The following is a 57,671-nucleotide window of genomic DNA, read 5'->3' as shown; positions in this document are numbered from 1 at the left end:
ATTGGGAACATCCACAACGGAATCATGGCAGGAAAGTTAAACGGCGTGATGCCGCAACACACACCTAGGGGCTGAATCATTGAGTAACTATCAATATCCGTGGCAACATTTTCGACGGTTTCGCCCATCAAATTGCTGGCAATGTTTGCAGCCTGCTCAACCACCTCTATGCCTCGCCACACATCGCCTTTAGCATCCACTAAAATCTTACCCGTTTCATGAGAAAGCAGTGTGGCAAGATCATCATGATGTTCTTTGAGAAGGTGCTGATAACGAAGCATGACTCTGGCACGCTCGGATACTGCCACTTCCTTCCAGGATTGGAATGTCTCTTTCGCATTATCAATGGCGGCTTCCATCTCGTGGTCCGTTGAGCAGGGAACGTACGCAATGACATCATTAGTGGCGGGATTGGTCACCTCGATCCAATCCGAAGTTTGAGATTCACGAAACTCTCCACCAATAAACAAGGGAACTAAACGAGTCATCATTTACTCCTTTCTGATTTCAATTAAAGCGGTATTTCAATGCCTATCGCCGTTGCCTCTCCACCACCGATACAAAGTGACGCAACGCCTCGCATCACTTTTTTGGCGTCTAGATCACCGTCGGTACCTAAAGCTTGTAGCTGACGCAAACTATGAATCAATGTCACCAGAATTCGTGCGCCACTTGCGCCTATCGGATGCCCCAGTGCACACGCTCCGCCTTTAATATTGACTTTACTCATATCAAGCCCAAGTTCTGCTACCGCGATTTGTGTCACGACAGCAAAGGCTTCATTTATCTCCCACAGATCCACTTCGTCAATTGACCAATCCAATTGAGACAACAACTGTTCAATCGCATAAACGGGAGCCAAAGTATATTCAGCAGGTTTTCTGGCGTGTGTGGCGTGAGACTTGATAACGGCGAGTGGCTCAAGACCTTGGTGGATCGCAGTCTCTTCATCCATTAGAACAAGCGCTGCAGCGCCATCGGAAATCGCACTCGAATTAGCAGCGGTCACCGTGCCTTTTTTATCGAATGCAGGTTTGAGTTGAGGGATTTTATCCAGATCAACCGAGCGCGGGTGCTCATCGTAATCCAGCGTTCCTTGTTCAGACTTGGTGTTGAATTCAATCGGTGACAGCTCGTCGGCAAATAAGCCTCGTTCTTGAGCTTCCAACGCACGTTTTGCCGACATCACTGCCCATTCGTCCATTTGCTCTCTGGTAAACTTAAGCCTATCTGCGACGTGCTGAGCATAAACACCCATTAAGTGCCCTTCGTACGCATCTTGCAGTCCATCGAGAAACATGTGGTCATACGTCGACTGGTGGCCCATGCGCATTCCCTTTCTCGCCTCTTTCAATAAATACGGCGCATTGGTCATACTCTCCATACCACCAGCAATGGCCGTTCGAATCGTTCCAGCTTTGATAAGATCGTGCGCCAACATGACGCTCTTCATGCCGGAACCACACACTTTATTGATAGTCGTGCACCCTACACTCATGGGTAAATCCGCACCAATTGCCGCTTGTCTCGCCGGGGCTTGCCCACAACCAGCAGGGAGCACACATCCCATAAAAACTTCATCTACAGATGTCACATTCACTTCATGCGTCGCAGCCTTTATCGCTAGTGCACCTAATTGAGGAGCGGAGTAAGTTTGCAACTTTCCTTGAAAGCGCCCGATCGGCGTTCTCTTCGCGCTGACAATCCAGATGTCTTTTTCCATGATTCGCATTCCCTTGAGGTATATGTGAACACTAGACTGACTGATAACGCCCTTGCATGACATTGCTTACCAAGTGCTACGCCAGTCTTTGTCGCCCTTTCTCACTGACAAACTTTCATACTGCGATTTCTTGACGTTTACGTAAGCATAGCACTAGCCTTTACAATGAGATGAAAAAACACACCAAGTAGGCGTTTATCTTTCAAAATTTGCGTTCGGCCTTTCCGTTGAAGGTTCGATTTCCAGAAACTGGATTTTTATTCGAGGTAAGTATGTTATGGAAAAATACAAGATCAGTGACCTCGCCAAGGAGTTTGATATTACCACTCGCAGTATCCGGTTTTATGAGGACGTAGGTCTGATTGAACCAGAGCGAAAAGGCAACATGCGCGTTTATCAACGCAGAGATAAAATTCGTCTCAAACTGATTTTGAGAGGGAAACGGCTCGGTTTTTCACTGGCAGAAATTCGTGAACTTTTCGAGCTCTATGACATGCAACAAACAGAAGGACAGTTATTGAAAATGCTCAATATCATTGAAGAGAAACAAGCAGTCCTACAACAGCAACTCAATGACATCAGCGTCGTAATGGCAGAGTTGAATGCCGCTAAAGAACGCTGTATTCAAACACTCAAAAGCAAAGAGACATAACCGCTATACTCAAATAGCGACACTGCAATCGGCTTTTCCACCTTACCTCTGATATCGGGAGACGTTATGAAAAGCACCTACGCCCCACTGAATTTCGGACTTGGTGATACCATCGATATGCTCCGAGACCACGTTAATGCCTTTTCTACGGAACATATTGCTCCCATCGCCGCAGATATAGACCGCGATAACCAGTTTCCGAAGCATTTGTGGCCTTTGTTTGGAGATATGGGGTTACTTGGTGTCACCGTCGATGAAGAATTTGGTGGTGCAGGCATGGGATACCTCGCTCACGTTGTGGCGATGGAAGAAATCAGCCGTGCCTCTGCCTCCGTCGCTTTAAGCTACGGCGCTCATTCTAATCTGTGCGTCAATCAGATCTTTCGCAATGGCACCCCTTCTCAACGCAAGAAATACCTTCCCAAACTCATCGATGGTACGCACGTTGGCGCCCTAGCGATGAGCGAGCCCAATGCCGGTTCAGACGTGATAAGCATGCAACTGAAAGCGGAGAACAAGGGCGACCATTTTGTACTGAATGGCAACAAAATGTGGATCACCAACGGTCCCGACGCTGACATAGTGGTGCTTTACGCTAAAACGGATGTCAGCGCAGGTTCACGAGGTATTACCGCATTCATTGTTGAACGCAACGTCGAAGGTTTCAGCCATGCTCAAAAGCTGGACAAACTAGGCATGAGGGGCTCGAACACTTGCGAACTTGTATTTAACAATTGCGTAGTGCCGAAAGAGAATATTCTTGGCGAGCTGAATCAAGGCGTCGAGGTGTTAATGAGTGGACTAGATTACGAGCGCGTCGTCCTTGCTGCCGGACCACTCGGGATAATGCAAGCTTGCATGGACATTGTGGTCCCGTACGTACATGAACGAAAGCAGTTCGGAAAATCCATTGGCGAGTTTCAGTTAGTTCAGGGCAAGCTCGCCGATATGTACTCTCGAATGAGTGCAGCAAAAGCGTATGTATATACCGTCGCAGCGGCTTGTGATCGAGGTAACGCAACACGCAAAGATGCCGCAGGAGCGATTCTGTACAGTGCAGAACTCGCCACACAAATGGCACTTGATGCAATACAGTTGCTCGGTGGGAATGGCTACATCAATGAATACCCTGCTGGTCGTTTGCTACGTGATGCAAAGCTTTATGAAATCGGCGCGGGTACCTCAGAGATTCGCCGCATGTTAATAGGCCGAGAACTGTTCGAAGAATCTCGCTAAAGGAACATACGACAAGGAAGTCATTATGGCCATTATCAAAAGTAAAACTAAGCCAACTGACGAGTTATTTCTTTCCAATAAAGCTGCGATGGAAACGTTGGTCACTCAACTGAATCAACACATCGAGACCATCAAACAGGGAGGCGGTGAAAAAGCCATTCAGCACCAGAGGCAAAAAGGAAAACTCCCCGCCCGAGAACGCATCGCGCGCTTGCTTGATGACAACACTGATTTTCTTGAAATTAGCCAGTTTGCCGCCTGGCAAGTGTATGACGAATCCATCCCCTGCGCTGGCGTTATCGCCGGCATTGGTTTCATAGCGGGGATTCAATGTATGGTCATCGCCAACGATGCTTCGGTAAAAGGCGGAACCTACTACCCACTCACGGTAAAAAAACACCTTAGAGCGCAAGAGATAGCCCAACGTTGCCAACTCCCCTGCGTATACTTGGTGGACTCCGGTGGCGCAAATCTCCCTCATCAGTCCGACGTCTTCCCCGACAAAGAACACTTTGGTCGCATTTTCTTTAACCAAGCGAGGATGTCAGCAAAAGGCATCCCTCAAGTTGCTGTTGTGATGGGGCTTTGCACTGCTGGGGGCGCATATGTTCCTGCCATGGCGGATGTGTCCATTATGGTCAAAGAGCAAGGCACCATATTTTTGGCGGGACCGCCTCTGGTGAAAGCGGCCACTGGCGAAGTCGTGACGGGTGAAGAGCTCGGCGGTGCAGACGTGCATTGTCGTAAATCTGGTGTTGCTGATTATTACGCTGAAAATGATGAGCATGCCCTAATGCTTGCCCGAGAAGCCATTGCCAATGCCAATAGAGCGAAACCGATTAAGCCGGAAAACACCGTGCTACCTCCCCGCTACGATGCTGAAGAAATCTACGGAATCGTGAATGCCAACTTACGACTATCATTCGACGTCCGAGAAATCATCGCCCGCATCGTCGATGATTCTGATTTCGACGAATTCAAAGCCTTGTACGGCAGAACGTTAGTGTGTGGCTTTACTCGCGTTCACGGACACTTGATCGGCATTGTGGCAAACAACGGCATCTTGTTTTCTGAATCGGCACAAAAAGGCGCGCACTTTATTGAACTTTGCGCCAAACGGAAAACACCGCTTCTCTTTCTCCAAAACATTACCGGATTTATGGTTGGGAAAAAGGTGGAAGAAGAAGGCATCGCAAAACATGGCGCCAAGCTGGTGATGGCCGTCGCTTGTGCTGACGTACCAAAGTTTACCGTAATCATCGGTGGGTCGTACGGCGCTGGCAATTATGGCATGTGCGGCCGAGCTTATGATCCAACCATGATGTGGATGTGGCCGAACGCGCGTATTTCTGTGATGGGCGGAGAACAAGCGGCAGGCGTCTTAACACAAGTGCGAAAAGACGCGAAGGAACGCCAGGGGGAAGCGTGGTCAGAGCAAGAAGAACACACTTTTAGAAAATCAATCATAGACTTGTATGAAACACAAGGACATCCCTATTTTGCGAGCGCTCGGCTATGGGATGACGGAATTATTGACCCCAAACAAACGCGTCAGGTGTTGAGTCAAGCGCTAACGGCAGCATTAAATGCCCCCATTCCTGATAGCGAGTTTGGCGTCTTCAGAATGTAAATATCCAGAGATAAATTAAGGAAGTAAGTATGCAGGAAATGCAACCAAGCATTATTCCCAACGCCCAAAGACAAGATGATGTTCTTTGGCATGTCGATGACAATGGCGTAGCGACCATCACTCTAAACAGAACAACCAAGCACAATGCTTTTGATGCTTGTACGATCGACTTGCTGATCCACCGCCTAGATTATCTCGCTTTACGAACGGATGTGCGATGCTTGGTATTAAAAAGTAACGGCAAGCACTTTTCATCCGGGGCCGACCTGAATTGGATGCAGTCGATGGCCGATAGCACGAGGCAAGATAATTTCGTTGATGCCCAAAACTTGGCAAGACTCATGGAAACACTAGATTCGTTCCCTCAACCCACCATCGCGGTTGTACAAGGCTCCGCTTACGGCGGCGCGCTGGGATTGATTTGTTGCAGTGATATCGCCATCGCGAGCCAATGTGCTAACTTTTGCTTAAGTGAAGTTAAGCTTGGTTTAGTTCCGGCAACCATTGCACCCTACGTCATGCGCGCGATGGGGAATCGACAAGCCAGACGTTATATTTTAAGTGGTGAAGTCATTTCAGCCGAGGATGCCGAACGGTTTGGTATTGTGCACGAAGTGAAAGAAGCCAAACAACTTGAAAGTGCGGTCGATAGCGTGATCAAGACGTTACTACTAAATAGCCCAGATGCGATGCGTAAAGCAAAAACGCTCTGTCACCAATGTCATCAAAACCCGATCGATCAACAACTGATTCACTATACCAGCAAGCTCATTGCAGACATTAGGGTATCGCCACAAGGCCAAGATGGCTTGCAAGCGTTTTTTGAAAAACGAAGCCCAAGTTGGATCACCAAATCACAGGACAAGTAATGCTGCCTTCCAAAGTAAATATTGTCGAAGTAGGTCCACGAGATGGGTTGCAAAATGAATCTCCTGTTGCGACCCAGACTAAAATCCGGTTGATCAACTTACTCTCTGATACTGGGCTAACGCATATTGAGGCGGGCTCTTTTGTTTCGCCCAAATGGGTGCCACAAATGGCGGACTCAACAGAGGTCATGAAAGCAATAACAAGGCGAAATCATGTTACTTATTCTGCCCTGACACCAAACCTAAAAGGCTTCGAACAAGCCTTGGAGGCTGGTGCCAATCAGGTCGCAATTTTCACTTCATCATCAGAAGGATTCTGCCAACACAATATCAATTGCTCGATTGCAGAAAGTTTAACTCGCTTCGAGCCTGTAATGCGATTAGCCACCAAACACGGCATCCCTGTTCGAGGTTATCTATCCTGCGTTGCCGATTGCCCTTACGACGGTCCGACAGACCCTAGGCAGGTGGCGAGCGTGACCAAATCCCTCATCGATTTAGGGTGCTATGAGGTGTCTCTAGGTGACACCATCGGCACAGGCACGCCAAATCGAATTGCAGCCATGCTGGAAGCCGTCATGTTGGTTACACCTCTCCCCCAACTTGCTGTCCATTTCCACGATACATGGGGACAAGCGCTCGCCAATATTCATCAAGCATTAAGTATGGGCATCAATACCATCGACAGTAGTGTAGCTGGGCTAGGTGGATGCCCATACGCTCATGGGGCCTCGGGGAATGTCGCGACGGAGGATGTACTGTATTTATGCCAAGGATTAGGGATCGAAACGGGGATCGACTTGGAGCTGTTAGCAAAAGCTGGCTGGATGATCAGCGAAGAGCTTAATCGAGAACCCACGTCAAAAGTATCGCTAGCTTTGCGTAACCGTATGACATCTCTAACTTAAGGCGTTTATTAAACCTCGTAGTTTGCTTTGATACCAATATCAAAATGAAGTGGCATCCGCCACTTTGATATAGACAGGAAGCCCATAATTAAGCCAGACAACCCTGTTGCAATAGTCGCTACCGTCAGTATTTCGAAACAAAACGCAAAGGTTGCGATGACAAGTAGCACTGGCACCGCTTTCAAGCCTGGAACTTTAAAACAAAAGGATTCTTTCAGCGCCACACCGGAAAAAGTGACAAAGACAAAACCAAGAGAAAGCCACACGCGGGATAAGTCTGGATCGCTCACCATGAAGAGCAGTCCCACCCAAGTTGACCAGCTGATGACAGTACGCACAGTTTTACTGTAGACATGGATATTTGCTGCAGTTAATACGCCTGCAATGGCGATGAGCAGCAACACATTTCGATCATAAAATGCCGAACCTTCAATAAGGTGCAAACCCGATATCGTCATCGCGATAAGTCCAAAGGCAAATACGCTAATTCCTAAACGGTATAAACAGACACTTAAAATATCTAAAAAGTCTAGTGATTCCTGATACTCAGTATTGGCCATGCTTCACTCCTAAATTGTTCCCTACCCAAACCTCTTGAAGCTACCTAGGGATAGACAAACGAAATCGACCGCCAGTACGATAAATAATAAGAGAGAATAAGATAAGCACACAGCCTACTAGCTTATTTGCCGTTAGCACTTCGCCATACCACAGCACGCTTAGAATGACGGTCCAAACTGGCTCTAATATCATGATCAAGGCAGCATTACCTGCCTGAACAAATTTTTGCCCCATGGTTTGCATTACGTAACGCAAGCTCGTCGCTAGCAAAGTGCTCAACGCGAACCACCACCAAATGGAGGAGTCAACCTCTGCCGGAAAAGACTCCATAAAGAAAGAAACCAACAAACCTAAACAACCAGCAGAAAAAAGCTGCACGCAAGTAAGCAGCAACACAGGTAATTTTTGAGAGTATTTACTGTTCACATTAAAATGAAGCGCAAGAACCAGTGCCGCCCCAAGAAACCAAAATTGACTGGCCGATTGCTTCCAGCCGCCAACTAAAGAGAGACAGGCTAGACCTAACACCGCGATAGGCAAAGAAAGCCAGAAAATTCGTTGTGGTCGTTGACGAAACATAACCCACGCAACAATAGGCACAAATAGCATGGAGAGACTCATGATAAATGCGCCTTCTCCGAGCGTATCGCTGATGGAGATGGCGTAAATCCATGTCATAACGGCACTGCCTAACAGGAGCCCGACACCACCAGCAGAAAGCACATCTCTCAAATTCGCTTTCAGAAAAGGTCGATAGCACAATGGCAACAGACAGAGCGATGCAATAGTAAATCGCGCCCCGATAAAGCCAAAAGGTGGTAAGCCCTGTATTGTTTCCTTAGAAAAGATCCAACCAAGTGCCGCGATCATCGTTGTCGCAACCAGAATAACCGTCGCTTTGCGTTCTGAGTTAAACATAAGTACTCACAAAATATGGAACACAGTATCGCAGCAAGGGAAGTTTGCTGCGCTGTTGTATCAATTTGAAAGGAGTTTCTGTCGAGCGAAAGTGAAAGCCCGATTCTCTCCTGTGTTGTTGTTACGCAGATTGAAGTTCTGCGGTCGGATACATTAAAGGCAGGTAAAGTCTTAAGGCAAGCGTTTTCGTATACTAAATTGCCTAAGCATCTTATGCACTAAACAAACTGGCTAAAACTTGGACCGGATGTCGAACTACCTGCCCTTCAAAACGCTTAACTTGACTGCGACAGGAATACCCCGTGGCTAACACACGCTCAGTGGGCAGGTTCTTTATATTCGGTTTCCAACTCAGTTGATAAATAGCTTCAGACGTACTTTTCTTATCCACTTCATGGCCGAATGTCCCTGCCATACCGCAACATCCCGCAGGTATCACATGCAGTTTTAAGCCAAAGTGATGAAAAATAGACTGCCAAGATTTCTCAGTCTGCGGTATTTTGGTCTTTTCTGTGCAATGCGCCATCAAATACCAAGGCTCTTCATCCGATGCGCGTACGACTGGCCATTCATTGAGTGTATCCACCAGCCATTCATGAGCCGTATAAACTGTAAATTCGCCCCGCTTTTCTTTTAGAACCTGATGGTATTCATCACGATAACAAAGCACTAAGGCTGCATCGATACCGATCATAGGAATTTCAAGCTCAGCAACTTGGTTGAGAAAATCCGAGGTGTTTTGTGCATTTCTGGCGAATGCCTTAAGGAAACCTTTTACATGTTGAGCTTTCCCATTGGGTTTGAAAGGCAGAACAACAGGGTGTTTCCCTAACCGCTGCAATAACTGAATAAAGTCCGCAACCAACTCGGCTTCATAAAAGCTGGTAAATGGATCTTGAACAATCAAGACGTAATTTTGCTTCACTTCTGGGGAAAGCGATTCTAGATACGCAAAGTCGAACGGGCTCACGCCAAGTGCCTGACATCGACTTTGCAACGTAGGGATCGATAGCACTGGCGAATCAACAAAACCGATGGATGTCTCTAATACTTGCGTAACAGGCCTACTAGATGCAATTTGATTAACCAGCTTGGGAGCTTTTGCCATAATCGGCAGCAGTTGCTCAATATTCGACACCAGATAGTCGCGCAGAGGTCTGCGATAACGCGAGTGATAGAGGTGTAAAAAACGTGCTCTAAAATCAGGCACATCAACTTTTACAGGACACTGACTCGCACATGCTTTGCACGCTAGACAACCGTTCATCACCTCATAAACTTCATGCGATAAATCATCAAATGCGGGGCGAGATATCAGTTGACTCAGCTTCTGAGCCAAAAGCTTGACCGATAATGTTTGATTGAGAAGCTGTTGTTCGTTAGCGAGCAAATCGAAGCCACTGTCATTAAGGCGACGCAGCCATTCACGCATTATCCCAGCCCTCCCTTTCGGAGAGTGGCGACGATCGGCTGTTACTTTAAATGATGGACACATTGGGCTATCAGCATCGTAATTAAAACACAGCCCATTGCCATTGCAAGACAGCACGGGCTTAAGCGACTCTCGGACTTCTAAGGGGATCTGACGATCATAGTAGCCACGCTTGGTCGCTGTGACTTTTACCATTTCAGCGTCGCTATTCAGTGGTGTGCAAATCTTCCCCGGATTCATTTTATTGTCGGGGTCAAACGCCGCTTTAATACGCCTTAATTCAGTAAAGAGCTCATCACCAAAGAAGGCTGGTCCATATTCTGAGCGATATCCTTTACCGTGCTCTCCCCACATTAAGCCATTGTATTTTGCCACCAGCGCGACTACATCATCGGACAGTTGATGCATCAACGCTTCTTGCTCAGGGTCACACATATCGAGCGCCGGACGCACGTGAAGGACGCCAGCATCCACATGCCCAAACATGCCATAATGCAGGTTATTGCTGTCTAGCAACATACGAAATTCCGCGATAAAGTCCGCCAAATTTTCAGGCGGCACACAGGTATCTTCCGCGAATGCAATCGGTTTTGCCTGCCCTTTGGTCGCGCCAAGCAGCCCGACCGCTTTCTTGCGCATGCCATAAATGGCCTGGATGTCTTGGGGTTCGCGACAGACTTGATAACCGATGATACCACTGCGTCGGTGAGCCATTTCTTTATCGAGAATTGAAAGTAAACGTTCAACTTTATTCTCAATATCATCGTCGTGACTGCCTGCGAACTCGACAAAGTTAATCCCTTGCATCTCTTTGCCCCGTACATCTGAGATCGCGTGTTTTACCGAGTGCCAGACAATGTCTTCTCTTGCAAGATTGAGCACCTTTGCATCAACCGTCTCTACCGATAGCGCCTCTGCTTCGACCATCAAGGGAGCATTTCGCAATGCAGAATCAAAGCTATCGTATTTAACGTTCACTAACCGTCGCGTGGTAGGTATTCGCGTAAGATTGAGCTTGGCTTCAGTGATAAAAGCTAACGTACCTTCAGAGCCACATAATATTCTCGTGACGTCAAACTCTTCACTCTTGTCGTTTATGGCATTTTTTAGGTCATAACCAGTAAGAAATCGATTCAGAGGAGGAAACTTATCCAGAATCTGTTGACGCTTGTCTCGACAAACTTCCTCCGTAATTTTTAACGCTCGCGATACTGCATCACTGTTTAACCATTTGTTTTGTTGAATTGCTTCGGTATCGAGCACCGAACCATCCGCCAATACGGCTTTGAGTGCCAACACATGATCCGAGGTTTTACCATATTGCAAAGAGCCTTGGCCTGATGCATCGGTATTAATCATCCCACCTAATGTTGCGCGGTTGCTGGTCGACAGATCTGGCGAGAAGAAATAACCATAAGGGCGAACGATGTCATTGAGTTGATCTTTGACTATCCCTGTTTCCACTCTCACCCAGCCTTCCTGCTCGTTAATCTCTAACACTCGATTCATGTAGCGAGACAGGTCAACCACAATCCCCGAGTTCAATGATTGTCCGTTGGTGCCCGTTCCGCCTCCTCTGGGCGAAAAGGTCAGGTGCTTAAATTCATCACGTGCACTGACCTTGCCAAGTATTACCACATCATGATGGTTGGCAGGAAAGACGACCGACAAAGGAAGTTGCTGGTAGACGCTGTTGTCAGTCGCCATACTCAATCGAGTGGTATAACGAGCATCAGTATCCCCCTTGAAACCAAGCTGTTTAAGGGTGTTAAAGAACTTGATAACCAAAGGATCAGAGTAAACCTGTAACGGAAGTGCAGGAAGCATAATTTGAATCAGTGCCTTACGGTTGTCTTTTTAGGTTCATAACATAAATGCGGAGTTAAAAGCGGTAGAGGCGCTTGGGGTTATCGACCAGAATCTTGCCAAACAGTGTCGTATCTTGCGTCCAGTGCCACAAGGTATCTAACAACTGGCCATCATTTGGCATCTCAGCAGCAAAACATGGATGAGGCCAATCCGATCCCCAGACACATTGCTCTTCATTCGCTTCTAACAAAGCTTGAGCAAATGGAGAAACGTCATCATAAGGCGGTGATTGAGGCGACAAACGATACGGTGCCGACAGTTTTGTCCACACTTTGCCTTCAGCTTTAAGCTTCAATAAGGTTTGAAAACCAGGATGAGAAATAAGCTTGTTTGTTGGCATATGTCCAAGATGATCAATCACTACGGGCACGGGTAAAGCCCTTAATCGCTGATATAAGTCATCAAACTGCGAAACATCAATTAAGCATTGAAGGTGCCAGTGTCGCTCTGCAAGGCGAGCCGCTAAACGTTCAACATCACGCCACTCAATACCACCTTTAAACAGTAGATTCATCCGCACCCCACAAAATCCCGCTTCTTGTAGCTCATCCAGCGTTTGCTCGGACACATCCGCATCCACGACCGCGACGCCTTTGTAGTCGTAACCTTGCTGGCGTAAATACCGTAATGTATCAAGATGCAACTGGTTGTCATTGCCATACACACTAGGCTGAACCAGCACGCCATGACGGATGCCTAATTGCTGGTGCAAATGCAGGTACGCGCCGACGCTGGCATCAGGTGGTGTGTAGGTTCGCGTTTCACAGTACGGATAACGTGAAGAAAAAACGTGGGCGTGACAATCAACCGCGCCTTCAGGAATCGCGATTGTTGGTTTATTTACAAATGGGTCCGCCGCTTCACAAAATGGAATTATGCTCATCGAAAATCATCCTGTCAGAAAGGTAGAGGTGCCATCAACGACAGCACCTCTTGAAGACTTAACTGAAGTTCTCACTCAACCAGTTTGCGATCACGCCAGAGAACTGAATAAACTTAGGATCGTCGTCCAACATCCACTCGGTGTGACCACCTTCCGGCAGTAAGAATAGAGATTTCGGCCCAGGGTATTTCGCGTACAGCGACTTTGCTTCGGTCACTGGGTGAAGGTCGTTTTCTGCACCGTGCGCAATCAAGATTGGCGCGTCTGCAAATCGCTCGTCCAGTAGAGCTTCCGGTTTGAAATTGATGAGAGAATCCGCAAAATCCAGATCAGATGTCACGCCGTAGCCCGGCGCTTTGACCAGTTCAGTGAATACATATTCGCGACTTACTGGATCAAGCGGGTAGATTTCAAATGGATCAATACCCTGCTTTTCTCCACCAAGAGCAAGACGTGTACGCTCTTCTAACATAAATTGACGGAACGCTTTCCAGCCGTGCTCGCCACGCTGAGCAACCTGAACACGTACCGCATCATAAAAGCCGTTCATGGAGATAAGGCCATCAATCGCATCTTGGCAAACTCGGTAAGCATCAAGAATTAATCCCCCCGCCATGCCCCAGCCAGCCAGTACGACTTTGCGGCCTTCCTCGTCAGCGCGCTGTTTCACAACCGCAACCGCGTTCGCGATGTCTCGTACTTGTTCATCCAAAATAACTCGCTCACGAATGCCCTCAGATTCACCAAAGCCACGGTAGTCAAATCCGAATACCGTAAAGCCCTTCGCAGTTAAGGCTCTCGCGTAACGCTCTGGGTGAATATTTTTTTGCCCAGTAAAGCCTGAGCAGACAATAACGATCGGTAAGTCTGGGTTGTTAACGTTCTCGTCAGTAAAGAAAGCGCCATCAAGGCGTAGACCATCACTAATTACTGGGGCTTTTTGTTCAATCATAATTATCTCGTCCAAATGAATGTGTATGCTCGACAAAGAACTCCTTGTCTTAAGTCACATCATGTTCGAATTTTGATAGCAATAATTTAACAATTGCGACATTCTTATCCAGAAATACGACATAGATGAACTGCCCACTTGGTGACTACAGAGAATGAAAACGACACACACGTATCGCATTGGTTTTTTCCTTATTCCTGATTTTTCGATGCTCTCTTTTTCGGCAGTTATCGAACCTCTTCGAATGGCCAACCGCCTCGCTGGTTGCGATTTGTATCAGTGGGATATTTATGGATTCGAAGATAAAGAAGTATCGGCCAGTAATGGCGTTTCATTCTCGCCAACACAGTCAGTCAACAACATTGCTCATTTAGACTTGCTTCTAGTTGTGGCAGGTATTGGCGCCCATGTTGCTGCTGCGAGTGGCTCGGTGAATCAGTGGTTAAAGCAAGCGCTTCGTCAAGGCATCGCCGTGGGCTCGACTTCGACAGGCAGCGTGTTGTTAGCAAAAGCTGGGCTATTAAAAAACAAGACGTGTACGGTGCATTGGGAGTCCGCCAACAGCCTGGCAGAGGAGTTTCCAAACATTAACGTGACCAGTGAGTTGTACGAATTCGACCCACGTACACCAACTTGTTCGGGCGGCCTAGCCGGTTTGGATATGATGCTTCATTTAATTACAAACCAACATGGGAGTGACTTGGCGAATCAAGTGGCGGAGCAATGCATTCACCCTGCGATTCGACCAGCGCATGATAAACAGCGGATGTCGTTAATCCGTAAGCACAACATCCGCCACCCGCGCCTACTCGACGCTGTAGAGATCATGGAGGCCAACATGGAAGAACCGCTAAAATGCTATGAAATTGGCGAACAAGTAGGATTATCGGTCAGGCAGATGGAAAGGTTATTTTTACAATACTTGCAAGACAAACCAGGCAATTACTACCTTCAACTGCGCCTAGAGCGCGCTCAACATTTGTTGTTGCAAACCATGTTGTCCATTACTCAAATCAGTACCGCTTGTGGGTTCAGTTCTACATCGTATTTTGCGCGCTGCTACAAAAAACGCTATGAAAAAACGCCGCGTGAAGAGCGACGTTTAACTTAAGATTGAGTAAGAGAAAAGAAGTTCGATCTCTTCGATCTCATATTGACGTGCCAGGCAACGTGTCAGACGACTTATCAGACAACGTGCCTTGGTAAAGCAGTGATAGCCAAGCAAGTATCTGCTCTTTACTGGCTTTATCAAGTTGCAAACATCCCTCTTCTATCGCTGACACGCGTGAAGCGGACAATTCTTTCTCTGCCAAAATGCGAAACTTACCTCGCATCTCGTCTCGACTGAGCGGATTTTCTGGATTACCTCGCGCAATACAGGGAGGCGAAGTCAGTTTGTCGCCATTTTTCAACGTCACCACGACATGCGCCCAGCGTTCGGCTGGAAACTTATCATTGTAAGCAGGCTCTTCAATTAACTTCATCCGCTCCGTAATTGCCAAGCGAGCAGGATCTTTCAGTCCTTTGGTAACGGCTTCTACCGTGACCGTATTATTCATGACCGCACTCGCGACTGAAAATGGCAAACTGTACTGAGCCTGCTCGGTTGTCTCTGGGCGTTTGGTATGCAGGCACACCGCCTGATGAAAGCTATGAACTTCGATAAGTTCAATCTCATCAGGTTCTAGTTTATTTTCTTGTTGCAGCGCTCTCACTGCTTCAACCGCGGGTTGAGCCCAACGACAAACCGGATACGGTTTAAAGTATTGCTCCAGGATATACCAACGCTGCCCTAAATCTGCCCACAAAGCGTGAGTTTGTTGGTCCAGCAGAGTCACGGCTGGCGCGCCAGTAAAGCCCTCTTCTGCCAGCTCTGCACTGGCAAAGCCCGCCATCGCTCCCCAGCCAGAGCCGTCTTTGAGCATGGTTGGATGTTCAATACAACGCATCATTTGGCTGCGCGGGCCATAGAACTCGGCAATGCCGAGCGCATGCTCTGTTTGTGCCTCCGTTAAGCCTTTTCTTCTTGCAGACACCGCGGCGACACCCAACGCATTCCAAGCACCAGAAGTATGATAATCACAAGCGGTTTGATGCAGCGCGATTCCGGCGCGAGTTGCTATTTCGTAGCCAATGACGAGGGACGTTAATAACTCTTCTCCCGTAACTGCTAACTCATGCATACTGGCGAGCAGCCCCGGCAAAACAGCGACGCCAACATGGCCTTTCGTCAGGACTTGGCCGTCGTGCGCGTCCATACTGTCAATCAACATGCCGCCATATAGAGTTGCCCCACAACCACTAGCCGTGTGATCAGAAAACAGCATCGGCGTATCACCGGCAAACTGCTTCTGCGCGAGTTTGGCTACCATGTTTTGCAGCTGCGTCGCTTTACCAGCTGCGGCGACACCTAACAAATCCAAGACGCAATATTTCGCTTGTTCAATAACGTCAGCGGGAAGCTGTTCAAAGGTTAATTCGTGAATAAATCGATGAATAGATTGCATCGTCTACTGCTCCAGTTTTAGCGTTTTGCCTTCGACAATAGTGTTGTGATCAATGGTGTATTGCTGTCTCGCATGGTAGGCAGCTCGAATCTGGCTTTATCAATATCGTCCAATGACAAGGTTGCAGTTATCAAGGTTTCACCGTCTTCTGCCTGCGCCAATAGCTCACCCGTTGCAGACAAAATACAGCTTCCTCCCCAAAACCACGCTTCGCCCTCTGGCCCGTAACGGTTGGCCATCAAAACTGGAGTTCCGTAGAGCACCGCATAAAATTTAACGTTAACTAACCAGTTGTCTTCATTGGAAAAATCTTTACTGACAATACTGCTGGCCGAATTGATCGGCGCGAGCAAGATTTCAGGCTTATCGAGTAGCGCGCAATGAACCAAAGGTGGACTCCATAAATCGGCACAAATTAAAACCGAGCCTCGCCAATTATCATCAAGAGAAACGCTGGTGGTTGCGTCACCAGAATGAAACCACTTGCCCTCTTCAAGCCCACCATAGGTTGGTAAATTGATTTTGCGATGCACAGCAACCACCGTACCACCGAGCAACCAAGCCATCGCGTTGTAGTACTCTCCCGGAGCAGCCTGTTCAACAAAGCCGACAATCACGGACATGTGCGGTGCAAGTTGCGCAAGCTCTTTAAGCCGAGCATCATCACGCTTCATGGCAACTTCACGCACAGAAGATTGGAGCTGGTATCCGGTCAAGGAGAGTTCAGGAAATAGCAATAGCTGCGACCCCAAGGCCGCAGCTTGCTTTATGTAATCCTGATGAGTATTCAGATTGGCATTCACATCGCCTAACTGGGCGTTGATTTGGGCCACACTGACTTGCAGGATAGTCATGGTATTACCCCAAGTTATGCTCAGATAGGAACTGGCTTGCGACTTCTGAGATCGAACGTCGCTCCACATCAACTTGTTGATTCAAAGTCGACATCGTATCGCCATCGATCGCCGCAGAAAGCGCGTTCATTTGCTCGGCAAGCTCTGGGTTCGCATCTAGCGTTTCTTGGCGAACCACAGGTGTGATCGCGTAATCAGGGAAGAACTGTTTGTCATCCGTTAAAACGGTAAAACCGAAAGCTTTGATACGACCATCTGTTGCAAATACAAGCGCAGCATCGACTTCTTTCCCTTTTAGCGCATCATAAGTTAACCCAGTATCCATGCGTTTCACTTGGTCACGTGAAGCTTTGAATTTGTAGGTTTTCTGTAAAGGTCGGAAACCATCTTTTCGTGCATAGAATTCCGCATTCAAAGCGATGGTCATTGGCGGGTCTTGGCGCATTTGCTCGGCGAAGTCGGATAAGGTTGAAATGCCACGTTGTTTCGCATCGTCACTGCGCATAGCGAGCGCGTAGGTGTTGTTCGCTTTTGAAGGGTTAAGCCAAACTAGGCCTTTCTTGGCATCCAGTTCCTTAACGCGTTGATACACTTGCTCTGCTGGGAGCTTATCTTTGACTTTGTTGTAAATGATCAGTGATGTGCCCGTGTATTCCCAATAAAGATCAATCTGGCCGTTTTCTTGCGCTTTACGCAAAACCGCACTGCCCATTCCCGAACGTTTATCAACGTCGTAGCCTTTTTTGGTTAAATATTGAGACGTGATTTCCGTTAAAAGCTGTTGTTCTGTAAAGTTTTTACCACCTACGACGATTTCCGCAGATGCGTGAAAACTTGAAAGCAGTGCACCAACGGCCAGCAAGCGGCGAGTAATTTGCTTCAACATGTTTGACTCCTGTCTGTGTTCAATTTTTAGGATTGTTATTGTCTAGCTCTAATAGGGTTACAGCCTTTAGGTACAGTGACATAAGAAACGGCTCCTACCACACTGTCGATAGCGATAGCCAGCATCGCTGTAGGAATAGCGCCTGCCAGCATCATGATGGGTTCATCCAGATCAATACCGGTAAAAATGAGCTCCCCTAACCCACCGCCACCAATTAAGAAGGCCAGTGGAACGGTGCCCACGTTGACAGCTAACGCCGTGCGGATACCGGCAAAAATGACGAACAGCGCATTAGGAATTTCAACCTGAAACAACATTTGTAACTCGGTCATACCAATGCCTGACGCCGCTTCTTTTAAATGAGCGGGCACTTCTTTCAGTCCAATGTAGGTGTTTCTGACAATCGGCAACAACGAGGCAATCGTCAGCCCAAATACCGCAGGCACGGTGCCAATGCCAAGAAAGCTCATTGCCAGCGCGAGAATGGCTAAAGTAGGAATCGTGGTCCCCACATTCAAAACCTGCATCGCCGATTCTGCGACTTTCTGAAAACGAGGACGGCTGAGCAATACGCCGACGGGAATCGCGATTAGGATCGCCAATCCACCAGACAGCAGCACCAGTTCAATATGCTGAACCGTCAAATAAACAATGTCTTCTTGGTAGTAAAGAAAATCATCGATCGTACCCGCGCCTTGTAAATAAATACCCAACGCAAAGACACACGCCAATAAAACGAAATAGTAGGTTTGTTTAAGCTGATTGGTCACGATGCCTCCTTAGCCTGATGCAATGGCTGCGGCTGACTAGGAGAGGTATCGCGCTGATAAGTTGCGCCTAGATAATGGGTAATGCCGCGCTGTGTGACTTCGCCCACTAAGCGGCCATTCTCGTCAACACACGGCATCCAAACAATGTCGTGCGTGAACATCTTCGATGCGACTTTACGCAGATCATCCGTGGTTCGGGCGATTGTTTTCAGGCCGACATAATGTTCGCCGCAGTACCCCTTCATATTGATTGCGGTAGCTTTTGGCACATAACCGATAGGTTGGTGTTGGTCATTCACTAATATCACGGCGTCGCGATACCCATACGCGTCAATTTTGGTTAGGGCGTCGGCAAGCGTATCGTTAGGTTTCACGTACGCAAAAGTGGTCTGCATGACGGAGTCAGCCGTCACTAAGCGAAGACGTTTAAGTGCGCGATCATCTCCGACAAAGTTTTTCACGAAATCATCTTTCGGGTGTGCGAGCAAATCGTCAGGCGTATCGTACTGAACCAGGTGACCATCACGGAAAATCGCAATTCTATCGGCCATTTTGACCGCTTCATCAATGTCATGACTGACAAACATGATGGTCTTGTTGAGCTCTTGCTGCATTTTAAGGAACTCATCCTGGATTACTTCACGGTTGATCGGGTCAATCGCACCAAAAGGTTCATCCATCAGCATGACGGGAGGATCCGCCGCTAGCGATCGGGCAACACCAATTCGTTGCTGCTGTCCGCCAGACAACTCATTTGGATAACGATTAAGGAAGACACTAGGATCAAGAGCCACCATCTCCAATAGCTCTTTTGCACGCGTCATGTACCTTGCCTTATCCCATCCTAATAACTTGGGAACCACCGCGATGTTTTCGCCGATCGTCATGTTGGGAAATAAGCCAATTTGCTGAATAACATAGCCAATGTTGCGGCGCAGAGTGACCGTATCCATCCCAGAAGTATCTTCACCGCCAAGATAGATCTTGCCCGATGTCGCGGGAATAATTCGGTTGACCATTTTCAGCGTGGTAGTTTTGCCACAACCGGATGGGCCAAGTAACACACAAATTTCACCACTGGGAACTTCCATCTCAATGTGATCTGCGGCAGTCACCGGGCCATTAGGCGTTTCAAAAATTTTGGTTAGCTTGTCAATTTTGATCATTTGAATGTCCCTATTATTTATCCTTTATCGAGCTGCAGTCAGGCCCGGTGGCGTTAATCTTTTTTGTAGTCGAATCAATCCGTAATCCGCGATGATAGCCAGAAGGCTAACGGCGATGGCACCAACGATCAGTTGTCGAGGATCACTTTGCGAGATGCCGCGGCTGATAAACACGCCTAGCCCTCCTGCTCCGATATACGCGGCGATCGCCATAACGCCAATATTCATTACTACTGCCGTTCTCACACCCGCCATAATCACCGGAATCGCCAATGGAATTTCCACCATTTTCAAACGCTGAAAAGGCGTCATCCCGATGCCGCGAGCTGCCTCTCGGAGTGACGATTCTACGTTGTGAATGGCGGTATAAGTGTTGCGAATAATAGGTAGCTGAGAATAAAGCAGTACGGTAATCACGGCGGGCACGTAGCCAATCCCATGACCAATGGTCGATAAGAGAGGAATCATCAAACCAAACAGTGCGATTGAAGGAATGGTGATAATGATGGACGCTACGTAAAGCACCACTTTCGCAACGCGCTCATTTTGTGTGATAAGAATGCCGATAGGTACGCCAGTTAGGATGGCAAGCCCAACAGCCAGAGCGACCAAAGAGATGTGCTCCATGGTAAGCGTACCTAGCAGCGCTAAGTTATCTATGGTGAAATTTAGTAAGTCCAAGTAGGTCTCCCCCAACTGTGATTCGCAACCAAGTTAACAGGAGATTAAATTACGCTACTTTTTATTAACAGTGTTGTAAAATAGCGACACGTTAAGATAGAAATACGAAATATTAAGGAGGGAAATAATTAGCTTTCTCATCACCAAAAAAAGCGCTTTATTGGCGATGAGCCGCAGTAGTAAACAAGTTGATTATATCGGAACTGAAGACAGCCATTGATAGCATGAAGAACCAACTACAATGAGCGGTTAAATTGCTCCACAGCCTCTACGACACGGCTAGCGCCATCTTGTATTTCGTTCATCACATTCCCCGCTTTTTCTGAAAGTTCTAGCGTATCTAGTGCTTCTTTTTGGCATTTGGCGATCAGTTGGACAGCATTATCGGTTCGCTCTAAGTTTTCAGTTACCATTGTGACAATTTCATCAGTGGTCGCATTGGTTCTTGTGGCAAGCTGTCTGACCTCGTCAGCAACAACGGCAAAGCCTCTACCATGCTCACCCGCGCGAGCCGCTTCTATCGCCGCATTTAACGCTAGTAAGTTAGTTTGGTCAGCAATACCACTGATGCTATTAACCAGTTCACTAATGCGTGATGAGTGCGCTTTGAGCTCGTCAATGGCCGTATTCGCTTGCTGCATTTGGTCAGACAGTGTTTGCACCTTTTCTAGCGTCGAACCTATCACTTGCTGACCTTGCAGTGTTTGTGTTCCGGTCTCTTGAGAAACTTCATTAGCCAATTGCGCAGCCTGAGCCATTTGCTGCTCTTGCATCACCTGCTGGGTGATGTCGGTCGCGAACTTGACGACCTTGTAGAGCTCTCCTCTATCGTTATGGATAGGGTTATAGGAGGCTTCTAACCATACCTCTTCACCATAACGGTTAACTCGCTTAAATCGGTCTGAAGCAAACTGTCCTTTTGCCAAACGTTGCCAGAACTCGCGATAAGCTTCAGAACCAGCCTCTTCCTGATCGCAGAACATACGATGATGCTTCCCTTTAATTTGATCCAGTGTATAACCCATCGTATTAAGGAAATTATCATTGGCTTTTAATACATTACCATCTAACGTGAACTCAATAACCGCCATAGAACGGCTCAACGCATTCAGCATGTCCTCTTGCTCACGCGATGCTTTGATCGTTCGCGTAAGCTCAGAAGCAAACACAAAAAAGCTTTCGACTTCTTGATGTTCGTTTAAAACAGGCTGAATAACCGTTCGTAACCACGCTTCTTCGCCGTTGCCTTTAAGTACTTGCATCGCGCCATTCCAAAAGACTTTTTCCTGAACGGCTCTCTTCATTCGATGAAAGTGATCTGTATTGCGCGAATTTGACGGTACCAACTCGGTAATCGGTTTCGCTAAAATATCCGCATCAGCGAAAAAGAGTTGTTGGTGAAGTTTTGTATTTACAGAGGTAATGCAGCCTTTCTTATCCAGCGTTAAGCGAAGCATTTCTTCATCTAAACTGTGTTGGATTTGCTGCAAGCGTTGCAGATCCTGCTTTAATCGTTGGTTTTCTTGCTGAAGCGACTTATTAAAAAACATGACTTTCTCTCATTTGACTAATCTTCGAACTAGTCAACGGTTTATTATTTATATGCCCAATAGCCTGCAAAGATACGATTTCGTTTGATCGTTCTTCAAACGCAACTCCTGTCTCCGAGCTGAGATACCTACATGACATAAGGCTATTTTTCTTTGGTATGGCTTAAGCGCAGTATACTGAAATTTCTTCACCGCCCAAGTTGTTTATATATTTATCAATATTAAGGCAATTGGCAGCTATTAGAGATCCGTATTAATGCGGATAGTTGTATGGAGAAAGGATGTATTTGGATCAAAAAAAGCCCTTTCCATAAAGGAAAGGGCTTTGACTTAGTTCCCAAAATTTTTGCCGTTTTACAGCAGTTCCACCGACTGTTGAGCGATTACCCACTCTTCATTGGTAGGAATAACTAGTGCTTTCGCACCGAGCAACTCAGATGTTGCAATAACACCTGCGTTGCCAAATCTTGCATCTTCGTTGCCTTTCTCATCTTCAACAAAACCTAGCAGTTTTAGGTTTTTCAAGATTTCACGACGAATTGGTAGTGAGTTTTCACCAATACCACCAGTGAAGATGATGCCGTCTAATAAATCCAGAGCAGCTAGGTAAGAAGTAATGTATTTCGCAACACGGTAAGTGAAGATTTCAAATGCCAACTTCGCACGTGAGTTACCCGCCTCCATGGCTTCTAGTACACCACGTGCGTCACTTGTTACACCGGATACACCTAAGAAGCCTGACTTCTTGTTCATCATCTCGAACACTTCGTCTTTTTCCCAACCTTTACGGAAAAGGAACTCGATAACACTTGGGTCGAGGTCACCACAACGAGTGCCCATCATTAGGCCAGCTAGCGGCGTCAAACCCATACTTGTATCAACACATTCGCCATTTTTAACCGCACTCACTGATGCACCATTACCTAAGTGCACGGTGATAAAGCTGCTTTCTTCAACCGGTTTATCTAGCATTTTCGCTGCTTCACGGCTTACGTAGTAGTGGCTTGTGCCGTGAGCACCGTAACGACGCACTTTATGCTCTTCGTAAAGCTCGTAAGGAAGCGCGTACATAAACGCTTTTGCAGGCATTGTTTGGTGGAAAGCAGTATCAAACACAGCGAATTGAGGCAGTGAAGGGAATGCTGCCATTGCTGCTCGCATGCCTTCTGCATTCGCTTTGTTATGAAGTGGCGCTAGCTCAGCAAGACGCTCAACTTCTTGAATAACTTTTTCATCGACTTTTACTGTGCCTTTAAAGGTTTCGCCACCAGCAACAATGCGGTGGCCTACAGCTACAAATTTTGAGCTCAAACCCAAAGTCTCGAGTAGTTTTACCACTCGCTCAACAGCGTACTGATGATGGTTACCGCCAGCAGGAATTGCTTCAACGGTTTTTTCTCCCTGATATTTCCAACTGATTTCAGCTTCAGGTAGGCCAAAACACTCACCAATACCTGATACCAAAGCTTCACCGGTTTCAGAATCAATAACAGCAAATTTTAATGAAGAGCTACCAGAGTTGATCACCAGTACAAACGAATTAGACATGAAATAGTTATCCTGTTGTAGAGCAGAGGTTGTAATAGCGCTTGTGCGCTGCGTACTTCTTGTTTGCCCCTCTATTATTCAATAATTTTTTAATCTTTCAACAATCTTTTAGTAAAAGCGATTTGATTGAACAAATTTTGTTGATCTGTAGCAAGTTTTGATTTTATTTGAAGACTAAAAAATATGACTTGTTAAACATAATTTATGAATAGGTCAATTTGTACAAATTCAGAGATATGAGCTACGTTGTTTATTGGGTGAACAAAAATAATAAACCAATCAATAAATCGGGGTAATAATGTGCCCACTATTGCATTTCTATTAGTGATCTTAGGTTTGATTTTGCTCTGCTGGGGATGGCAGATGACAAAAAACATCTGCTCGAGAACTGATGTACCCGGGTGGACTTTCCTATTGTTGTTAATCAGCTGTTTCATTTTTGCGTATGCCGCTTTTTTACACGCTATAATGCAAAAACCTATCGCTTCCCTCTTGGAAACCGGAGTTTCTCTCATTTTATTCGGTGGCAGCATTTTTGTGGTGCTGGTTATCAAATGGAGCAACGACTCCATACTAGAACTTCATACCGTTGCTGAAAAAGAGAAGCGTAATGCCGTTCACGACGCACTTACTGGACTCCCTAACCGTAAATACTGCTTTGAGTTAATCGAAGATAGAATACAGTCTGGAGACCCTTTCTCAGTGATCCTTTTCGATGTCGTTAACTTTAAACAAGTCAACGATGCTATGGGACACTTTTGTGGAGATCAACTACTGATTCAAATTGGGCAACGTCTCCAAGAGAAACTTAAAGGCAGTGACAAAATTTTCCGCGTTGGTGGCGATGAATTTGTCATCCTCACCTCGTCAGCATGCGAGGAAACAGGCAAAAGTCTCATCGAAGAGTTAGATTCGGCACTGTCTAATCGCTTCCATTTAGATGAGTTTCAAGTCTCTTCCCGCGTTGTTTTCGGTGTCAGTACCTACCCTTATGACGCTCTGTCCAATGATCTATTGATAAAGCACGCGGACATTGCCATGTATCACGCCAAACGAAATGGCAATCTCTTTGCATTTTATAATGAGGACATGAACGTCGGGGCCAAATACCAGCTCGAAATCTCTTCTCGTATTCAATGTGCGCTGGAAAAAGAGGAGTTCCAGCTGTACTACCAACCGTTGATTGACGCACATACTAACTTAGCTGTCGGCTTTGAAGCCGTAATCCGTTGGCATGATGAAAATGGTAAAACGATTTCGCCTAACGACTTCATCCCCATCGCGGAGCGAAGTAATCAAGTGCACAACATCACCATGTGGGTCCTCAACCAAGTTGAAAAAGACCTACAGACCTTTATAGAAAAAGACATCAAGCTTCCTGTCCACGTTAACTTATCTGCAAAAGATCTCTCGTCTAATTTATTGTTCAACCGCTTGGAAACACTGCTCAAAGTAAACCCTCAATTTGCTGACCTTATAAGCTTAGAGATTACTGAAACGATGGCGATTGATAGAGTTGTTGAGCTCAACCCCCTAATTCACCAAATCAAAGGATTGGGTATTAAGATCAGCTTGGACGACTTTGGCACCGGGTATTCATCTCTGTCGCTTTTGAGAGATCTCCCAGTTGATCAAATTAAAATCGACCGATCATTTCTTTGTACCGCAAGCCGGACAGAGGGCACCCGCTCTATTGTTGAAAACACAATAGCGTTAGCGCATGGTCTAGGGTATTCAGTCGTCGCAGAAGGCGTTCAAGACATGGATACACTGCATTTTTTACGCAGTCGTGGCTGCGACATCATTCAGGGCTACTTGTTCTGCCCAGCCCTACCCTTAAACGAAGTAATAACCTGGGTAAATGAGCACGATGAAAAACAAAGCCGTATTCGACGCGCATAAAAAAGCCGAGCATTTCGCTCGGCTTTCAATTCTTGCGGCAATTTAATCAATTGCTCTAATCACTGATTCGTGATTATGCTTCTTGAGTGCGACGACCACGGCCGTGACCACGCTCACCACGGTGGTTACCACGGTGATCACCACCACGGTTACGATCGAAGCGACGTTCGCCACCTTCACGGTTACCATCGCGGTTGCCGTCACGGTTACCACGGAAGCCACCTTCGCGACGACCGCCTTCACGACGATCACCACCGCGGTTGCCGCCTTCGCGGTTGCCACGGTAACCGCCGCCATCACGACGACCGCCATCGCGACGACCACCGTCACGGCGACCACCACGAGACTCTCGGAAGTCATCGAAATCACATACTACAGCACCAACATCTTGTTGACGGATGCGTAGTTTGCTTAGCTTGCCCGCAGCTTCAGAAGTCATTGCTTTTGGTAGCTGAACGAATGTGTGGCCTTGTGCTAGCTTGATCGCACCGATAGAGCCTTTACCTAGACCTAGTTCGTTCGCTAGAGCACCAACGATGTCTTTAACTTGAACACCTTGCTCGCGACCAACTTGAAGCTGGTAAGTATCCCAATCTTGGTTGTTGAAGTTACGACCGCCGTCACGACCACCTTCACGGCGCTCTTTACGACGTTGCTTATCACGCTCAATCGCTTCAACCATTGGATCTTCGCCAATGTAGAACAGAGGACGTTTACCTTGCTGACGCTTAAGAAGCATAGCAGCAAGCGTTGCTGGGTCGATTTCTAGAGAAGTTTGTAGTTTCTCTACTAGCTCAGCAAATTTGTCTAGAGCTTTGTGCTCTTTCTCTGCTTCAAGCTCAGCACCTAGCTTAGCTAGACGAGCTTCAGCAACTTGGTCACGTAGAGGAAGTTGAATCTCTTCCATAGATGACTTAGTTACGCGCTCGATAGTGCGAAGCATACGGATTTGGTTAGTGCGAACAAGAAGGATCGCTTTACCTTTACGTCCAGCACGGCCAGTACGACCGATACGGTGGATGTAAGACTCAACATCGAATGGGATGTCGTAGTTGAATACGTGCGTAATACGTGGAACGTCAAGACCACGTGCAACAACATCAGTTGCAACTAGGATGTCGATAACACCTTGTTTGATGTGATCAACAGTACGCTCACGTAGAGACTGAGGAATGTCACCGTGCAGAGCAGCCGCTTTAAAGCCACGTGCAGATAGCCAATCAGCTAGACGCTCAGTGTCTTGACGAGTACGTACGAAGACGATTGACGCATCAGTTTCTTCTGTTTCAAGAAGACGAGACATCGCTTCATCTTTCTCTACACCTTTCACTACCCAGAACTGCTGTTGAACTTTGTCTACAGTGTGGTTCTTACCAGCAACGTCAACCATTACAGGCTCACGTAGGAAACGCTCAACGATTTTCTTAAGCATCGGAGGCATTGTTGCAGAGAATAGAACGCGTTGAGCAGACTCTGGTGCATGTTCCATGATCGCAGTAACGTCATCAACGAAACCCATGTTTAGCATTTCGTCAGCTTCGTCTAGTACAAACGTGTTTACTTCATCTAGGTGTAGACGTTCACGGTTGATAAGGTCTTGTACACGACCTGGAGTACCAACAATAACTTGTGCACCGCTCTTAAGAGCACGCATCTGATCTACGATAGAAGCACCACCGTAAATCTCTAAAACTTTAAGACCCTTGATGTTCTTACCAAGGTTTTTCATTTCAGCCGCAACCTGAATCGCTAACTCACGCGTTGGCGCAAGAACGATAGCTTGTGGTTTACGTTGGTTGAGATCGATCTTATTTAGAAGAGGCAGAGAGAACGCTGCCGTTTTACCTGTACCTGTTTGAGCTTTACCCAGCGCGTCAGCACCTTCCAACAGGTGTGGGATTGCCGCAGCCTGAATTGGAGTTGGTGACACGAAACCCATTCCGTCTAGAGCAGAAAGGATAGAATCATTCAGAGATAAATCGCTGAATTGAATAACAGAATCTTGCATTGGGATCCTACTTAATTAAACAAAAAAACAGTCCCATATGCTCTTCCAATTCGATACTGATTCATCCAGTTACTGATTCCATTCAGACAGGAACACAGCACAGTACACAACCGCGATAAGCCATTAGGGACGACTAAGGGAGGCGGATTATTCCTTAAAAGCATAAAAAAAGCCAGAAAAAATTGAATTACATCACAATTTATTCTCAATAATGGCATTTTTAGCATATTTTTCCACCAGCCCCACCATTCCCCGTAGATTTGCGCAGCTCGCAGATGAGTTTTTCATCAATATTTAAGCCGATTTCCTGCAATTCGATCAGCAAAATTCACGGCGAAATTGCGCTCCACAGGTAGTAATAATAGCTCGCAATGATTATAGTGTGCCCAACTCCATAGGTAATTTAAGAAAAGATGTTTCAAGATAACCCACTACTCGCTCAGCTTAAGCAGCAAATCCAAGAAAACCTGCCGAAAAAAGAAGGCTCAATAAAAGCCACAGATAAAGGCTTTGGCTTTTTGGAAGTGGACAGCAAGACTAGCTTCTTCATCCCACCTGCGTACATGAAAAAGTGCATGCACGGTGACAAAGTCGTCGCCATTATCCGCACAGAAAATGAACGCGAAGTTGCAGAGCCACAAGAGCTGTTAGAACAAGCCGTGACTCGCTTTATTGGTCGAGTCAAAATGTTCAAAGGCAAGCTAAACGTAGCACCTGATCACCCGCAGCTTAAAAAGCTTTCTCTTAAAGCGAAACTAAAGAAAGGTCTCAAACCTGACGAGTTCGCAGAGGGAGATTGGGTTGTCGCACATCTTATTCGCCACCCTCTAAAAGGCGATAACTCTTTCTTCGTGGAAATTTCTGAAAAAATCACAGACGCGAACGACAAAATTGCACCTTGGTGGGTAACGCTTGCTCAAAACGATCTACCAAACTCTGAGCCAGCAGGCATCGAGAACTGGGAACTGAAAGACGACGCCGATCTAGAACGCGTAGACATGACACACGTTCCTTTCGTGACTATCGATGGTGAATCAACCAAAGATATGGACGATGCGCTGTACGCGAAGAAAACCGAATCTGGCGATTTCGAACTGACAATCGCTATCGCAGATCCAACTGCCTATATCACACCAGAAGATGAAATGGATAAAGTAGCACGTGAGCGTGGCTATACTATTTATCTTCCGGGCCGCAATATTCCAATGCTGCCTCGCGATCTAGCAGACAACCTATGCTCTCTGATTGAAGGCGAAATCCGCCCTGCTATTTGCTGTACCGTAACCGTAAATAAAGACGGCGTAATTGGCGACGATATCAAGTTCTTTGCAGCAAACATCAAGTCACACGCACGCCTAGCATACGATCATGTGTCTGATTGGCTAGAAAACGGCAGCTCAGAAGCATGGCAACCATCTGAAGAGATCGCGACGATCGTTCGTGACCTTTACGACTTTTCCCTTGCTCGCGCTGAATGGCGTGAGAAAAACGCAGTGGTCTTCCCAGACCGTCCTGACTACCGTTTTGAGCTGAGTGAAGACAACGATGTGGTTGCTATCCATGCAGATATGCGCCGCAGTGCAAATCGCTTGGTTGAAGAGTCAATGATTACCGCAAACATCTGTGCTGGTCGTACACTGCGTGATAAATTTGAAACAGGTGTTTTCAATACTCACGCTGGAATTAAGACTGAGAAGATTGAAGAAGTGGTTCAACTTGTCAATCCAGAAGGTGAACTGGAATTCACAGCGGAGTCAATTACCACTCTAGAAGGCTTTGCTGCATTGCGTCGTTGGTTGGCTGCGCAAGAAACCTCTTACCTTGATAATCGTATTCGTAAGTTCCAAGCCTACAGTGAAGTGGGTAATCAGCCTCTTCCTCATTACGCTATGGGGCTGGATATCTATGCGACTTGGACATCACCAATTCGTAAGTACGGCGATATGATCAACCATCGCATGTTGAAAGCTGTCATCCTAGGCAAAGAGCCAGTGCAAAAACCTGATGATCAAGTCGGTGAAGAACTAGCTCTGCACCGTAAACATCATAAAATTGCTGAGCGAAATGTCTCAGATTGGTTATATGCACGTACGCTTGCTGATGAGCCGAACAAGAAAACTTGTTTCACAGGTGAGATTTTCGATATTAATCGTGCTGGTGCACGTGTCCGACTTCTCGAAAATGGCGCAGCAGCCTTTATTCCTGGTGCACTAATTCTTGATAATAAAGAAAGAATTGAGTGCAATGGCGACAACGGTACCATCTCTATCGATAAAGAGGTCGTATACAAACTTGGTGATACATTGGAAATTGTCCTTGCGGACGTAAACCAAGAGAACCGCAGTTTAGTTGCAAAGCCAACCCAGGTATTTGCTGAACAACCAGCAGCACAAGCAGAACAGACTGTAAGTGAATAATACCGAATGAAGTTAAAAAGGCGCTCTATTGAGCGCCTTTTTTATTTGTTATGTAAAAATGATAAGAACGAATATGCCGAACATTGAGATCATTCGCTTTAATCACTTCACTGCGCGCAAAAGTGAGCGTTACACCGCAACACATAATGGCTTATATGTTGTTGAAGAAGGTGCCCTATTAGTTCATCAACCAAATGGTGAACAGTTTGAACTTAAAGCAGGAGATTTTACTCTCTACAACTCCGCTGATTTGAGCAGCGCAGAAGCCATCCCTAGTGAAAAAGGCTTTAAAGCACTGGCTCTAGTCTTCAACCCAAATCTATTCTGTGACTTTAAAAAAGCACACCCAATGCTACGCTCCAAAACGGAAGAAAGGCGCTTCTATCCTTTTTCAGCGCAAGCCAGCAGCGAAGTAGCACAACTAAAAGACACATTGGTCAACTTAGCGAGTCGCAATGCTCCAGACTACACACAAGGTCATATCGCAATGGCACTGCTGTCGTTAATGGTGGAGGCAGAGCCAAATATCCTATCAATCATAGATGATGCAAGCAGCCTAAGCGACTCTCAAAAGGCCATCAAGTATATTGAGAACAATATCGAGAAAGATATCACTCTGGAAGGCTTAGCGGCTCATATGAGTATGTCTATCGCGACGTTAAAACGCCGCCTCGCCGCAGAGGAGCTTTCATTTTCACAGATATTAAAAGTGAAGCGGATCAACTTCGCCGCTACCCAGCTGCGCATGTCAGAAAAATCTATAACAGAAATAGCGTTTGAATCCGGATTTAAGAGTGCTGCGCATTTCAGTACAGCATTTAAATCCGTTTACAACATGACACCGAAAGACTTTAGAAACCAAGTCGTTAAATCCAAAGCATAAATCATGGTGACATTGGCAGTTGTTAGAGTTGGAGCGTTCCCTATTCCCAAAAACACGCTTGAGGATCGCTTTCCAATTCGGTGAGTAGGTCTTCAAGCGTTTGGCTGTATGGAAGTGGCTTATAAGGCACCCACCTTAATAATTCGTTGCGGTACGTTGGGACGTAGAAATACCAAAGCTGATTGCCCTCATCAAACACAATCTTCGCGACGGGAGAGGTATATTCGCTGTGCTGTGAATCAAGAAGAAAATGCGCCCTATGAAGCTCGACGCCATTCTCCACTGGCTCATATAGGCACTTACCCTGCTCGACAGGCAGGTTAGCATTACGTGCAGAGCAGAGCGATTGAACTGATTTGTATAAACGACTTGTCGCCATTTGGGACACTGACATCAACGTTCTCCCGATGGATGATAGTTAGAGCTGTCGATCCTAGTATATAACCTTTACACCACCACCGATGGTGATTATCTGCCTACCTCAAACAAAGGGTGGCTATATTCTCATTTACTCAGATTATCATCTCACTCTGCTTGGAAACGCTACCTACATCACCTCTTGGTTAGAAAGAATTCCCTTGTTTAGACCCGACAGTTCACAAAAGTGTAACCTGAACGCAATATCATAAACGCTGCTTTATACCGTATATGGAGTTTAATATGTTACGTTTTACTGTGGCGACGTTATTGGCCATAGCAGTCTCCCTCCCCGCCATTGCAAAAGAAATTAATATCTCTGGGTCAACCTCGGTTGCTCGCGTAATGGATGTACTTGCAGAGGAATACAACAAAACACACCCGGACGATTACATTGCAGTTCAAGGTATTGGTTCTAGTGCGGGTATTACAATGGTTAATAAAGGCGTAGCCGAGATTGGGATGAGCTCTCGCTATCTGACAGAAAGCGAAAAAGGTGAAGATCTCAACGTATATCCTATCGCTTATGATGGCCTAGCTGTTGTTGTAAACCGTACAAACTCTGTAAAAAACCTTTCCCAACAACAACTGTTTGATATCTACAAAGGTAAAATCAAGAATTGGAAAGAGGTTGGTGGTGCAGATCAACCTATCGCTGTTGTCACGAGAGAGGCATCTTCAGGCTCACGCTACAGTTTTGAAAGTCTGCTAGGACTAACCAAAATCGTAAATGATCGCCTCGTCTCAGATATCAGCCCGAACAACTTGGTTGTAAATAGCAACAGCATGGTAAAAACCATCGTGAACCATAATACTCGTGCAATTGGGTTTATTTCTGTGGGATCAGTAGATCGCTCAATAAAAGCGATTCAATTAGATGGTATTGACCCAACTTCGGCAAACATTAGCAATCACAAGTATAAATTGGCGCGGCCATTCCTAGTACTCTACAAAGTCAATAAGATTAGCGAACCAGGTAAAGGATTCGTCACCTTCCTTCGCTCAGAACAAGGACAAAAAGCGATTGCTGATTCCGGTTACACTCCAGTAAAAAGCTTTAATCAATAAAACCAAAAAGAGAGCATATTAATGCTCTCTTTTCATATGTTTTCTATCTGGCTCTGGAATTAGAAATGCAGTTGAATAACAGAAACGACAACAGCACCAGGTCGACGAATACCTTCGATTTCCACTTTAATTTCACGCTCGATCTCCAAACCTTTTTTGATCGGCGTTACTTTTGTTAACGTGCTGACAGCACGAACATTGTTTCCTGCTTTAACAGGGTAAGGGAAACGAACTTGGTTTAAGCCTAAGTTAACGACCATTTTGGCTGTTGGGAACATTGGCTTATCAGGGTCCACTGAGTCAGTCAATTTAGGCAACAATGCTAATGTTAAAAAGCCATGAGCGATGGTTGTCTTAAATGGAGATTCAACTGACGCACGTTCTGGATCTGTGTGAATCCACTGCATGTCTTCCGTTACCGCACCAAATTGATTGATACGTTCTTGAGATACATGCACCCAGTCACCAGTGTGAATCACTTCACCAATTTTTTCACTTAACTCGTCATACAGCTTTTGAGCCTCAGGTGCCATTACGATTGGTGCAGGTTGAGGCGCAACCTCTTCGTTAACAGCTGGCTGTTGGTGATCACGAACTTTTGAGAAAAGAAAGCTATTCTGAGCTTTTCCCAAAAAGTCACTCCAATAATCGCGTAACGTTGGAGACATCCAATTCATAAACTCGGATTGATGAGCAGAAATCGCATCAACTTTGTCTTTAAATAGATTTGTGACCTTCATAAACACCCTTAAAAAATTTAAGCACAACTGGCTATACCAGTTAATTTTGAATTAGTTCACAAAGTCTTGCAAATACTTTCGGGCGAACACATGTACCCTAAAAGCAAGTTATTTCTTAAATATCATAAAGATAACAATAAAACACCATTTTATTGACTTACGCCAAGATAAAGTAAAAACTCTATAAATTGCTACTATTTGTCTCTTTTTCACCCCATTTTCAAACTGTTTAACATCACATCAGCGACTATAAAACGAGCAAACAGTACTTCTATTATAATTCAGCACTTTACAAGTCGGACTATGCTCCCTATTATACGTTCCGCAACGGAGAGATGGCTGAGTGGTTGAAAGCACCGGTCTTGAAAACCGGCATACGTTAATAGCGTATCTAGGGTTCAAATCCCTATCTCTCCGCCACTTTGTGATGAAAGCGGGAACCGAGAAATTGGTTCCCGTTTTTGCGTTTGCAATTAAATATAAAACAGCCATATTAGACCCTTCAAATATCAGCTTTTTTGTGGCCTCTACCACCTTCACACTCGTGACTGTAGCAAGCATTAGTTGTTTTAATGCCTCATTATCTATCTGTTGCAAGTGCTTCTGCACGGCTGCGGCGACCTCTACCAACCTAGCTTCTCCAAAGTTTTTCACTGGAAGGTTTATTCTCACTGCCAATTTTGCCATTTCTGCTTCAAGAACATCTAATTGAGTAGATAGATCAGTTATAGTCTTGTTGATTCGTACATCAGGAACTAAGTCACCGTCGGCAACCATCGTGATTAGACGCGAGTAACGCGTTTCCAAATTGCTTATTCTTTTGGAAAGCTTTGTTTTATCAGCCGATAACAGTTTACTAGTCTCCTTAAGGCGTTGCTTCGCCTGACAATGTATTGTTTTCAGGTGAGCTTCTGACAACAATTCATTCATAAATTTATCCTTAACTAAAAGTTCTGCTTTGTCTCTTCTTATTCTTTTAGAGGTCCACGAGTCTGGCGCATGTCTAACTTGCTTGCTGCATTGGTAATAGCTGTACTTACCACTTTTACCGCTTGTAACAACCATACTTGCACCGCAAACACCGCACTTTAGTAATCCTGTCAATAGACACTTAGACCTAATTCTTCGAGATTCAAAAGAAAAGATGTCTCGTGATTTCAAGCCTGCTTGAACATTATAAAACTGATCCTTAGTTATAATGTTTGGTATGTTCACTACAATTGGCTCACTATCTCTAGAGTTATAAATAAACTCACCAATGTAAGATCTATTCTTCAAAACTCTACATACAGAGTTACGGTTCCACTTTGTTCCTCTCCTATAACACTTCCTTTTATTCAACATCTCAGCTATAGATTTTACTCCAAGCGGTTTGCCATTAATTCCTTTTTCAGGCAAGTTGAATATTTCTATTACTATTTCAGCTTCTTCTTCTAGTATCTGTAGCTTTCTCCTACACTTAGAAGTTACACCGGAGACTGTAACAGAATGATAACCAAAGGGAATTGGCCCACCTGTAAAGTAGCCTTTCATCGCTGTATCCTTGAGTCTATCTCTAACAACTTTCCCATTTTGCATACTATAATGTTCATTCATCAAACCTAAGATTGACGACATTACATAGCTATCTTCATAACTTTTAGGTAAAGCTTCGGTAGCGGAGACTAAATGTATTCCTTTTTTTTGTAATACTTTGGTAGCTTCGAGTTGGGCCAGCAAATTCCTACTAAATCTTGACAGCGAATAAACGATCAACCCATCGGCCTTAATTATGTCACTCTCAAGTTCATGCAGCATTAATTCAAAGTTATTCCTTCTTCCTTTATATGCACTTGCACCACCATCAATGTACCATTTTATGATATTATCTCCTCTATTCTCTATCCATTCTGTTATAGAGTTTCTTTGTCCATCAATAGAATCTCCTTTTTCTTTTTGGCTATATGATGAGACTCTAAGATATGCAACACATTCCATTACAAACCTCCTTCACGACAGTATTTATCATTTGTCAATAAAATTGTTTGTAGTAAATTGTCAATAAAAGCATCTGGAATAAAATCCATATTCACTTCAATTTCAACGATACCATTTTCGTTAATATTTTTTTATTCATAAGCACCACTCGGTGACGATTACTAGAACACTTTATAATAAAGTACAATTTAACTAGATTATCAAACCGACCTTTAAGTTAATAAAAATTATTATTAGCGTGGTATAATAATGGCAAAAATTAATTAAAGACAAATCTGTTATAAACTTAACTTTCATCAGACTGATAATAATAGGTAATAATCTTTTATCGGTCATTATATTTCCACATTTAAAAACAGGAATTTGAAATAATGGCATTATATTGCAACAACAAATGTAAAATACTTAACTTTTATATTACAAATAACTATTGAAATATTAATTTAAGAAGAAATTAATCTATAAAAATGAACGATAACTAGTGTATTGGATTGGGTGTTTTTGTTAACAATTGGTTAGTGCCAGCCTGTAATAGGTTCCTTGTCATACCAATGAACAAATCTTGCACTCAAATTTGACTAGTATATAAATACTCAAAGTCCTACTTCATGTAGTCCCTGCAAGCTTTTTGCTGGAACAGTAGACGGGTCTCTATCAACAAACCTCTTTAGATGCTTGATTACGAATCACTGGAAGCTAACCAACGCTTCTACCCGTGTTCTAACGTGTCTCACTCCAAGGTAATTGATAAGCCGATAGACACATATATGCCTCAGATCACAGCATCTTAATAACAAACGCTATATGGTCTTCTGTTTAAGTCTCAACTTATCAGATGGTTAGCTAATGTTTGACAATGGAAAATTAAGCTTGTGGGATATATTCAATAATCTATCCATAGGACTAGCAACACTTCTAATATCTGCCTATCCAATATCTCTATACATAGATTTTGATAAGGTCAAAACTTTAGAGTTACTTTCGAAATTCACTACTGTTCTTGTTATTACGCTACCTGTCCTTTTGCTTTTGTTAGGAATGCTCATTGATGCATTATCAAATAAGTTTTGTCATATACAGGACTTAATTTATCGAATAGAGAAACGAACTCCTAGAGATCAGCCTGAACTAAAAGCTAAAGTAAGGATAATAGTTCCTGAAATTGTGTCTGAAAAAACCATGTTCCGCTTTTGCAAAGCATTTGTACTACAGAACTGCAAAAATAATAATATAGATGTATTTCTGGCAAGGTTTGGTTTTTATAGAAACTTTTCTTTCATTATCTTTACATTTTCATTTTTCAGTTACCCTATACACTCTTCAATCTTACTTTCTATCTTTATATTTTTTATTTCTAGAGTATTTATGGTTAGATCTTATCACTTTTTAAGTCTTCTAGAATCTGAAGTATATTACAACTATTTAGTAGCTAAGGTTGAAAAGGATTTTTAAAATGTTAGATCAATCGTTCAGTAAAAGTAACGTAAAAAACATATCATCAAACATTTGGCACAAATGGAGTCCATCTCAGTCATTTGATGTTTTCTTTGATGATACCTTTGAAAAAATAGAAAAAAAATTAGATAGAGAGAATTATTCATTTGATAAATTTAAATCTTTTACTTTAATGGGTAAGGACACATATGACTTTAATTGCGCTGAAGACGAAATAGTATGTAAGAAACTCAACGATAACATTAGAAGGCTATTTAAAATAAATACAGCGGATAGGCATTCTATTGTTAAGCAGGTTATTTCTTTATTAAAAGATACTCAACCTATAAAAGTTCTCCGATTAGATATCAAAGAGTTCTATGAATCAATAGATAGAGAAAAAGTATTACAGTATGTAATTAATGAGTGGTTGTTATCCCACCAAAACAGGTGTATTTTAAAATGCTGGGATGAACATTTGAGTAGTATAGGACTTACTGGTTTACCTAGAGGTATGTCTTTAAGTTCAACTCTATCGGAAATAAGAATCCGTCCATTTGATCGTGAAGTTAAGAAGCTATCTAATGTTTACTACTATGCTAGATTTGTCGATGATATACTAATTATGTTCACTGGAGACTCAGAACAACTCCTTTCAGAATTAGAAGGAATACTTCGTAGAAATTCACCTGAGTTACATTTTAATGATAAAACCAAACTAATAGATTTAAACTGCAAAAAACAGTCTAATTCTAAACTTGATTATCTAGGTTACGAAATAATATCTTCCAGTGAAATTCATAAGAATAATCAACACAAAAACAGAATCGTTAAGGTGATAATTAGCGAGAAAAAGATAAATAAAATAAAATATAGAGTAAGACGTTCATTTTCTTCTTATGCTAGAAATAGAAACTTCAAATTACTTTTATCTCGTTTGAAATTTCTAACAGGTAACCAGTATATTATTGGAGATATAGATAGAACAAGACTGAAGTCAGGAATATATTACAATTACCCTTTGATAAATGATAGTACTCAAGTTAAAGAACTTGATAAATACTACCATAAACTTATTAACTCTAATCAAGGTAGTGTTAGAGAAGCTATAAATCATATTAATAACTATGATAAAAAGGCTAATGGTAATAGATTAATTCAAATCAAGAAGCTTTCATTTTACTTTGGTTTTAATCAAAGAGTTATGAACTCATTCAATCGGAAAGAAAGCAGAAACATTAAAAGGTGTTGGTAATGTCCAAAGTAAAAATAGATAAACATGATCATCTTAGGGTTATGTTAACTGATACTCTTCCTTATGAAGTGCCTATCACCTTTCTGAATGAGGGAGCTTATTTTTACCTTAGAAGTCAGGATAAAAAGAGTAAACATTTTTGCAAAATAGACGCTAGTGTTAAAAGGTTTGTTGAACACTTTTTTTGTATGGATGATTACACTACCCCATACAATTATAGAATTAGTAAAAATTCAAAGAGTAAACGATTACTATCTGTTCCTCATCCATCGATACAAAGAAAAATCACTAAACTATATGGTGAGTATGACTCTCTAATTACTGAATTATGTAGCAGAAGCCCTATAAGTTTAAGAGCACCTAATAAGGTCGCGTCAAGATACTATGAAAAAGAACTCGCTTCATTCTCAATGTTAGATAAAGACAGCGGCGTAGAAACTGAAAAAGATGCATTTGAGACTACTTCTGTTTATGCTAGCTCTTATTTTACCTATAAGAAATATAATTTCTTATATAAATATTATGATTCTTATGAATCACATCGAATTGAAAAGAAGTTTAGTCATCTTACTAAATTTGATATTTCAAAGTGTTTTCATAATATTTACACCCCAACGTTTAGCTGGGCAGTTAAAGGTAAAGATTTTTCTAAAAAGTACTCTGATTTTTTTTCATTTGATCTACAGTTTAGAAAGCTAATGGAAGACTCTAATGAGTTAGAGTCTAGCGGGATATTAGTTGGGCCTGAATTTTCTAGGATTTATGCTGAGGTTATACTTCAACACATAGATCTAAATATAATTAGCAGATTGAAGGATGATCATGAATTATATTTCGAATCAGATTACACTATCAGAAGATATGTCGATGATTACTTTTTGTACACAAAGAATTTATCCGTTTCATCAATGATAATGGAAGTCGTCGTAGATGAACTAGAGAAGTATAAGTTATTTATAAATGAATCGAAAACTCAACATCATGAAGTTCCATTTATCACAGGTTTGACGATAGCAAAAATGGACTGTAAAAAGCTTGTAAATGAGTACTTCAGTCTTATTAGCGATGATAGTTCTGAACCAGATGACATCAAATTCATCTCATCTATAAATCCATCTAGGAAATCTAATCTGTTTATTAGAGATTTAAAGAGGCTAGTAAAAGTAAACGAAGTAACTTATGAAGGTCTCACAGGTTATGCTCTCGGTGAAATACGTCGGAGACTATTTAGGTTAATTGAAGATGAAAGAGTAACAAAAGCGATTGATGATAGAGAAACAGATAGAATTACTAAGTTGTGCTTATTTGCATTAGAGATATCATTCTTCATCTATAGCATGGACATTAGAGTTAGAACGACATATATAATTACTCAACTTGTTGTAGCGCTCAATGGTTTGACTGAACGGGCTTCTGCTGAGTTTAAGGATGTCATTAGAAAAAAAATATACGACGAATCAATACTCCTTCTGAGTAAAATGAAAGATAAAGGTAAAGCTAATAGTATTGAAACTCTGAATCTTCTGATTTCTATAAAGACAAATTTTCAAGATTACCCAATCAAGCAAAGTATGTTATTAGATCTGTTCGATATTAAGCAAGTTGACGAAGATGAAATTCAACAAAATAAAATGCCGTTAGGTTACTTTCAAATAATGGTATTGTCATGGTTCAACGGAAATAATCGTAGCGAAGTAACCGATTTCTTGCAGAATGAAGTTTTACGAAAGCTTGAAGCGAGCGAAGTAGGTTCGATTGTACAATCTACAGAGCTGACTTGTTTAATCTTTGATAGCTTCAGTAACCCTTTCTTCTCTGACGAGTTTAAATATCGTTTGATAGATATGTTATCTGATAGACTTGATATAAAACCATCTAAGAAAAAGGTTGTTGAGTTTTTGAAGTCTAAAGAGTGGTTCTTTACTTGGAAAGAGAACAACTTAGCGCAGGTTTTAATGAAAAAAGAATTGCGAAGTCCATATTAGTCAGTTAGTGTTCTTGTGTACGGGCGACGCGCTTCGAATACACATGTATCACTAGTCGGTTACTACCAACTAGTGCTGCCAAGAGCAGCTCACACGCTATGTAGTGCAGACTCCGTACATCTAATTTCCGGGGGTAAGCTTTTAGATAGCTTACCCCTTTGCTTTAAATGTGTTCGAATAGTTAGATTTTTCATCTGATCTACACCCTGAAGTTGATGCGGTATCAGTAGTCAACCACCAGTTTCCAGTTCCCATATTCGTCCCATGTAGCCCGCCACTTATTTAGAAAGCTCGCATTTATTGCGAGCTTTCGTCGTTTTAGTGCTTGTAAAATGACGGAGGTTCGAACCCCTAGTCGTATACGGCCCCAGAACTTCACCACATTCCAATAAAGAGCCCGCTAAAAATTAGCGGGCTCTTTATTTCTATTTTCTAGTGTTTAAGCAAACTTCTTAATCATTTCAGATAGGTCATTGGTACAACTTTGCACTTTAGAGTTCATCTGATTCGTTTCTGTCATCAGATCATACGATTCACTGTACTTTAAGTTAAGCGACTGGATGTTTTCGTTAATCTCATCCGTTACGTAAACCTGTTCTTCTATCGCTACCGCAATTTGTTGATTTCGCTCGACTACATCCTGAACGAGAGATTGCAGCTGTTGGATGCTCTCTAAAGCCGTGCCTAACAATGTTACCGTTCCGGTCGACATGTCATTGCCTTTCTCTAGCGCAGAAACCGCTGATTTACTGCCCTTTTGAATTCCTTCAATGGCCGCTTTAATTTCTGTTGTCGATTCCTGTGTTCTTTTAGCAAGGGTTCTCACTTCATCCGCAACGACTGCAAACCCTCTCCCTTGTTCGCCTGCCCTCGCCGCTTCAATTGCTGCATTCAACGCTAATAAGTTGGTTTGTTCAGCAATATCATTGATCACTTCAACAACGGTTCCTATTTGCTCGGTTTGTTGGTTCAAACGCATGACCACTTTAGAGATTTCGCCGAGCTCATCCACCAGCTCTAGTACCGAGTGGTTAACATTATCGATAACGCTACGGCTATCTGTCATCGTGTTCTGCGCTTCGAGCGTAGCATCGGCAGTCGCTTGAGCATTATTTGATATCTCAGATGATGAGGCTTGCATCTCGTTGACCGCTGTAGCGACCGAGTCGATCTCTACTTTCTGTGCACTCAAGTTTTCCGTCACTTGCTGGCTATTAGTCGCAGCACTGTTGGCACTTGCACGCGTTTCTTCGCAAGAGTCTTTTACAGACACCCCGACTCGCCCTAATAGCGCATCTGCAAATTGCTTACGCATCTTCATACCCAGCTCAATTTCAGCCAGATCGTTAATTTTTCCGCAATAAATATACTCCATTAGCGGATTGTTGAAGTCTTGCCTAGCCTGTCTAGCAAGCTTCTCAACTGGCCTTGTTAATACATAAATTGAGAAAACGGAAAGTAATGCAGCAATGCCAAAGGCCACCGCTGGTGATTGGTTCATTTGTAGAGTTAGCAAGCCAAGAAGGTTGGAAATGAAAAGAAAGAAGGCTGCTCTCATCCACAAACGCGTACGGGGAAGATACATTTGCAATGGTTTACCGTTATTCCGAAGTTTTGAATACGCTTTTTCCGCTCGTTGAACGTGTATACGCTCAGGTTTAAATCGAACCGATTGGTATTCAACAACTTCACCATTGGATTTGATAGGAGAAGCAAACGCATCAACCCAATAATACCCTCCGTTTTTACGTCGGTTTTTCACCATTCCCATCCAGTGTTTTCCGGCTTTTAGGTGCGTCCATAAATCTTTAAAAGCCTGTTTCGGCATGTCGGGGTGGCGTACAACATTGTGAGGCTTACCGATAAGTTCACCATCATCAAACCCCGCGACTTCATTAAAGTTTTCACTGGCATATTTGATATAGCTGGACGTATCGGTGATAGAAACTAGGCTGTAACTCGAAGGGTAATCATATTCCGTTTCACTCATAAACATGTGTCCTTACATTGATTAATTAAATAAACGGCAAGTATGAGTGTAGCAGCATAACATTTATGCGCATAATGATAAGCTCATTGTAAAATTCAATAAAATTACTGATAGGTCAATTTATTACCTGCAAACATAGTGGCGGTTTCACTCTCAAATAGCACTACCCTTGAGTGCTCACAAGATGCTGCATTGATTAAAATTAATACACAAAAGCGCTTCCTTACTGAGTTCGTAAATTGTTATAAATACACGATTACAACGAAAACAAGGAAGACAAACATATGACTATTCGTTTTAGTCAGCTTGCCGCTCAAGGGAACACGGCTCACCTATTTATTGACGATTGGAAAATAGACACTCAGCAATCTTGGGGAATATTCAGCGCGGATGGGGATATTGGAGCTCTACTTGGAGACCTTATTTGTGGTGAACTTTCACCAATAAGCGGGAAACTTGAGCTTGATGGGCTGTCCGTTGCTCAAGTGTCGTTATCAGAGCAACAGCGATTACTGGAAAGAGAATTAGAAAAGGACGATACAGACTTTCTTGATCGTATCGATCAAGGCAGTACCGTTTACTCACTCATTCAGGAGCACAGCCAAGACGCTAATTTAATAGATCAACTGATTACCGACCTCGACCTAACTCACCTTAAACACAGTGGCTTTCGTGTTCTCTCTACAGGGGAAACAAGACGAGTGATGCTAGCTCGCGCTTTAGCAACACAGCCTGATTTATTACTGCTAGATAACCCATTTACTGGTTTAGATATTGCCCATCGAGCAGCTCTCGCTCACTATTTACACTCGCTTTCTCAAACCGTACAGCTGCTGGTCACGTTTTCTCGCGAGTCTGATATACCTGAGTGGATTGATCGCGTTGCGCTTTTCAGTGCAGGAAAGCTGGACAGTACGATGGATAAATCCAGTTGGGATAATCATCCAATCATTGAACAAATTAAATCTCAGTCCGAGCAACAGAGTGAAGAAATGATGAACTTGATACGTCAGCATCAGCACTCGACACACTTCGACAACCCAATATTTAAACTAACAAATGGGTCTGTTGAATACACTGATAAGAAGATCTTTACTGACTTAAACTGGCGAATAGACAAAGGTCAGCATTGGCAGGTCAAAGGCCCAAATGGCTGTGGGAAGAGCACCTTGCTTGGGTTAATCTTTGGTGATCATCCTCAGTGCTACAGCAATGACATTGATATTTTTGGTAAAAAGCGAGGGTCTGGCGAGACAATCTGGGAAATTAAGCAGCACATAGGCATGGTATCTTCAGCGTTACACCTTCAATACCGCGTTAACTGCAGTGCGCTAGACGTGATTTTGTCCGGTTTTTACGACTCCATAGGGTTGTATAACCAACCCACTCGTAAAGAAGTGGACATCGCAAACGAATGGCTCGACATCCTACATATGAGCCAATACCGAAAAACCTCATTCAAGCAATTAGAGTACGGTCAGCAGCGCCTGTTGTTGATTGCAAGAGCCATCGTTAAACAACCAACATTACTGATTTTGGACGAGCCATATCAAGGGTTAGATTTTTTGGGTAGACGTTTAGTTAAGAATACACTTGAGCTCATCGCCCGAGAGAATTTAAGCCAGCTATTGTATGTATCTCATTACCAAGAAGACCGCTTGGATAGCATCAAGAATGAGTTAGAGTTTGTTTTTGATGACAATGACCAATGTTATCGGGCTAACATTTACCAATCATAATGACTTCGCTGAGCAAGTTGCTCATAAGGTAAAGGCTTGGAGTAAAAATATCCTTGATGATATCGCACTCCCATCTTTTTCAAATGGTCGGCTTGCGCCGTTGTTTCTACACCTTCAGCGATGAGTTGTACTTTTAGCTCTTCCGCAAAGTGAACAATAGCTTTTAAAACAGAAGCACTAAGGCTAGGTATACCAATAGTTTCGACAAAACATTTATCGATTTTTAGGTAATCAATACGCATGTGCTGCAGAAACGCCAGCGAGGTTTGACCGGTACCAAAATCGTCGATTAACACATCAATGCCATGTACTCGCAGCGCTGCGATACACTTTCTGGCTTCAGCATCAATGAGTTGACGTTCTGTTATCTCTATGCCTAATGAGACGTTATTTCGACTTAACTTCCTGTCAATGAGTTGAATCTTTCTAATCGCGTTTGGCCCAACTAAGTAACCGGGCGGCACATTAATACCAAGGTGAACAGAGTGATTAAAGTCTAATTTACTAAAGTCTTCTGCCGCTTTACCGAGAACGTAATCCGTGAGCAAAAAGACCAATCCACTTTGCTCCGCCGCTGGTACAAACTCATCAGGAGAAATGAACCCTTTATTCTGATGCTCCCATCGCACTAGGGCTTCAAAACCAAATAGTTGACCAGTATCGACGTTAATCTGGGGCTGGTAATACAGAGTCAACTCGCCTTTCTTTATGGCTTTCTTTAAATCCAGAACCAAGCTTCGATGAGGATCGATAAATTTATTTAACGCATATAAGCAAAGATAGATAACAAAAATGATTGGAATTGAATACAAAAAATAGGAAAGTGTTCTTTGTTTGACAAATAGATCACTAGCTTCACTCAAAGCTTCATATTCAAACATTTGCGACGATTTGATGCCAATAGGATTACTTCCCGTTCTCAACGCTTCTTCAGGTGCAACTTGGTCATGAATAAATAAGGCAGAGCGTTTTAAGCGTAAATCGTTATTAAATCCTATCTTCGCATTAAAGTAGTCATGATCAATAATCGTCACCGCTTGATAACCTCGCTCTCCTTCGGTCACGACGAGCAAAAATTGGTCATATACGCTATCCACGTTTCCCAGTGCTAACGCTTGTCCCTCAGGAAATGTAATGTGCTCGGCTAACGGCTTAGAAATTACGCCCAGTTTAGAAGAACACGTAATGATCCCATCTTTTACAATCAGCATTTCTTCGATATCTCGTTCAAACATCAAGTTTTGCTGAAGCTCTTCACATCGTCTAGGATGCAACAAAGCCGTGCGGTTTTCGGTCTCTATTTGGAATAAAATTTCGTCTGCGATTTGAACGTTTTTTTCTAATAGATGATTGAGGTTGTTTTGCACGCTTTCACGAGCTAAATACAAGACCTCGCCAACAATCAAAGGAATGGGCAACAAAAAAATGATGGCTTTTTTAAAAAGCGCCTTATTCAGCATATAAAAGTAACCTTTTATAAAACCGATTTACTGAGATGGTATCTGGATTCTGATACCCACTAGCAACTCTCGTTTATAATATTATTTATTTAGATTAACTCAGTATGCGAAACACTTGGTAATACCGCAAACTAAACAATGCCTTAATCCCTCCTGTTCCAATTTAGCATCAAACGACTCAAACCTGAGACGTCAATACGACATCATTTTTGAGCCTATCGGTACCGAGGTAAGCCCTCAGTCGTCAAATTCTCACTCTACGAGAATTACCCATTAAAATTATTTTTCTTTTCTCAGTGATTAAGAATTATATTTGTCGTAATTCATATAACACGTTACAACACTCTCATGACGACAAACAAAGCTAATGCGAACCAGGTAAACGAAAAAGCACTGCAGTTGTTAATGCAAGTTGCAGTTAGTCCATTCCCAGTCTCTGCGAAAACGCTAAGCGAGCAATTGAACGTTCCTTTGAGCAGTCTCTACCGACACTTGAAGCTGCTCAAAGAGTGGAACTTGATTGAAGAAAGCGTACACGACAAGACATTTGTCGTTGGCCCGGCAGCATTGCTGCTCATGCATAGCTATGAGACCTCACAGCATGGTTTAGATATGGTCGAAACCATACTGGCTCGGTTGGTACAACAAACAGGGGAAATGGCCGCTTATATGGTACCTGCAGGGTATCGCGCGCTTTGTGTCAGACAAAAAGAAAGTATGCAGGCGCTGCGTTGCAGCTTCGTCCAGGGTCAAAGTCAACCTCTGCTACGTGGTGCCTCATCTAAAGTGATGCTCGCTTTTATGCCTCAAAGTCGATGCGAGAAAATCTTGAGATACTTTAATCAAGATCACCGACGAGACGAATGGGAACAAGAGCTCACAACCATCCGTAAACACGGATATGCCGTCAGTACTTCAGAAATTGACCCGGGTGTTTCTGGCATCAGTGCACCAGTGATGAAAGGAAGCAAACTGATCGGCGCGGTCTCGGTGATGGCTCCGGCCCACCGAGTCGAAAAGGATAAGCAGCGCATTATTTTGCATGTGTTGCAAGCGGCAAGGGCACTACCACCAGAAAGGTAATTCATCATGTTAAGCTTTTTCAAACGCTATAAACTCCACCACACCGTGAAACAGCCGCAGCATTACCCTTTTTCTTTTATGACAGTGTGTGAGTATTTGCCACCCATGTCTAAGGGCGCGTTTGAATTAGCTGATCAAAGTTTGGAAAATGCTAGTGATTGGCTATACCAACAGCATGATCATGAAACCGCTGAAAACTTTGGTCACTTCAACCACGACAAGCTGGAAAATGGCGAGTTTCAGGAAGCGTTAAGCCTTTCGCTTTCTCGCCACTCAATTCCTGTTTTAGTAACTAACTGTACCGAGGCAATCTTGTCCATGTTACCTGTGGTCGTGTCTTATCGAGAAGAAGTGGGTGTGGTAAATATTGGACATGACATGAACTTGAAGCCGACACTTGAACCACGTTTAGGCTCCGCATTCCATTTTGCTCTTTCTCGCTATCAAAACGTGCGATTATTTTTTGCTGGTGTTAGCGAACAAGATACAAAGCAAGAAACGTGGGAATACGCGGAGGATCAAGGTTGTGACTGGGTAACCGATAAAGAGTTTTCTTTTCGTCATCGCAATAATGTAAAGCAGTTGATCGGCAATTACCTCGACCATTGCGACCAAATAATCCTCAGTATCGACCTTGGCTCCCTAAAAACCAAAAACAGCCTTGATGGTACCTCAGAAATTGATATCCAAATGGTTCTACGCACCATTAGGCAATGCCTGGTTGCAGGTAAAGTCAGAGCCATTCAACTCGTTGGCGATCGCGATCGTCTGGTCTATTCGAGACAAACGAAAGCCATACTAGAAGAGTTATATCAAATGGCCCCACTCATTGTTCACGCAGCCTAGGATTAAGTTCGGTTCAGAATCAGGACGCTCAAGCTACTGATTCTGAATCAACATGGTTAATTATTATCTTTTACCAACAAATAGTTACATGAATAAAGCGACTCATGTCACACTTAGCTATTGAACTAATCTCATACTTACGCTCTAATAACGCCACTAAGCTTTGGTATGACATACGAAATAAAAATAGCCAAAGTTCAATAAGTAAGCGGATTAAAAACCAAAAACACCGCCGACATTTCAACTTCTGTGAGCATTTGCTCACGCTCGCTTGATGCCATCTTGTTCCACTTTTTTAGGACATTTGATGATGCGTCTTTGCAGTATTTTCGCTGCGGTTCTTGTTTTACCGCTAGCCTCACACGCCACCACTTATGACGTCAAAGATCTATCTGAGTTAGGTCAACTTTGCTCACACAAGAGCTTTAGTATCGGAAGTGATGGTACGACTTATCACTGTACAGGGAAACTAGTCCTACCCGCAGGTGACAAAATTGTCTCCTCATTACCGGAAAAAGAGATAACGCTAGAAGCAGCTCATGGCATTGTGTTAGAGGGGAACAATACGATTGGTGAACCCAATAAGCGTATCTCTCTACACGCACTCGCTACCGGATTAACGGTTAACAATGAGAAAGCTTCAAGCATTGACGATTACCAAAACAAGCACACGGTTATCTATGGTGATCTTCTATCGGCTTACCCAACAAAGCTGAATAACGTTCTCATCGATGGGGATATAGAGCTAACAGGTGAGGCCCTTCATATTGATGGTGAGTACAACACCATTATTGGTGACATTTTGACTCACAGTACGAACGATATATTCAACGCTAACGTTTGTGGCACCATTGAATCAAAAGGCCATCAATTGCATCTCAAGACGAAGAACCCTTTCCAACGACATTTCGTCGTCGGTGACATTGTGGCGCACAGTTCTCTGCTTATTGATGACATGGAGATCTACGGCACTACTGAGACTAAAGGAGCATCTGCCGCATTGAACGGTTCGTTCTATGGCTCTACTACAGCAATTAAATACTTCCAAACATTGAACTTCAACAACGCTCCAAATCAGCCAAGTCAAGTTTGTGGTGAAATCCAACAAACGCCAGGAAGTGCACAAACGAAAGCACAAGACAACAAATACACGCAATACTGTGGATTAGACGACACTGATTGTCACTACTCCTCTCAGGTCTGTCCGATCACCCCTCAAGATGTTCCGAATTGCAGCATGCAACCTCCATCAGAGAACGACTTCGACCTAAGCGTCACACCATCGGACGATATGGCACTGATGTGCGGCGACGATCTTCCGCAATTTACAGCAACAACAACCAATAATGGAGAAGTTGTAAGCGCAGAAGTCAGTGCTGCCCTATCACACCCTGACTTGTTCACTTTAGAGGTGATCAAAGGTCAGCAGACATTAAAAGCAAACCAATTTATGTCTGACGACAATGGTGAGCTCGTTGTTCGAGTGGTCCCGAACGATATTGATACCATCGCGTTAGGTACTAACTACACGCTGACTTTCACTATGGCAGAAGACACCAGCAAGCATCAAACGGTTAGCTTTATGTTTACGCCATTTATGTTTGAGGCCTACTCAAAGACGAAAAGCGCCACTTTAAATGAAATACGCGTTATTGCAGGTAAACCAGAAAACGTGCATACGCGATTGCTGGCTTGTGCCTCCACCGGCGAACCTGTAGTGGCAAGCAACTACAATGGTACTCCTAAGGTTTTTCATCCATTGGTTCAACCATTAGGAGGAAGTGAAGGAAACTTTAGCTATTCAGCGGAATTTAAAGACGGCTTGTCTGAACATGGTCTTATCACGAACGAGTCCGGCATATTTGAAGTGACATTGTCCGATCATTTTGAATGTGAGGGATTTGAAGAGTGCCCAGAAGAAGGCAAAGTGGAAGTGAAAGGAACATTTAATGTGTACTCGCGACCATGGACACTGGCTATCTGTGACAACCAACGTGCTTTGCCTTCTGGCACCTCTGAACAAGGAGATGGGTTTATTGCCGCCGGAGAATTTTTCTCTCTAACAGTGAAGCCGATCATTTGGCAAACTGACGGCTCTGTAAGTGGTTCTGTTGAATCAGCACGTTATTGTGATGCCTCTATCACCCGTAATTTTATGCTTGATGACGCTCCAGCAGCATCCGTTGTCTTGTCGAGTGAGCAACATACGCCATCAGAGACAGCGAACCAAACCTCGAAATTGCTAAAAAGTAGTGACTCACTGGCTCAGGCGCATAATTCAGCCAAGAATGATCAATTCGTCTTTAATGGATTATATTGGGAAGAAGTCGGGAGCTTGAGAGTAAAAACAAACCTAGAAAGTAAATATCTAGGTATGACTGTTAACGAAGGCTATCGTTACATCGGTCGTTTTTACCCAAAATATTTTCAAGTGCAAGACCAAGAATGGCACTACCCACATGGCCAAACTTTTGCTTACATGAATCAACCTTTTGAGAAAGTCACTTACGATGTTGTCGCACTCAATGCGAATAAGGAAAACGTGAAGAACTACGTCCACTTTTCATCTAACCTTCAACAACATTTCGACTTAGGCGAACTAAGCTCATACTCCGAACGGTTTTTGCCGCCTAAGCCTAAGAAGGTAGACTGGAAACTACTGGGTAACGCGAGTGTTGGAACGTTTGTGATCGAGAAGCCCTCGACCAATGCGACTTGTAACAATAGCCCATGTTGGAAAAAGAACACAACCGATAAACAATACCCTGATGGTCCATTTAATAATGGGACTAACAGTGACAGCAGCAAAATAGGTATAGTCACGACTAAAGCCGTTGATGAGGTAAATTTCTTTGATAACAGCGAAGTGCTCACTCAACAACCGGACATTCGATTCGGTCGTTTGAACTTTCAAGATGTGGGTGGCAACCAAGGCATGGTGATCAAAGTGCCACTTGATGTGGAAATTTGGCAAAACGGTCGATTTACGACTAACTTCGATGACAGCTCAACAACGGCGAATGGTGAATATTACTTCAGCACGCCAATTTGGTCGCATGCGCCAGCAAACAACGCCCTGCTTTCTGGCGTTGGAACGATGAGTATTGGCAGAATGACCGATATCGTTGCAAGCCAAATTGACTCAGCGCGCGAGCAAATACAATTCCACCTAGATTTAGACAGCTCAGGCAATCGCATCCCTTGGCTGAAATACGACTGGGATAGCTCTACAAGTGAAGAGGAAAACCCACCCGTCATTGTTACGTTTGGTATTCACCGAGGAAACGATCGCATTATTTATCGTGGTGAACCCAATATGCTTGGCCTAAATTAACACGAAACGGCAAACAAAAAGAGCCCCTCAATTGAGGGGCTCTTTTCATCACAAACTGATGTAATTTACTTTGCGCCACGACGCGCTTTCAGGCGCTTCACCATAGCAAGACGACGCTCTGCCGACCCTTGGTCTGTTGCTGACTGGTTCGGATTATTACGACGACCTTGACGATTCTTGAATGCTGGTTTTGAGTGCAGCTTTTCAATGTAAGATTCACGCTGTTTTGGTTCATAGCCTGCAAGCTCAATACGGCGAATGCGTTGCTGGATTAGATTTTCAACCTGAACCACCGTGAGCTCTTCATCTCGGTTTACAAATGAAACAGCATGACCTTGTTTACCTGCACGGCCCGTACGACCAATTCGGTGAACGTAATCTTCCGCTAGGAAAGGCATGTCATAGTTCACAACGTGAGGTAAGTCTTCAATATCTAGACCTCGAGCAGCGACATCGGTAGCCACCATGACACGTGCTTTACCGGACTTAAACTCTTCTAGCGCACGACGACGAGCACTTTGAGCACGGTCACCATGACAAACCACCGCTTTGATACCATCAAGTTTCAGCTCTTTTACCACTTCGTTTGCGGTCTCTTTATAGTTCACAAATACCAACACTTGTTTCCAGTTTTTGCGACCAATTAGCTCTGAAAGCAGTTCCGTTTTTCGCTCTTGATCAACTGGATATAGCACGTGAGCAACTGTTTGTGCCGTAGTATTTGCACGCTCTACTTCGATACGTTTTGGTTTACGCAGAATGTCTTTCGCTAACAGATTTAGCTGGCTTGAAGTCGTTGCCGAAAACATCATGATTTGCGGATCTGTATCCACATCCAGCATGATCTTACGAACTGCATGAATAAAACCCATATCCAAGATACGGTCTGCTTCATCAAACACCAAAAACTCTAAGTGTGCCACCGAGACATTACCTTGTTCGATGTGTTCTTCCAATCGACCAGGTGTAGCCACAAGGATATCAACACCATTTTCCAGTGCCGCAACCTGAGAAGACATTTTACGGCCACCGAAAATCGCCGCCACCGACAGATTGGTGTACTTCGTATAAGCTTTGATGTTGTCAGCAATTTGTTCAGCAAGCTCGCGAGTTGGAGCCAAGATAAGTGCACGAGCAGTCTTACGAGAAGCGCTACGGTTACTGTCTAACAACTGCTGAATCATAGGCAGAGAAAACGCAGCCGTTTTACCAGTACCTGTTTGTGCTGTAGCGAAAATATCATGGCCTTTGCGAGCCATTGGAATCGCCTTCTGTTGAATTGGCGTTAACTTTTCATAACCGCATTCTGCCAGTGCTTTAACCACTTCTGGCGCAAAACCTTGAGATGAAAATGACATTGAGCGTATTCCTTAAACAAACCACTAAAAATAGCTTTAAAAATTTAGCCGTGCACTATACCCGAATTTGAGTGATTTATCTCACTTTTCTCATTGAAACGCTACAAAAGCAAAAACGGCGAACGCAGACAGATTGCAGGCTCACCGTTTCCGTTTAATATTTGTTCGATTTAACGCTTAATGCCAGACAGCTGAAGGAGAATTTGCTCAAGTTCATCCCATGGCAACAGCTGAGAATCTATCACTTCTAATCGTGATTCAAACCCTTCTAAGCTGATTTCATTCACCGACACGACTCGGTTGGCAACATTAAACGCGTAGCACCCCTGATCCGTGTTGACCACCGCTTTAACGCGTTCCGCCGTTAAGTCCGAAAGCATTGAGAAAAGTTTATCAAAATCAAACGTGTACTCTGCCCCAAACAACCACCCGCAGCTAAAATACCCTTGCCCTTTGTTCTCTTTACGCACAAAGGTTTCACCTGGCGGCAACTGGAATTGAGGCTCTTGGTGAGCATGGTCATGATGGTGTGACTCGATATGGGAAGAAGCGCTGCCGTAAACCCGTTCGATATCCAAGATTTCTATCGGTAACTCACCGTCATGAATAAGCTTACTGAATACTTTTGAGGGAGATTGGTCCGTCACCCAGTCATTAAACACATCAATGTCGTGACTGGTACAAAGGTCAACCTTACTGCCTATAACCACGTCTGCGCTGTCTAACTGGTCCACGAAATTTTGGTTAGAAAGGTACTTTTCATCACTTAAGTTACGCGGATCAACCAGAGCGATCGTCGCTTTTAGATCAACGTAAGGTTCATACTGTTCTGAGGTAAGCGTCGCGATAACCTGTTTTGGATGACCAAGGCCTGTCGGCTCAATCAATAAACGGTCCGGTTTTTGGCGCAGTAACGCGGTAATACCGACCGACATTGGCACGCCCGCCGTGCAACACATACAGCCACCCGGCACTTCTTTAATCAGCGCACCTTGGTCTGTCATCAATGCACCATCGATGCCAATCTCACCAAATTCATTGACCAAAACCGCCCAGTTTTCGTTTTCCGGTTTGTTCTTCAGTAGATTTAAAATCGTGGTCGTTTTACCGACACCCAAAAATCCGGTCAGTATGTTGGTTGGTACTCGATTTGACATGCTTATCTCCGACACGTTAGTGCATTAATGCTCCAGCAAAGTATACGGAGAATGTGACTCGCTTCAACGCTTTTTATCGCGCTCATCAAGCTCATTGCGTGATGCGTGGGTACACATTTTTTGAGAGTGATCAGAGTGACTTATCAACTCTGAACGCTTCATATCAGAAAGATACATACTGGTGTAAATGACGCAGGTAAAAAACGCGATAATAGCGACTACGATGGGAAGAACTCCGAGCGTGTTTTCGAATTTAAGCGCAGCGATAGCCAATGCGAAAACAACGACAGAGATAAGTGCGATAGACTTACTTTTGTTGCTTTTCATGATAACTCGCCTTTCGTAAGGGTAGCCCCTAACACCTCCTGTATTAGGGGAGTGCCAGTTTGAACAACATCCAACCTGACTATTCAATGCTACTCCTTTCGCTACTTGTGAAATTTGACAAAGCTAACATTTATTACAACATCAAACGATGAACTTATTACTAGCTTTCATACACTTAGTGGACTGTAAAACACTTACTAGCAAATCGACCCGCCGCTGACCAATATGTCGTTTTCATTGGCAATACAAACTTGAGCCACCAGCCTTAGCCCTTCGACTATCATCTCCAGAGACATGGAAGGCTGACTGCCATCTGCTGCTTGTTCTGGCAATAATGGGATATGAACAAACCCATGACGAATAGGTTTGTCTTTTAGATAATGTTGGATGCCATAAAAAAGGTGGTTACATACAAATGTTCCGGCACTGTTGGAAATCTGGCTAGGTATCCCCTGCTTTTGCAGCGTTTGAACAATACGCTTTATCGGCAGCGTCGAGAAGTAAGCATCTGGGCCGTCAGCCACTACGGGATCATCAATCGGCTGATGACCAGCGTTATCTGGAATACGAAAATCATCCACATTAATTGCGACACGCTCTGGGGTGATCGCGCCACGTCCAGCCGCTTGCCCAACGGTAATCACACAATCTGGTTGGTGCGCTTCTATTGCATCAATAACGGTATTCACTGACTCATACCGAATCACAGGAACTGGGCAAGTAACGATCATGGCATCTTCTATTGCCGCAGCCTCTAATCGCTTGACCGCTTCTAAGGCGGGGTTAATGGCGTCACCACCAAAAGGTTCAAAACCGGTAATCAGGACTTTCTTCATAACAGCCTTTAGGAAAAGAGTTTCACAAATTATTGCACTCCCCTTCACCCCATCCAATAACAAAAGTATTGTTGACATAAGCCAGACAACATTATGTGACTCATGTCTAACCAGCGAGGGTTTTCACTTTATTGAATCTAGACAAGTTCCGGACTATCGAGACTAACCATTGATAATTAATGGCAGGACAAGGCTCTCTCATTACATGACTCACGCAGAAACTTGGTTTCCACGCTTAACTTAGGTAGAGTACGCGACCGCAATGCAATTCGAAGAGATTGAATACAATGAATATTGATAACCATGTAATCGAAACGATTGAAGAGTTAGAGGCATTTCTGCATTTAGTAGAAAGCGGCGCTCTGGGTCTTGAAGGTGTCACTGGCGTTGCGCTAGCCACCTCTAATACCGATGGCCGTCCATTTGTTGCCGTATTAGGAGAAAAGCACCAATTGCTCCTTGGCCGCTGGGTTTCGCAGCACGTATATGACAATGGTAAAGACATCGTTCGTAACGGCCCAACCAGAAAACACTAAGCGCTCCGCACCATCTATAACACCATGACGTCTTATACACCAAGCGTATGCTTTGAATGCAATGCGCTTGGTGTACTTAAAAAATAAAAAAAGAAAAGGCTAGCCTTTATTAATTTTGTCGGTATACTGCACATCAGCTCTTACGGAAAGAGCTATTAATGTAATTAAAGATCAAAGTTTCTCTCAGTTCCACATCGAATTCCTCGTTTACGTTCCTGCGACAAAATAGTTATCTCTAAAATCATATAGTAGCACTTGATATTAGCTAAAAATTCAATATTTAAAACAATCAAATATAGAGGTATCTATGTCTAATAAATTAACTGGTTCAGTAAAATGGTTCAACGAAACTAAAGGTTTTGGTTTTATTTCTCAAGACAATGGCGGTGATGACGTATTCGTTCACTTCCGTTCTATTGTTTCTGAAGGCTTCAAAACTCTTACTGAAGGCCAAAAAGTATCGTTCGTTGTTGAACAAGGTAACAAAGGTTTACAAGCTGCTGAAGTAACTGCACTGTAATTCTTTGTGTGGCATCAACGTTGTTGGTGCCACCATCCCCTTCCACTTATTACCGCCCTTACTATTCTCTATCTAAGTTTATATACCCAAATCACTTACCTCTCCCACACCGTCATTAATCACTTTCAATAAAGTCACTTTGGTATACATCTTTAGGTAATCACACTACCTATCTTGCAATTCCAGTTTGGAATTAAGTTAATCTGATTCATATCTGAATCACTTCGCCTCATGCTTTGCTCATATAAATAAAGTTTATAAAATAAAAGCGATTGGCGAATATAAGAGAAAAAAATGAAATTAAATATATCCGCACAATCAATAAATTCTAATAATTACGAGCACATTATCCCTAGCCGAGACGTTATCCTTAGCCTATTCGATAAAGTTAAAAATCACTTAAGTCACGAGCAAATTTCTCGCTCTACTGGCTTAGATGAGAAACCACAAAAAGACGCTTTAAAAAAACGTTTACGCGCTATGGAGCGCGATGGCCAGTTGATTTTCACGCATCGCCGTGGTTATAAGAAAGTCGATCAAACCGCTTTGGTTTCTGGAAAGGTCAGCATTCACGCAGACGGCTTTGGTTTTGTCACTTACGACAGTAATGAAAAAGACCTTTTCTTACCTAAACACCAACTTACTCATGTGTTTGATGGCGATATCGTACTGGTTCTGAAAGGCAATGCTCAGCATCAAGGACGCTCAAATCATCGTTTCATCAAAATAGTGGAACGAAAAACAACCCACATCGTAGGCTTGTTAAAGAGAAAAGGTTCGAACTTCTATCTAGTGCCAGAAAGCGCGAAACTGACTCAAACCATTCATGTCACACCAAATGATCTTATCACCAAAAGTGCCGGTAAACTCGTTCATTGTAAAGTCACTGCCTATCCAGATCACAGACAATCAACAACAGTTGAAGTGGCTGAAGTATTAGGGCGTCCGGGAGAAGCAGGGATTGAAGTTAAATTGGCGTTACGTCGACATGGCATCAATGACCATTGGGATGATGAAGTTCTTCACGCTGCTTCCGCATTTGGCAATCACGTAGAAGAAAAAGACAAAACGTCACGAGTGGATTATCGAGATTTACCGTTCGTCACTATCGATGGGGACGACGCGAAAGACTTTGATGATGCCGTTTACGCATACCAAATGGACAATGGGCATTGGAAGTTATTCGTTGCGATTGCAGACGTATCTCACTACGTTCAGCCAAACGACCATTTAGATCTTGAGGCGCAATCTCGTGCAACGTCCGTTTACTTCCCCGGATACGTTGTGCCAATGCTACCAGAAACATTATCTAACGGTTTGTGCTCGCTTAACCCGAATGAAGACCGATTGGTTATGGTATGTGAGATGACCTTTGACGACGAAGGTAACATGCTAGATTCAGAGTTTTCTGAAGGGATCATTCACTCGCATGCTCGTTTAACTTATAACGAAGCTTACCGCATTGTTTCCCAATCAACGGAAGCAAAAAAATACCAAGGTAAGACCCCAAAACAAAACATTAAACAGCATCTGGTGAATCTCCATCGCTTGTATTTGAACCTATCTGGTCAACGTCAAGTCCGTGGTGCCATTGATTTTGACACGCAAGAGCTTTCATTCACGTTAAACAATAAAAAGAAAATCGCGTCCATCGTTCCGGTAGTTCGAAATGATGCCCACCGAATGATCGAAGAATTCATGCTGTGTGCCAACGTTGCCACTGCTCAATTTTTGCAGCAACAAAAAATACCGAGCTTATACCGCGTGCACTCTGGTCCTCAGATGAAAAAACTGTCTTCATTAAGAATGATGCTTGCAGACAAAGGGCTAACGCTTGCGGGTGGTGATAAACCAACTTCTCATGACTACAACGCATTACTGGAACAAGTACGAGATTTAGATGAGTGTGATGTGATTCGTACCCTACTGCTACGTTCTCAGAGTCAAGCCGAGTATTCGCCGAAGAATATGGGTCACTTCGGTTTAGCCTATGACGCATACGCACACTTTACTTCGCCAATTCGTCGTTACCCAGATTTACTCGTTCACCGCGCCATTCGCGCTAAACTTCGAGAGCAAAAAACAGGCAAGCTACGCAGTCTGCTCATGAAACTAAAACCTATTCGTCAATTGACAGGTGCTGCGAACAACTACCCTTACGATACAAAAGTGATCGAGCAACTGAGTGTGCACTGTTCGCATCAATCTCGTCAGGCAGATGAAGTGAGCCGAGAGGTTGAGTCAGCACTGAAATGTCATTACATGAAGCCATTTATTGGGCAACACTTCACGGGGACAGTGTCTGGGGTCACACACTTCGGGGTATTTGTTGAGTTAGAGGAAAACCGAATCGAAGGTCTCATTCCTTTATCAAGTTTCCAAAATGGTGAGTTCGAATTTGATGCAGTCAAACAAAAAATTTCCAGCCAGAGCACCACGTTTACTTTAGGGACTAAAGTGCACGTGTTAGTTAAAGACGTCGATTCGAAACAAAGAAAGATCATGTTCAATTTAAAAGATGCAGAACACACGGTAGGTTAGTCTGTTGTAGTCTATTTTCTAACCCATTGTTCAAAAATAAAAAATAAGCTTTAGATACCGCGATTAACTTGTGACATTTCGCTGACATCAGCTCATTCTAAAACCCTAATATCTGGCAAAGGAAACGAATCTAACTTTTGTTTCCAGACACCATCGCAGAGTGTATTTCTGTAGTGGCATAGTGAATTTGGCCACCTGATTAAGAGGTGATGTATGATCATCTCGATACTAAAACAGGTGACATTATGACTAAGCGTGAAAGA

44 protein-coding genes, 1 tRNA gene and 1 pseudogene (1 of these 46 running past the window's edge) are annotated in these 57,671 nt (G+C 43.8%); 21 read left to right on the top strand and 25 right to left on the bottom strand.

All coding sequences use genetic code 11. From position 1 onward, the window contains the following. Positions 1 to 488: the 5' end (the start) of a CoA-acylating methylmalonate-semialdehyde dehydrogenase gene (locus tag B7360_RS12515; RefSeq protein WP_085343636.1), read on the bottom strand. It extends 1,006 nt beyond the left edge of the window; only the first 488 of its 1,494 coding nucleotides appear in the window; the start codon lies at positions 486 to 488; the stop codon falls past the left edge of the window. A gap of 23 nt (positions 489 to 511) precedes the next feature. Continuing rightward, on the bottom strand, positions 512 to 1,723 hold the full coding sequence (locus B7360_RS12510) for a thiolase family protein (RefSeq protein WP_085343635.1): 1,212 nt from the start codon (positions 1,721 to 1,723) through the stop codon (positions 512 to 514). 277 nt (positions 1,724 to 2,000) lie between these two features. Between B7360_RS12510 and B7360_RS12505 the strand changes: the two genes are divergently transcribed. The 5 genes from B7360_RS12505 (at position 2,001) to B7360_RS12485 (ending at position 7,018) form a co-directional block, all read left to right on the top strand. Then, the gene (locus B7360_RS12505; RefSeq protein WP_012842485.1) at positions 2,001 to 2,375 is read left to right on the top strand and encodes a MerR family DNA-binding transcriptional regulator; all 375 of its coding nucleotides are present in this window, start codon (positions 2,001 to 2,003) and stop codon (positions 2,373 to 2,375) included. Between the two features lie 66 nt (positions 2,376 to 2,441). After that, entirely contained in the window at positions 2,442 to 3,611 is a 1,170-nt protein-coding gene (locus B7360_RS12500; RefSeq protein WP_085343634.1) for an isovaleryl-CoA dehydrogenase, read from the top strand. Positions 3,612 to 3,636: 25 nt separating this feature from the next. Next, positions 3,637 to 5,241: a carboxyl transferase domain-containing protein gene (locus B7360_RS12495; protein ID WP_085343633.1), complete on the top strand. Its 1,605-nt coding sequence runs from the start codon at positions 3,637 to 3,639 to the stop codon at positions 5,239 to 5,241. 29 nt (positions 5,242 to 5,270) lie between these two features. Then, positions 5,271 to 6,110: an enoyl-CoA hydratase-related protein gene (locus tag B7360_RS12490; protein WP_085343632.1), complete on the top strand. Its 840-nt coding sequence runs from the start codon at positions 5,271 to 5,273 to the stop codon at positions 6,108 to 6,110. Then, positions 6,110 to 7,018, top strand: coding sequence for a hydroxymethylglutaryl-CoA lyase (locus B7360_RS12485; protein ID WP_085343631.1), 909 nt, complete (start codon positions 6,110 to 6,112; stop codon positions 7,016 to 7,018). Before B7360_RS12490 ends, B7360_RS12485 begins: the two co-directional genes overlap by 1 nt. An 8-nt stretch (positions 7,019 to 7,026) precedes the next feature. On the opposite strand, the gene B7360_RS12480 is transcribed toward B7360_RS12485, so the two are convergent. From B7360_RS12480 to B7360_RS12460, 5 genes are all read right to left on the bottom strand, one after another. Further along, complete coding sequence (locus tag B7360_RS12480; RefSeq protein ID WP_085343630.1) at positions 7,027 to 7,578, bottom strand: DUF2301 domain-containing membrane protein; 552 nt, start codon at positions 7,576 to 7,578, stop codon at positions 7,027 to 7,029. A 40-nt stretch (positions 7,579 to 7,618) separates the two neighbouring features. After that, positions 7,619 to 8,497 (bottom strand): DMT family transporter, encoded by an 879-nt coding sequence (locus tag B7360_RS12475; protein ID WP_054868211.1) that lies wholly within the window; start codon positions 8,495 to 8,497, stop codon positions 7,619 to 7,621. Between the two features lie 211 nt (positions 8,498 to 8,708). Then, positions 8,709 to 11,756, bottom strand: coding sequence for an FAD-binding and (Fe-S)-binding domain-containing protein (locus tag B7360_RS12470; RefSeq protein WP_085343629.1), 3,048 nt, complete (start codon positions 11,754 to 11,756; stop codon positions 8,709 to 8,711). Positions 11,757 to 11,811: 55 nt separating this feature from the next. Then, the gene (locus tag B7360_RS12465; protein WP_085343628.1) at positions 11,812 to 12,681 is read right to left on the bottom strand and encodes an amidohydrolase; all 870 of its coding nucleotides are present in this window, start codon (positions 12,679 to 12,681) and stop codon (positions 11,812 to 11,814) included. A 58-nt stretch (positions 12,682 to 12,739) separates the two neighbouring features. After that, positions 12,740 to 13,633 carry an alpha/beta hydrolase gene (locus B7360_RS12460; protein ID WP_005375755.1) on the bottom strand — a complete coding sequence of 298 codons (894 nt, stop codon included), beginning with the start codon at positions 13,631 to 13,633 and terminating at the stop codon, positions 12,740 to 12,742. Between the two features lie 154 nt (positions 13,634 to 13,787). Here B7360_RS12460 and B7360_RS12455 point away from each other — a divergent pair, with 154 nt between their 5' ends. Then, complete coding sequence (locus B7360_RS12455; RefSeq protein WP_085343627.1) at positions 13,788 to 14,744, top strand: GlxA family transcriptional regulator; 957 nt, start codon at positions 13,788 to 13,790, stop codon at positions 14,742 to 14,744. A 37-nt stretch (positions 14,745 to 14,781) separates the two neighbouring features. Here the strand turns inward: B7360_RS12455 and B7360_RS12450 are convergent, their stop codons facing one another. From B7360_RS12450 to B7360_RS12415, 8 genes are all read right to left on the bottom strand, one after another. Beyond that, positions 14,782 to 16,140, bottom strand: a complete 1,359-nt coding sequence (locus tag B7360_RS12450; protein WP_085343626.1) for an MmgE/PrpD family protein — start codon at positions 16,138 to 16,140, stop codon at positions 14,782 to 14,784. A gap of 17 nt (positions 16,141 to 16,157) precedes the next feature. Further along, entirely contained in the window at positions 16,158 to 16,994 is an 837-nt protein-coding gene (locus B7360_RS12445) for a nitrilase-related carbon-nitrogen hydrolase (RefSeq protein ID WP_085343625.1), read from the bottom strand. A 4-nt stretch (positions 16,995 to 16,998) separates the two neighbouring features. After that, the gene (locus B7360_RS12440; RefSeq protein WP_085343624.1) at positions 16,999 to 17,880 is read right to left on the bottom strand and encodes a glycine betaine ABC transporter substrate-binding protein; all 882 of its coding nucleotides are present in this window, start codon (positions 17,878 to 17,880) and stop codon (positions 16,999 to 17,001) included. 35 nt (positions 17,881 to 17,915) lie between these two features. Beyond that, a complete protein-coding gene (locus B7360_RS12435; RefSeq protein WP_006742426.1) occupies positions 17,916 to 18,650 on the bottom strand; it encodes an ABC transporter permease in 735 nt (244 codons plus the stop codon). Next, positions 18,647 to 19,816, bottom strand: coding sequence for an ABC transporter ATP-binding protein (locus B7360_RS12430; protein ID WP_085343623.1), 1,170 nt, complete (start codon positions 19,814 to 19,816; stop codon positions 18,647 to 18,649). Before B7360_RS12430 ends, B7360_RS12435 begins: the two co-directional genes overlap by 4 nt. Positions 19,817 to 19,840: 24 nt before the next feature. Further along, positions 19,841 to 20,443 carry an ABC transporter permease gene (locus B7360_RS12425; protein ID WP_085343622.1) on the bottom strand — a complete coding sequence of 201 codons (603 nt, stop codon included), beginning with the start codon at positions 20,441 to 20,443 and terminating at the stop codon, positions 19,841 to 19,843. A 290-nt stretch (positions 20,444 to 20,733) separates the two neighbouring features. After that, positions 20,734 to 22,047 (bottom strand): PAS domain-containing methyl-accepting chemotaxis protein, encoded by a 1,314-nt coding sequence (locus B7360_RS12420; protein ID WP_085343621.1) that lies wholly within the window; start codon positions 22,045 to 22,047, stop codon positions 20,734 to 20,736. Between the two features lie 354 nt (positions 22,048 to 22,401). Further along, positions 22,402 to 23,595 (bottom strand): acetate/propionate family kinase, encoded by a 1,194-nt coding sequence (locus B7360_RS12415; protein ID WP_085343620.1) that lies wholly within the window; start codon positions 23,593 to 23,595, stop codon positions 22,402 to 22,404. Between the two features lie 363 nt (positions 23,596 to 23,958). On the opposite strand from B7360_RS12415, the gene B7360_RS12405 reads away from it, so the two are divergent. After that, the gene (locus tag B7360_RS12405) at positions 23,959 to 25,497 is read left to right on the top strand and encodes a bifunctional diguanylate cyclase/phosphodiesterase (protein WP_031780182.1); all 1,539 of its coding nucleotides are present in this window, start codon (positions 23,959 to 23,961) and stop codon (positions 25,495 to 25,497) included. A gap of 73 nt (positions 25,498 to 25,570) precedes the next feature. Here the strand turns inward: B7360_RS12405 and B7360_RS12400 are convergent, their stop codons facing one another. Further along, entirely contained in the window at positions 25,571 to 27,505 is a 1,935-nt protein-coding gene (locus B7360_RS12400; RefSeq protein WP_047009310.1) for a DEAD/DEAH box helicase, read from the bottom strand. A 413-nt stretch (positions 27,506 to 27,918) separates the two neighbouring features. Between B7360_RS12400 and rnb the strand changes: the two genes are divergently transcribed. Together rnb and B7360_RS12390 are read left to right on the top strand one after the other, a co-directional pair. Beyond that, positions 27,919 to 29,922 (top strand): exoribonuclease II, encoded by a 2,004-nt coding sequence (gene rnb, locus B7360_RS12395; RefSeq protein ID WP_046873665.1) that lies wholly within the window; start codon positions 27,919 to 27,921, stop codon positions 29,920 to 29,922. A 73-nt stretch (positions 29,923 to 29,995) separates the two neighbouring features. Beyond that, complete coding sequence (locus B7360_RS12390; protein WP_085343619.1) at positions 29,996 to 30,805, top strand: AraC family transcriptional regulator; 810 nt, start codon at positions 29,996 to 29,998, stop codon at positions 30,803 to 30,805. A 40-nt stretch (positions 30,806 to 30,845) separates the two neighbouring features. Here the strand turns inward: B7360_RS12390 and B7360_RS12385 are convergent, their stop codons facing one another. After that, entirely contained in the window at positions 30,846 to 31,199 is a 354-nt protein-coding gene (locus B7360_RS12385; protein ID WP_085343618.1) for a DUF3024 domain-containing protein, read from the bottom strand. Between the two features lie 266 nt (positions 31,200 to 31,465). On the opposite strand from B7360_RS12385, the gene B7360_RS12380 reads away from it, so the two are divergent. Beyond that, positions 31,466 to 32,290, top strand: coding sequence for a phosphate ABC transporter substrate-binding protein (locus B7360_RS12380; protein ID WP_085343617.1), 825 nt, complete (start codon positions 31,466 to 31,468; stop codon positions 32,288 to 32,290). Between the two features lie 59 nt (positions 32,291 to 32,349). Here the strand turns inward: B7360_RS12380 and B7360_RS12375 are convergent, their stop codons facing one another. Then, positions 32,350 to 33,030, bottom strand: a complete 681-nt coding sequence (locus B7360_RS12375) for a MaoC family dehydratase (protein ID WP_005391037.1) — start codon at positions 33,028 to 33,030, stop codon at positions 32,350 to 32,352. A 329-nt stretch (positions 33,031 to 33,359) separates the two neighbouring features. On the opposite strand from B7360_RS12375, the gene B7360_RS12370 reads away from it, so the two are divergent. Beyond that, a tRNA-Ser gene (locus tag B7360_RS12370) sits at positions 33,360 to 33,450 on the top strand. A 573-nt stretch (positions 33,451 to 34,023) separates the two neighbouring features. On the opposite strand, the pseudogene B7360_RS25380 reads toward B7360_RS12370, so the two are convergent. Further along, positions 34,024 to 35,007 (bottom strand): annotated as a pseudogene (locus B7360_RS25380) (recombinase family protein); the annotation flags it as partial. Between the two features lie 846 nt (positions 35,008 to 35,853). On the opposite strand from B7360_RS25380, the gene B7360_RS12355 reads away from it, so the two are divergent. The 3 genes from B7360_RS12355 to drt3b are packed head-to-tail and all read left to right on the top strand — an operon-like array spanning position 35,854 to position 39,681. Beyond that, on the top strand, positions 35,854 to 36,459 hold the full coding sequence (locus tag B7360_RS12355; RefSeq protein ID WP_085343616.1) for a hypothetical protein: 606 nt from the start codon (positions 35,854 to 35,856) through the stop codon (positions 36,457 to 36,459). A gap of 1 nt (position 36,460) precedes the next feature. Further along, a complete protein-coding gene (gene drt3a / locus B7360_RS12350) occupies positions 36,461 to 37,696 on the top strand; it encodes an antiviral reverse transcriptase Drt3a (protein WP_085343615.1) in 1,236 nt (411 codons plus the stop codon). Next, positions 37,696 to 39,681: an antiviral reverse transcriptase Drt3b gene (gene drt3b, locus B7360_RS12345; RefSeq protein WP_085343614.1), complete on the top strand. Its 1,986-nt coding sequence runs from the start codon at positions 37,696 to 37,698 to the stop codon at positions 39,679 to 39,681. The genes drt3a and drt3b overlap by 1 nt, the downstream gene beginning before the upstream one ends. 439 nt (positions 39,682 to 40,120) lie before the next feature. Here the strand turns inward: drt3b and B7360_RS12340 are convergent, their stop codons facing one another. After that, positions 40,121 to 41,671, bottom strand: coding sequence for a PAS domain-containing methyl-accepting chemotaxis protein (locus tag B7360_RS12340; protein WP_085343613.1), 1,551 nt, complete (start codon positions 41,669 to 41,671; stop codon positions 40,121 to 40,123). 284 nt (positions 41,672 to 41,955) lie between these two features. Here B7360_RS12340 and modF point away from each other — a divergent pair, with 284 nt between their 5' ends. Beyond that, on the top strand, positions 41,956 to 43,410 hold the full coding sequence (gene modF, locus B7360_RS12335; RefSeq protein WP_085343612.1) for a molybdate ABC transporter ATP-binding protein ModF: 1,455 nt from the start codon (positions 41,956 to 41,958) through the stop codon (positions 43,408 to 43,410). Here the strand turns inward: modF and B7360_RS12330 are convergent. Next, a complete protein-coding gene (locus tag B7360_RS12330; protein WP_085343611.1) occupies positions 43,398 to 44,870 on the bottom strand; it encodes an EAL domain-containing protein in 1,473 nt (490 codons plus the stop codon). The genes modF and B7360_RS12330 overlap by 13 nt on opposite strands. A 348-nt stretch (positions 44,871 to 45,218) precedes the next feature. On the opposite strand from B7360_RS12330, the gene B7360_RS12325 reads away from it, so the two are divergent. The 3 genes from B7360_RS12325 (at position 45,219) to B7360_RS12315 (ending at position 50,133) form a co-directional block, all read left to right on the top strand. Beyond that, positions 45,219 to 45,953 carry an IclR family transcriptional regulator gene (locus tag B7360_RS12325; RefSeq protein WP_085343610.1) on the top strand — a complete coding sequence of 245 codons (735 nt, stop codon included), beginning with the start codon at positions 45,219 to 45,221 and terminating at the stop codon, positions 45,951 to 45,953. A gap of 6 nt (positions 45,954 to 45,959) precedes the next feature. After that, positions 45,960 to 46,799, top strand: coding sequence for an arginase family protein (locus B7360_RS12320; protein WP_054868275.1), 840 nt, complete (start codon positions 45,960 to 45,962; stop codon positions 46,797 to 46,799). Between the two features lie 307 nt (positions 46,800 to 47,106). After that, positions 47,107 to 50,133 (top strand): DUF6701 domain-containing protein, encoded by a 3,027-nt coding sequence (locus B7360_RS12315; RefSeq protein WP_085343609.1) that lies wholly within the window; start codon positions 47,107 to 47,109, stop codon positions 50,131 to 50,133. Positions 50,134 to 50,198: 65 nt separating this feature from the next. Here B7360_RS12315 and B7360_RS12310 read toward each other — a convergent pair whose 3' ends face one another. The 4 genes from B7360_RS12310 to pcp form a co-directional block, all read right to left on the bottom strand. Continuing rightward, positions 50,199 to 51,491 carry a DEAD/DEAH box helicase gene (locus tag B7360_RS12310; RefSeq protein WP_005386186.1) on the bottom strand — a complete coding sequence of 431 codons (1,293 nt, stop codon included), beginning with the start codon at positions 51,489 to 51,491 and terminating at the stop codon, positions 50,199 to 50,201. A 170-nt stretch (positions 51,492 to 51,661) separates the two neighbouring features. Then, entirely contained in the window at positions 51,662 to 52,648 is a 987-nt protein-coding gene (locus B7360_RS12305) for a GTP-binding protein (RefSeq protein WP_085343608.1), read from the bottom strand. Positions 52,649 to 52,711: 63 nt separating this feature from the next. After that, the gene (locus B7360_RS12300) at positions 52,712 to 52,975 is read right to left on the bottom strand and encodes a hypothetical protein (protein WP_005391057.1); all 264 of its coding nucleotides are present in this window, start codon (positions 52,973 to 52,975) and stop codon (positions 52,712 to 52,714) included. Positions 52,976 to 53,172: 197 nt separating this feature from the next. Further along, a complete protein-coding gene (pcp, locus tag B7360_RS12295) occupies positions 53,173 to 53,811 on the bottom strand; it encodes a pyroglutamyl-peptidase I (RefSeq protein ID WP_085343607.1) in 639 nt (212 codons plus the stop codon). A 287-nt stretch (positions 53,812 to 54,098) separates the two neighbouring features. Here pcp and B7360_RS12290 point away from each other — a divergent pair, with 287 nt between their 5' ends. The 3 genes from B7360_RS12290 (at position 54,099) to rnr (ending at position 57,408) form a co-directional block, all read left to right on the top strand. After that, positions 54,099 to 54,347: a hypothetical protein gene (locus B7360_RS12290; RefSeq protein ID WP_005375646.1), complete on the top strand. Its 249-nt coding sequence runs from the start codon at positions 54,099 to 54,101 to the stop codon at positions 54,345 to 54,347. A 307-nt stretch (positions 54,348 to 54,654) separates the two neighbouring features. Beyond that, positions 54,655 to 54,867: a cold-shock protein gene (locus B7360_RS12285; RefSeq protein WP_005375644.1), complete on the top strand. Its 213-nt coding sequence runs from the start codon at positions 54,655 to 54,657 to the stop codon at positions 54,865 to 54,867. A 294-nt stretch (positions 54,868 to 55,161) separates the two neighbouring features. Next, positions 55,162 to 57,408 (top strand): ribonuclease R, encoded by a 2,247-nt coding sequence (gene rnr, locus B7360_RS12280; RefSeq protein ID WP_048625223.1) that lies wholly within the window; start codon positions 55,162 to 55,164, stop codon positions 57,406 to 57,408. Positions 57,409 to 57,671 lie beyond the last annotated feature (263 nt).

This window comes from Vibrio sp. ArtGut-C1 (genome assembly GCF_002105475.1).
Lineage (GTDB): Bacteria > Pseudomonadota > Gammaproteobacteria > Enterobacterales > Vibrionaceae > Vibrio > Vibrio diabolicus.
This window is presented reverse-complemented; position numbering and strand designations above follow the sequence as displayed.

What these genes read in the sequence shown, in the direction of transcription:
- B7360_RS12285 (WP_005375644.1), top strand. Translation starts at nt 54,655, where the DNA reads ATGTCTAATAAATTAACTGGTTCAGTAAAATGGTTCAACGAAACTAAA.
- B7360_RS12445 (WP_085343625.1), bottom strand. Translation starts at nt 16,994, where the DNA reads ATGACTATCCTGCAAGTCAGTGTGGCCCAAATCAACGCCCAGTTAGGC.
- B7360_RS12355 (WP_085343616.1), top strand. Translation starts at nt 35,854, where the DNA reads ATGTTTGACAATGGAAAATTAAGCTTGTGGGATATATTCAATAATCTA.
- B7360_RS12325 (WP_085343610.1), top strand. Translation starts at nt 45,219, where the DNA reads ATGACGACAAACAAAGCTAATGCGAACCAGGTAAACGAAAAAGCACTG.
- B7360_RS12480 (WP_085343630.1), bottom strand. Translation starts at nt 7,578, where the DNA reads ATGGCCAATACTGAGTATCAGGAATCACTAGACTTTTTAGATATTTTA.
- B7360_RS12305 (WP_085343608.1), bottom strand. Translation starts at nt 52,648, where the DNA reads ATGTCAAATCGAGTACCAACCAACATACTGACCGGATTTTTGGGTGTC.
- B7360_RS12320 (WP_054868275.1), top strand. Translation starts at nt 45,960, where the DNA reads ATGTTAAGCTTTTTCAAACGCTATAAACTCCACCACACCGTGAAACAG.
- B7360_RS12300 (WP_005391057.1), bottom strand. Translation starts at nt 52,975, where the DNA reads ATGAAAAGCAACAAAAGTAAGTCTATCGCACTTATCTCTGTCGTTGTT.
- B7360_RS12310 (WP_005386186.1), bottom strand. Translation starts at nt 51,491, where the DNA reads ATGTCATTTTCATCTCAAGGTTTTGCGCCAGAAGTGGTTAAAGCACTG.
- B7360_RS12425 (WP_085343622.1), bottom strand. Translation starts at nt 20,443, where the DNA reads ATGGAGCACATCTCTTTGGTCGCTCTGGCTGTTGGGCTTGCCATCCTA.
- B7360_RS12465 (WP_085343628.1), bottom strand. Translation starts at nt 12,681, where the DNA reads ATGAGCATAATTCCATTTTGTGAAGCGGCGGACCCATTTGTAAATAAA.
- B7360_RS12460 (WP_005375755.1), bottom strand. Translation starts at nt 13,633, where the DNA reads ATGATTGAACAAAAAGCCCCAGTAATTAGTGATGGTCTACGCCTTGAT.
- B7360_RS12330 (WP_085343611.1), bottom strand. Translation starts at nt 44,870, where the DNA reads ATGCTGAATAAGGCGCTTTTTAAAAAAGCCATCATTTTTTTGTTGCCC.
- B7360_RS12290 (WP_005375646.1), top strand. Translation starts at nt 54,099, where the DNA reads ATGAATATTGATAACCATGTAATCGAAACGATTGAAGAGTTAGAGGCA.
- B7360_RS12470 (WP_085343629.1), bottom strand. Translation starts at nt 11,756, where the DNA reads ATGCTTCCTGCACTTCCGTTACAGGTTTACTCTGATCCTTTGGTTATC.
- B7360_RS12340 (WP_085343613.1), bottom strand. Translation starts at nt 41,671, where the DNA reads ATGAGTGAAACGGAATATGATTACCCTTCGAGTTACAGCCTAGTTTCT.
- B7360_RS12500 (WP_085343634.1), top strand. Translation starts at nt 2,442, where the DNA reads ATGAAAAGCACCTACGCCCCACTGAATTTCGGACTTGGTGATACCATC.
- B7360_RS12315 (WP_085343609.1), top strand. Translation starts at nt 47,107, where the DNA reads ATGATGCGTCTTTGCAGTATTTTCGCTGCGGTTCTTGTTTTACCGCTA.
- B7360_RS12430 (WP_085343623.1), bottom strand. Translation starts at nt 19,816, where the DNA reads ATGATCAAAATTGACAAGCTAACCAAAATTTTTGAAACGCCTAATGGC.
- drt3a (WP_085343615.1), top strand. Translation starts at nt 36,461, where the DNA reads ATGTTAGATCAATCGTTCAGTAAAAGTAACGTAAAAAACATATCATCA.
- B7360_RS12490 (WP_085343632.1), top strand. Translation starts at nt 5,271, where the DNA reads ATGCAGGAAATGCAACCAAGCATTATTCCCAACGCCCAAAGACAAGAT.
- drt3b (WP_085343614.1), top strand. Translation starts at nt 37,696, where the DNA reads ATGTCCAAAGTAAAAATAGATAAACATGATCATCTTAGGGTTATGTTA.
- B7360_RS12450 (WP_085343626.1), bottom strand. Translation starts at nt 16,140, where the DNA reads ATGCAATCTATTCATCGATTTATTCACGAATTAACCTTTGAACAGCTT.
- B7360_RS12440 (WP_085343624.1), bottom strand. Translation starts at nt 17,880, where the DNA reads ATGTTGAAGCAAATTACTCGCCGCTTGCTGGCCGTTGGTGCACTGCTT.
- B7360_RS12420 (WP_085343621.1), bottom strand. Translation starts at nt 22,047, where the DNA reads ATGTTTTTTAATAAGTCGCTTCAGCAAGAAAACCAACGATTAAAGCAG.
- pcp (WP_085343607.1), bottom strand. Translation starts at nt 53,811, where the DNA reads ATGAAGAAAGTCCTGATTACCGGTTTTGAACCTTTTGGTGGTGACGCC.
- B7360_RS12485 (WP_085343631.1), top strand. Translation starts at nt 6,110, where the DNA reads ATGCTGCCTTCCAAAGTAAATATTGTCGAAGTAGGTCCACGAGATGGG.
- B7360_RS12495 (WP_085343633.1), top strand. Translation starts at nt 3,637, where the DNA reads ATGGCCATTATCAAAAGTAAAACTAAGCCAACTGACGAGTTATTTCTT.
- B7360_RS12375 (WP_005391037.1), bottom strand. Translation starts at nt 33,030, where the DNA reads ATGAAGGTCACAAATCTATTTAAAGACAAAGTTGATGCGATTTCTGCT.
- B7360_RS12385 (WP_085343618.1), bottom strand. Translation starts at nt 31,199, where the DNA reads ATGTCAGTGTCCCAAATGGCGACAAGTCGTTTATACAAATCAGTTCAA.
- B7360_RS12405 (WP_031780182.1), top strand. Translation starts at nt 23,959, where the DNA reads ATGACAAAAAACATCTGCTCGAGAACTGATGTACCCGGGTGGACTTTC.
- modF (WP_085343612.1), top strand. Translation starts at nt 41,956, where the DNA reads ATGACTATTCGTTTTAGTCAGCTTGCCGCTCAAGGGAACACGGCTCAC.
- B7360_RS12455 (WP_085343627.1), top strand. Translation starts at nt 13,788, where the DNA reads ATGAAAACGACACACACGTATCGCATTGGTTTTTTCCTTATTCCTGAT.
- B7360_RS12400 (WP_047009310.1), bottom strand. Translation starts at nt 27,505, where the DNA reads ATGCAAGATTCTGTTATTCAATTCAGCGATTTATCTCTGAATGATTCT.
- B7360_RS12505 (WP_012842485.1), top strand. Translation starts at nt 2,001, where the DNA reads ATGGAAAAATACAAGATCAGTGACCTCGCCAAGGAGTTTGATATTACC.
- B7360_RS12415 (WP_085343620.1), bottom strand. Translation starts at nt 23,595, where the DNA reads ATGTCTAATTCGTTTGTACTGGTGATCAACTCTGGTAGCTCTTCATTA.
- B7360_RS12475 (WP_054868211.1), bottom strand. Translation starts at nt 8,497, where the DNA reads ATGTTTAACTCAGAACGCAAAGCGACGGTTATTCTGGTTGCGACAACG.
- rnr (WP_048625223.1), top strand. Translation starts at nt 55,162, where the DNA reads ATGAAATTAAATATATCCGCACAATCAATAAATTCTAATAATTACGAG.
- rnb (WP_046873665.1), top strand. Translation starts at nt 27,919, where the DNA reads ATGTTTCAAGATAACCCACTACTCGCTCAGCTTAAGCAGCAAATCCAA.
- B7360_RS12510 (WP_085343635.1), bottom strand. Translation starts at nt 1,723, where the DNA reads ATGGAAAAAGACATCTGGATTGTCAGCGCGAAGAGAACGCCGATCGGG.
- B7360_RS12390 (WP_085343619.1), top strand. Translation starts at nt 29,996, where the DNA reads ATGCCGAACATTGAGATCATTCGCTTTAATCACTTCACTGCGCGCAAA.
- B7360_RS12380 (WP_085343617.1), top strand. Translation starts at nt 31,466, where the DNA reads ATGTTACGTTTTACTGTGGCGACGTTATTGGCCATAGCAGTCTCCCTC.